General features: G+C 36.8%; 57 protein-coding genes, 4 tRNA genes and 2 riboswitches (1 of these 63 running past the window's edge). Of the genes, 37 read left to right on the top strand and 24 right to left on the bottom strand.

Annotation, left to right across the window (positions count from 1 at the left end):
- The 3 genes in view from FD688_RS04705 to FD688_RS04695 are tightly spaced (at most 15 nt apart) and all read right to left on the bottom strand, a layout consistent with a single transcriptional unit that may run on beyond the window.
- Positions 1-284: the start of an energy-coupling factor transporter transmembrane component T family protein gene (locus FD688_RS04705; RefSeq protein WP_138741995.1), read on the bottom strand. Its footprint begins 352 nt before the window's first position; the window shows 284 of its 636 coding nt (coding positions 1-284); the start codon lies at positions 282-284; its stop codon lies off the left edge, out of view.
- Positions 284-1,696: an ATP-binding cassette domain-containing protein gene (locus FD688_RS04700; protein ID WP_138741994.1), complete on the bottom strand. Its 1,413-nt coding sequence runs from the start codon at positions 1,694-1,696 to the stop codon at positions 284-286. The genes FD688_RS04705 and FD688_RS04700 overlap by 1 nt, the downstream gene beginning before the upstream one ends.
- A 15-nt stretch (positions 1,697-1,711) precedes the next feature.
- Positions 1,712-2,266: an ECF transporter S component gene (locus tag FD688_RS04695; protein WP_054608370.1), complete on the bottom strand. Its 555-nt coding sequence runs from the start codon at positions 2,264-2,266 to the stop codon at positions 1,712-1,714.
- 77 nt (positions 2,267-2,343) lie between these two features.
- A riboswitch (TPP riboswitch) is annotated at positions 2,344-2,438 on the bottom strand.
- 149 nt (positions 2,439-2,587) lie between these two features.
- Here FD688_RS04695 and FD688_RS04690 point away from each other — a divergent pair.
- Positions 2,588-3,598, top strand: a complete 1,011-nt coding sequence (locus FD688_RS04690; RefSeq protein ID WP_138741993.1) for a D-alanyl-D-alanine carboxypeptidase family protein — start codon at positions 2,588-2,590, stop codon at positions 3,596-3,598.
- An 88-nt stretch (positions 3,599-3,686) separates the two neighbouring features.
- On the top strand, positions 3,687-4,307 hold the full coding sequence (locus tag FD688_RS04685; protein WP_138741992.1) for an LVIS_2131 family protein: 621 nt from the start codon (positions 3,687-3,689) through the stop codon (positions 4,305-4,307).
- Positions 4,308-4,340: 33 nt separating this feature from the next.
- Here FD688_RS04685 and FD688_RS04680 read toward each other — a convergent pair whose 3' ends face one another.
- Positions 4,341-5,741: an APC family permease gene (locus FD688_RS04680; RefSeq protein WP_138741991.1), complete on the bottom strand. Its 1,401-nt coding sequence runs from the start codon at positions 5,739-5,741 to the stop codon at positions 4,341-4,343.
- Between the two features lie 107 nt (positions 5,742-5,848).
- On the opposite strand from FD688_RS04680, the gene FD688_RS04675 reads away from it, so the two are divergent.
- Positions 5,849-6,718, top strand: a complete 870-nt coding sequence (locus tag FD688_RS04675; protein WP_138741990.1) for a LysR family transcriptional regulator — start codon at positions 5,849-5,851, stop codon at positions 6,716-6,718.
- Positions 6,719-6,749: 31 nt separating this feature from the next.
- Here the strand turns inward: FD688_RS04675 and FD688_RS04670 are convergent, their stop codons facing one another.
- The gene (locus tag FD688_RS04670) at positions 6,750-8,606 is read right to left on the bottom strand and encodes an FAD/NAD(P)-binding protein (RefSeq protein WP_190242909.1); all 1,857 of its coding nucleotides are present in this window, start codon (positions 8,604-8,606) and stop codon (positions 6,750-6,752) included.
- A gap of 124 nt (positions 8,607-8,730) precedes the next feature.
- On the opposite strand from FD688_RS04670, the gene FD688_RS04665 reads away from it, so the two are divergent.
- Positions 8,731-9,060: a hypothetical protein gene (locus FD688_RS04665; RefSeq protein WP_041152962.1), complete on the top strand. Its 330-nt coding sequence runs from the start codon at positions 8,731-8,733 to the stop codon at positions 9,058-9,060.
- Between the two features lie 42 nt (positions 9,061-9,102).
- Here FD688_RS04665 and FD688_RS04660 read toward each other — a convergent pair whose 3' ends face one another.
- Positions 9,103-9,612: a YbhB/YbcL family Raf kinase inhibitor-like protein gene (locus FD688_RS04660; protein ID WP_054608360.1), complete on the bottom strand. Its 510-nt coding sequence runs from the start codon at positions 9,610-9,612 to the stop codon at positions 9,103-9,105.
- Positions 9,613-9,623: 11 nt separating this feature from the next.
- Positions 9,624-10,085 (bottom strand): hypothetical protein, encoded by a 462-nt coding sequence (locus FD688_RS04655; protein ID WP_138741988.1) that lies wholly within the window; start codon positions 10,083-10,085, stop codon positions 9,624-9,626.
- A 131-nt stretch (positions 10,086-10,216) separates the two neighbouring features.
- Between FD688_RS04655 and FD688_RS04650 the strand changes: the two genes are divergently transcribed.
- Positions 10,217-11,080, top strand: coding sequence for an NAD(P)-dependent oxidoreductase (locus FD688_RS04650; RefSeq protein ID WP_138741987.1), 864 nt, complete (start codon positions 10,217-10,219; stop codon positions 11,078-11,080).
- A 37-nt stretch (positions 11,081-11,117) separates the two neighbouring features.
- On the opposite strand, the gene FD688_RS04645 is transcribed toward FD688_RS04650, so the two are convergent.
- The 5 genes from FD688_RS04645 to FD688_RS04625 form a co-directional block, all read right to left on the bottom strand.
- On the bottom strand, positions 11,118-11,888 hold the full coding sequence (locus FD688_RS04645) for an ABC transporter ATP-binding protein (protein ID WP_138741986.1): 771 nt from the start codon (positions 11,886-11,888) through the stop codon (positions 11,118-11,120).
- Positions 11,881-12,777 (bottom strand): ABC transporter permease, encoded by an 897-nt coding sequence (locus FD688_RS04640; protein ID WP_138741985.1) that lies wholly within the window; start codon positions 12,775-12,777, stop codon positions 11,881-11,883. Before FD688_RS04640 ends, FD688_RS04645 begins: the two co-directional genes overlap by 8 nt.
- The gene (gene trpX, locus FD688_RS04635; RefSeq protein WP_138741984.1) at positions 12,774-13,769 is read right to left on the bottom strand and encodes a tryptophan ABC transporter substrate-binding protein; all 996 of its coding nucleotides are present in this window, start codon (positions 13,767-13,769) and stop codon (positions 12,774-12,776) included. The genes FD688_RS04640 and trpX overlap by 4 nt, the downstream gene beginning before the upstream one ends.
- Before the next feature lie 367 nt (positions 13,770-14,136).
- On the bottom strand, positions 14,137-15,777 hold the full coding sequence (locus FD688_RS04630) for an APC family permease (protein WP_138741983.1): 1,641 nt from the start codon (positions 15,775-15,777) through the stop codon (positions 14,137-14,139).
- Positions 15,778-15,943: 166 nt separating this feature from the next.
- Positions 15,944-16,318 (bottom strand): VOC family protein, encoded by a 375-nt coding sequence (locus tag FD688_RS04625; RefSeq protein ID WP_053791973.1) that lies wholly within the window; start codon positions 16,316-16,318, stop codon positions 15,944-15,946.
- Positions 16,319-16,484: 166 nt separating this feature from the next.
- Here FD688_RS04625 and FD688_RS04620 point away from each other — a divergent pair, with 166 nt between their 5' ends.
- Positions 16,485-18,068 carry an ABC-F family ATP-binding cassette domain-containing protein gene (locus tag FD688_RS04620; RefSeq protein WP_412174677.1) on the top strand — a complete coding sequence of 528 codons (1,584 nt, stop codon included), beginning with the start codon at positions 16,485-16,487 and terminating at the stop codon, positions 18,066-18,068.
- 281 nt (positions 18,069-18,349) lie between these two features.
- On the opposite strand, the gene FD688_RS04615 is transcribed toward FD688_RS04620, so the two are convergent.
- The 3 genes from FD688_RS04615 to FD688_RS04605 all read right to left on the bottom strand — a co-directional run bounded on the left by FD688_RS04615 (position 18,350) and on the right by FD688_RS04605 (position 22,635).
- Positions 18,350-19,159 (bottom strand): hypothetical protein, encoded by an 810-nt coding sequence (locus FD688_RS04615; protein ID WP_138741982.1) that lies wholly within the window; start codon positions 19,157-19,159, stop codon positions 18,350-18,352.
- A gap of 107 nt (positions 19,160-19,266) precedes the next feature.
- Positions 19,267-20,178, bottom strand: a complete 912-nt coding sequence (locus FD688_RS04610; protein ID WP_138741981.1) for a proline iminopeptidase-family hydrolase — start codon at positions 20,176-20,178, stop codon at positions 19,267-19,269.
- Between the two features lie 36 nt (positions 20,179-20,214).
- Entirely contained in the window at positions 20,215-22,635 is a 2,421-nt protein-coding gene (locus FD688_RS04605) for a Xaa-Pro dipeptidyl-peptidase (RefSeq protein ID WP_138741980.1), read from the bottom strand.
- A gap of 140 nt (positions 22,636-22,775) precedes the next feature.
- Here FD688_RS04605 and FD688_RS04600 point away from each other — a divergent pair, with 140 nt between their 5' ends.
- Together FD688_RS04600 and FD688_RS04595 are read left to right on the top strand one after the other, a co-directional pair.
- Complete coding sequence (locus tag FD688_RS04600) at positions 22,776-23,192, top strand: bis(5'-nucleosyl)-tetraphosphatase (protein WP_138741979.1); 417 nt, start codon at positions 22,776-22,778, stop codon at positions 23,190-23,192.
- Positions 23,193-23,195: 3 nt separating this feature from the next.
- Positions 23,196-23,750, top strand: a complete 555-nt coding sequence (locus tag FD688_RS04595) for a guanylate kinase (RefSeq protein WP_138741978.1) — start codon at positions 23,196-23,198, stop codon at positions 23,748-23,750.
- A gap of 35 nt (positions 23,751-23,785) precedes the next feature.
- Here the strand turns inward: FD688_RS04595 and FD688_RS04590 are convergent, their stop codons facing one another.
- Genes FD688_RS04590 through hflX form a run of 3 tightly spaced genes read right to left on the bottom strand, consistent with a single transcriptional unit; the run spans position 23,786 to position 26,106 of the window.
- On the bottom strand, positions 23,786-24,109 hold the full coding sequence (locus tag FD688_RS04590; protein ID WP_053795726.1) for an AzlD domain-containing protein: 324 nt from the start codon (positions 24,107-24,109) through the stop codon (positions 23,786-23,788).
- Positions 24,096-24,803, bottom strand: coding sequence for an AzlC family ABC transporter permease (locus tag FD688_RS04585; RefSeq protein ID WP_053795725.1), 708 nt, complete (start codon positions 24,801-24,803; stop codon positions 24,096-24,098). Before FD688_RS04585 ends, FD688_RS04590 begins: the two co-directional genes overlap by 14 nt.
- Before the next feature lie 25 nt (positions 24,804-24,828).
- Positions 24,829-26,106 carry a GTPase HflX gene (gene hflX / locus FD688_RS04580; protein WP_412174679.1) on the bottom strand — a complete coding sequence of 426 codons (1,278 nt, stop codon included), beginning with the start codon at positions 26,104-26,106 and terminating at the stop codon, positions 24,829-24,831.
- A 311-nt stretch (positions 26,107-26,417) separates the two neighbouring features.
- On the opposite strand from hflX, the gene FD688_RS04575 reads away from it, so the two are divergent.
- The 5 genes from FD688_RS04575 (at position 26,418) to FD688_RS04555 (ending at position 32,133) form a co-directional block, all read left to right on the top strand.
- The gene (locus FD688_RS04575) at positions 26,418-28,043 is read left to right on the top strand and encodes a peptide ABC transporter substrate-binding protein (RefSeq protein WP_138741976.1); all 1,626 of its coding nucleotides are present in this window, start codon (positions 26,418-26,420) and stop codon (positions 28,041-28,043) included.
- A gap of 130 nt (positions 28,044-28,173) precedes the next feature.
- On the top strand, positions 28,174-29,103 hold the full coding sequence (gene opp3b / locus FD688_RS04570; RefSeq protein ID WP_053795722.1) for an oligopeptide ABC transporter permease: 930 nt from the start codon (positions 28,174-28,176) through the stop codon (positions 29,101-29,103).
- Between the two features lies 1 nt (position 29,104).
- Positions 29,105-30,124, top strand: coding sequence for an ABC transporter permease (locus FD688_RS04565; protein ID WP_034535080.1), 1,020 nt, complete (start codon positions 29,105-29,107; stop codon positions 30,122-30,124).
- A gap of 9 nt (positions 30,125-30,133) precedes the next feature.
- Entirely contained in the window at positions 30,134-31,180 is a 1,047-nt protein-coding gene (locus FD688_RS04560) for an ABC transporter ATP-binding protein (protein WP_053792895.1), read from the top strand.
- Between the two features lie 11 nt (positions 31,181-31,191).
- Positions 31,192-32,133, top strand: coding sequence for an ABC transporter ATP-binding protein (locus FD688_RS04555; RefSeq protein ID WP_138741975.1), 942 nt, complete (start codon positions 31,192-31,194; stop codon positions 32,131-32,133).
- Positions 32,134-32,178: 45 nt separating this feature from the next.
- Here the strand turns inward: FD688_RS04555 and FD688_RS04550 are convergent, their stop codons facing one another.
- A complete protein-coding gene (locus tag FD688_RS04550) occupies positions 32,179-32,841 on the bottom strand; it encodes a histidine phosphatase family protein (RefSeq protein WP_318530878.1) in 663 nt (220 codons plus the stop codon).
- 152 nt (positions 32,842-32,993) lie between these two features.
- On the opposite strand from FD688_RS04550, the gene helD reads away from it, so the two are divergent.
- From helD to FD688_RS04515, 7 genes are all read left to right on the top strand, one after another.
- Positions 32,994-35,294, top strand: coding sequence for an RNA polymerase recycling motor HelD (gene helD / locus FD688_RS04545; protein ID WP_138741973.1), 2,301 nt, complete (start codon positions 32,994-32,996; stop codon positions 35,292-35,294).
- A 116-nt stretch (positions 35,295-35,410) separates the two neighbouring features.
- Positions 35,411-36,334 (top strand): type I pantothenate kinase, encoded by a 924-nt coding sequence (gene coaA / locus FD688_RS04540; RefSeq protein ID WP_138741972.1) that lies wholly within the window; start codon positions 35,411-35,413, stop codon positions 36,332-36,334.
- 77 nt (positions 36,335-36,411) lie between these two features.
- Positions 36,412-37,959, top strand: a complete 1,548-nt coding sequence (gene guaA / locus FD688_RS04535) for a glutamine-hydrolyzing GMP synthase (protein ID WP_138742092.1) — start codon at positions 36,412-36,414, stop codon at positions 37,957-37,959.
- Positions 37,960-38,127: 168 nt separating this feature from the next.
- On the top strand, positions 38,128-39,129 hold the full coding sequence (locus tag FD688_RS04530; protein ID WP_138741971.1) for a hypothetical protein: 1,002 nt from the start codon (positions 38,128-38,130) through the stop codon (positions 39,127-39,129).
- Between the two features lie 418 nt (positions 39,130-39,547).
- Complete coding sequence (adhP, locus tag FD688_RS04525; RefSeq protein WP_034535094.1) at positions 39,548-40,564, top strand: alcohol dehydrogenase AdhP; 1,017 nt, start codon at positions 39,548-39,550, stop codon at positions 40,562-40,564.
- Between the two features lie 75 nt (positions 40,565-40,639).
- Positions 40,640-42,028, top strand: a complete 1,389-nt coding sequence (locus FD688_RS04520) for a flavocytochrome c (RefSeq protein WP_138741970.1) — start codon at positions 40,640-40,642, stop codon at positions 42,026-42,028.
- A 22-nt stretch (positions 42,029-42,050) separates the two neighbouring features.
- On the top strand, positions 42,051-42,404 hold the full coding sequence (locus tag FD688_RS04515; RefSeq protein ID WP_054604920.1) for a hypothetical protein: 354 nt from the start codon (positions 42,051-42,053) through the stop codon (positions 42,402-42,404).
- A gap of 26 nt (positions 42,405-42,430) precedes the next feature.
- Here FD688_RS04515 and FD688_RS04510 read toward each other — a convergent pair whose 3' ends face one another.
- A complete protein-coding gene (locus FD688_RS04510) occupies positions 42,431-43,063 on the bottom strand; it encodes a carbonic anhydrase family protein (protein ID WP_138741969.1) in 633 nt (210 codons plus the stop codon).
- 97 nt (positions 43,064-43,160) lie between these two features.
- Between FD688_RS04510 and FD688_RS04505 the strand changes: the two genes are divergently transcribed.
- The 5 genes from FD688_RS04505 (at position 43,161) to FD688_RS04485 (ending at position 46,909) form a co-directional block, all read left to right on the top strand.
- Positions 43,161-44,051: an RluA family pseudouridine synthase gene (locus FD688_RS04505; RefSeq protein ID WP_190242908.1), complete on the top strand. Its 891-nt coding sequence runs from the start codon at positions 43,161-43,163 to the stop codon at positions 44,049-44,051.
- Entirely contained in the window at positions 44,044-44,805 is a 762-nt protein-coding gene (locus tag FD688_RS04500; RefSeq protein ID WP_138741968.1) for a DUF1003 domain-containing protein, read from the top strand. The genes FD688_RS04505 and FD688_RS04500 overlap by 8 nt, the downstream gene beginning before the upstream one ends.
- A complete protein-coding gene (locus FD688_RS04495; protein ID WP_138741967.1) occupies positions 44,805-45,203 on the top strand; it encodes a hypothetical protein in 399 nt (132 codons plus the stop codon). The genes FD688_RS04500 and FD688_RS04495 overlap by 1 nt, the downstream gene beginning before the upstream one ends.
- A gap of 174 nt (positions 45,204-45,377) precedes the next feature.
- Positions 45,378-45,920 carry a GNAT family N-acetyltransferase gene (locus tag FD688_RS04490; RefSeq protein ID WP_138741966.1) on the top strand — a complete coding sequence of 181 codons (543 nt, stop codon included), beginning with the start codon at positions 45,378-45,380 and terminating at the stop codon, positions 45,918-45,920.
- Between the two features lie 74 nt (positions 45,921-45,994).
- Positions 45,995-46,909, top strand: coding sequence for a cation diffusion facilitator family transporter (locus tag FD688_RS04485; RefSeq protein ID WP_138741965.1), 915 nt, complete (start codon positions 45,995-45,997; stop codon positions 46,907-46,909).
- A 70-nt stretch (positions 46,910-46,979) separates the two neighbouring features.
- Here FD688_RS04485 and FD688_RS04480 read toward each other — a convergent pair whose 3' ends face one another.
- Positions 46,980-47,324 (bottom strand): hypothetical protein, encoded by a 345-nt coding sequence (locus FD688_RS04480; RefSeq protein WP_138741964.1) that lies wholly within the window; start codon positions 47,322-47,324, stop codon positions 46,980-46,982.
- A 157-nt stretch (positions 47,325-47,481) separates the two neighbouring features.
- On the opposite strand from FD688_RS04480, the gene FD688_RS04475 reads away from it, so the two are divergent.
- From FD688_RS04475 to FD688_RS04465, 3 genes are all read left to right on the top strand, one after another.
- Positions 47,482-48,138 carry a metal-dependent transcriptional regulator gene (locus FD688_RS04475; protein ID WP_138741963.1) on the top strand — a complete coding sequence of 219 codons (657 nt, stop codon included), beginning with the start codon at positions 47,482-47,484 and terminating at the stop codon, positions 48,136-48,138.
- Between the two features lie 86 nt (positions 48,139-48,224).
- Complete coding sequence (locus tag FD688_RS04470; protein ID WP_187291663.1) at positions 48,225-48,989, top strand: threonine/serine exporter family protein; 765 nt, start codon at positions 48,225-48,227, stop codon at positions 48,987-48,989.
- A 6-nt stretch (positions 48,990-48,995) separates the two neighbouring features.
- On the top strand, positions 48,996-49,457 hold the full coding sequence (locus FD688_RS04465; RefSeq protein WP_225426105.1) for a threonine/serine exporter family protein: 462 nt from the start codon (positions 48,996-48,998) through the stop codon (positions 49,455-49,457).
- 24 nt (positions 49,458-49,481) lie between these two features.
- Here FD688_RS04465 and FD688_RS04460 read toward each other — a convergent pair whose 3' ends face one another.
- Both FD688_RS04460 and FD688_RS04455 read right to left on the bottom strand, forming a co-directional pair.
- A complete protein-coding gene (locus FD688_RS04460; RefSeq protein ID WP_138741961.1) occupies positions 49,482-49,850 on the bottom strand; it encodes a DUF1634 domain-containing protein in 369 nt (122 codons plus the stop codon).
- A gap of 11 nt (positions 49,851-49,861) precedes the next feature.
- Positions 49,862-50,695: a sulfite exporter TauE/SafE family protein gene (locus FD688_RS04455; RefSeq protein ID WP_053795701.1), complete on the bottom strand. Its 834-nt coding sequence runs from the start codon at positions 50,693-50,695 to the stop codon at positions 49,862-49,864.
- Between the two features lie 155 nt (positions 50,696-50,850).
- Here FD688_RS04455 and FD688_RS04450 point away from each other — a divergent pair, with 155 nt between their 5' ends.
- On the top strand, positions 50,851-51,519 hold the full coding sequence (locus FD688_RS04450) for a phosphatase PAP2 family protein (RefSeq protein WP_138741960.1): 669 nt from the start codon (positions 50,851-50,853) through the stop codon (positions 51,517-51,519).
- Positions 51,520-51,551: 32 nt separating this feature from the next.
- On the opposite strand, the gene FD688_RS04445 is transcribed toward FD688_RS04450, so the two are convergent.
- Positions 51,552-52,361, bottom strand: a complete 810-nt coding sequence (locus FD688_RS04445) for an alpha/beta hydrolase (protein ID WP_138741959.1) — start codon at positions 52,359-52,361, stop codon at positions 51,552-51,554.
- Between the two features lie 49 nt (positions 52,362-52,410).
- Here FD688_RS04445 and FD688_RS04440 point away from each other — a divergent pair, with 49 nt between their 5' ends.
- From FD688_RS04440 to FD688_RS04405, 8 genes are all read left to right on the top strand, one after another.
- Entirely contained in the window at positions 52,411-52,914 is a 504-nt protein-coding gene (locus FD688_RS04440; RefSeq protein WP_138741958.1) for a GNAT family N-acetyltransferase, read from the top strand.
- A 39-nt stretch (positions 52,915-52,953) separates the two neighbouring features.
- A riboswitch (Lysine riboswitch) is annotated at positions 52,954-53,133 on the top strand.
- A 104-nt stretch (positions 53,134-53,237) separates the two neighbouring features.
- Positions 53,238-54,695, top strand: coding sequence for an amino acid permease (locus tag FD688_RS04435; protein ID WP_138741957.1), 1,458 nt, complete (start codon positions 53,238-53,240; stop codon positions 54,693-54,695).
- 117 nt (positions 54,696-54,812) lie between these two features.
- Positions 54,813-55,454, top strand: coding sequence for a deoxynucleoside kinase (locus tag FD688_RS04430; RefSeq protein WP_138741956.1), 642 nt, complete (start codon positions 54,813-54,815; stop codon positions 55,452-55,454).
- A 274-nt stretch (positions 55,455-55,728) separates the two neighbouring features.
- On the top strand, positions 55,729-57,012 hold the full coding sequence (gene serS / locus FD688_RS04425) for a serine--tRNA ligase (protein WP_138741955.1): 1,284 nt from the start codon (positions 55,729-55,731) through the stop codon (positions 57,010-57,012).
- A gap of 230 nt (positions 57,013-57,242) precedes the next feature.
- Positions 57,243-57,315 (top strand) — tRNA-Val (locus FD688_RS04420).
- Positions 57,316-57,318: 3 nt separating this feature from the next.
- A tRNA-Lys gene (locus FD688_RS04415) sits at positions 57,319-57,391 on the top strand.
- A 35-nt stretch (positions 57,392-57,426) separates the two neighbouring features.
- Positions 57,427-57,510 (top strand) — tRNA-Leu (locus FD688_RS04410).
- Positions 57,511-57,531: 21 nt separating this feature from the next.
- Positions 57,532-57,605, top strand: a tRNA-Thr gene (locus FD688_RS04405).
- Positions 57,606-57,671: the final 66 nt, after the last annotated feature.

Raw genomic sequence — 57,671 nt, 5'->3', positions numbered from 1 at the left:
GATGTTTTACAAGTGTAGGTGCCACCGAGAGTGACAAACGCATATAGACGTGTCACCAATAAGATACCATATTGATAATTACCATTAATCTTTTGAGCGAAATAAATTCCGATCGCTGGAATTAATGTAACGAATAATAAGTATATAATTCGCTTGAAAGAAGCGAAAAAGATTAGATAAATTAGACTAACGATAAAAATAACTAGATTTAGTCTAACTGATGTTGTGAATGAGATTTCCAGTGCAATCACTAACATCATCAGTAGTTTTAATACGGGATTCATTAAAAGGCCTCCTGATAAGATAGTTTGTGATTATCAAAGGATAAATGGTAATCAATTAAGTTTTCTAGACCATGTGTTTGGTGAGATATAAGTAATTGAGATTGACCATTTTGTTTTGCTTGATTCAATAAATCAACAACCACAGCAACATATTCAATGTTGATACCATTAAAAGGTTCGTCTAAAAGAAGAAGTGAGTGTCCCATCATGACCATGCTTAGGATTTGTAGTCGTTTTTTTTGGCCATCACTTAAAGAGTAAATGACACGATCGGACAACTCGTCTAGACCAAGACGGTGAGTGAATTCTGTGATTTGTTTGTCGTCAAACCAGTTGTTGAATGCGTTCTTCTTGGATAGTTCTAATTCGTCTTCAACGGTGATTTTAATGAATTGCTTGGTTGATTCTTGGAAAATCATTCCAACGCTTTGTAAGTATTTGTTTAAACGGATTTTACGAATTGATTTGTGGTTAAAATTAATTTCACCATCAAAATCGTGTTGCTTGATAAATGTTTTGAACAAACTTGATTTACCACATCCGTTTGGACCGGTAATTAAGGTTGTTTTTGCTTTAATTAAGTCTAAATCTAAATGATTTATTAAATGCATGTCATAGTTGGCAATTGATAAATCTAAACAGTTAATTATGGGTTCTCCAACAACTTCGCTTGTTAGTGGACGATTTGTGGAGTCTTTAAATTGATTAAATAATTTAAACACTGCCGCATCATCTAATGGTTTAAACGTTGTGTCGTCTTCATCAAAGCCAATTAACTGATCGATTTGATTTTCGTATCCCATAAGATCGTGATCGATACCGATGACAATCTTGCCTGATTCTTTTAGCTGGCTCAATAGACTAATTAGTTCCAGACGAGATTTGATATCGACATTAGCGAATGGTTCGTCCAATAGAATTACAGGAGCGTTAATTGCTACGATAATACTTAGCGCAACTTTTTGCTTTTCTCCACCGGAAAGAGTCTTGAAATCACGTTTTCTTAAATCATTAGTATGAGTAAAAGAAAGAGCATCTTCAATAATTTGATCCATTTTATCAGGTTGAATCTGAAGATTTTCTAGTGTGAAGATGAATTCGTCTTCCACGGTAGTCATACAGAATTGTTGCATTGGATCTTGAAACATCATGGAAATAGTCTGACGTAATTGCCATTCTGAAAATTCTGAGATGTTTTGATTATTAAAATTGATAACGCCGTTAATTGTACCGTCGTTGTATTGTGGATAAAATCCTGCGATTGTTTTCAAAAGCGTTGATTTACCAGATCCAGAAGGACTGTATATCAACGACATTTGATTAGATTCGAAGTCCAGGCTAACCCTTTTAAAAGTCGGATTCGAAGTACCAGTGTATTGGTATGTCAAATTGTTAATCGATAAGTTATTCAAAAAATGACACTCCTATTATTTGATAACGTGACTCTTTTCCAACATGTTGGCGATAAGTTTAGATAACACACCACCAAAGATGAAAATAGAAATGAATCTGACAATAAACATAATGATAAGTAGGTGAATAGCATAAGCGTTGTAACCATTCTTGAACCAGTCATAGATAAATGTAATAACAGTAGTTGAGATGGTAGTTGCAATAACACCTAACCAATCAAAGTGTTTGTATTTAGTGGCAACAAAACCTAATTCAGTTGCAATACCTTGTTCGATACCAGTAACTACTGTTTCAACTCCCCATTGTCCACCTAAGAACATTTCAACGATGGCACCAATCACTTCAGCTAAGAATGGAGCACCGGGACGTTTGAAGATAAAACCAGCAAGTGGGGCTGCCATTATCCAAAGACCAAGTAGTAGATCGTTAGCAAGAGGTGCTAGACCATAAGGAGTAAGTGCAAGACTTACTGCGTTGTATAAGAATCCTGTGGCAAAAAAGATAATTCCACAGATAATTGAGATTAATGTAAGTAAAATGATGTTTCTAAGTGACCATGTGTTTTTCATAGTTTCCTCCAGAAAAAAAGGACCCCAAACAATATGTGTTCGGAGTCCAATTTATTTTTATAATTAGTAAAGCATTAAAAATAAAAGGGTTGTTTTCCTTCGCAGGGATTATCCTGAATCAGGTACTATGGGTATGAATCTCAGCCGAATGCCGGCACCCCAAACATTAATTATCAATTTAAATCAACTATACTATTTATTAAAATTAAATGCAATACTTATATTTTTATTAATAATTTTAAAGCACTAGATGCCTTGTCGTAACAGCGATTTCGTGGTAACTTTAGATAGTGAAATTATGATAAATGGAAGTAAATATGAATGAAGAAATCAGTGAAAAGACTAACAATAATATTTGTAGCGGCGATTGGATTAGGGGCATACGAACAATTCAGTAATCCATTCTCTTTTATTCGCCAAGAATACGCAAAAATAGCAAATTCAAAAAAAGGTTATCAACCTGACTATCAACAAGATTCACAAACATATACGACAAGTTTAGTGAAAGTGTCACAAGATAAAGTAAAGAACGCGAGTGCAGCTGTGGCATTGGATGCTAGCAACAATAAGATTATCTATTCTCAAAATGGGGATAAAAAGATTAAGGTAGCGTCATTAGCAAAACTAATGACCTTATATTTAACGATTCAAAAAGCCGAAAAGACTAACGGATGGAATCAAGTCGTCGACACTAGTAACAAGGGATTAAAGAAACTAGGGGATGACGTTGAATTAGGTGGTTTTAAGTTTAAAAATGGCCACAAATACACTGTTAGAGATCTCTATAAAGCTGCTTTAGTGCAATCATCAAACAATGCGGCAATTGCTTTGGGTCAATGGGTGGCAGGTTCTAACGTTAAGTTTATCAAGATGATGAATGAACAAGCTCAGGCTTGGCACCTAGACGCCACATTTGTTTCCTCATCTGGTCTAGAAAATAATGATTTAGATAAATTTGGATATAATCAAGTAGGTGGCAAGAACGACGCCAACATGATATCAGCAAAGAGTATTGCAATCATTGCTGATCATGTACTGTCAATTTATCCCAAAGTAATTGATGATGCCAAACAAGTGTATGAAACTGTAGATGGACAGACATTATTTAATGAAAATAGTCTACTACCTGGTAGACCTTTCTACGATGAAAGTTTGCACGTTGATGGATTAAAAACGGGATATACTGTTGCCGCTGGATTATGTTTAGTTGCGACAGCTCAACAACCAGGAAAAGATCGAGTGATTACAGTTGTTGTTAATGATTATGCTGAATTTTCTGACACTGCGAAGTTAATAAAACTGGTGAATAATCACGATTCATCATTGAAATAATAATAGTTAGCATAAGAATTTTGTATTTTTATTAAAATAGTGTAAAATGGTAAGGTATCTTTGATTACTAGTATAAAGGAGAAGATTTATGGAATCGGCCTGGAATATAGTTGGCCTACTTCTTTGGATAATTTTGTTTATTTATGCAATTTTTATTATTCATAACATCGGGGTAAGAAGAAGTAGGCTAATCATAAATGGGCACTACGACTTTTCATTAACTCACCATTTAAAGACGATTGCACAAATCGTCGTGTTATTTGCTGGGATTGGATTTATGTCTTTTGAGACATTCTATCCAAACATTAATGGATCAAATGTTGTCACTTCTCGTGATTTCAAACCATTAATTTTGGATACCAATGGGAACAGCTCTTACTATGTGAAGGTCAAAAGTGGGAATAATTCATCTTTGAATCAGTCTTACTCATATTTGGTTAATGGACAGCGTTTATCAGTATCAAGCTCAGCGTCAAGTGTGCTAGTTGGTACTAATAGCGAAATTAATGTTCAAAAGTCAGCGGTTAGATGGAATGATAATGAAGCTAAGATGCTAGACAGAAAATACCAAAGAGCGTGGGTTGCTGACGTAACCGTTACGTATAAAGACAGTTTTTGGAATGGAATCGGATTACATGCAAGACGTCAGTTCAAGAGTTATACGTTAATTCGTATTCCGGATAATTCATTTATTTATAACGACAAATAAAAAGCCACTGGATTAAATCCAGGGCTTTTTTATTTAGTCTTGTTTTTGTAGTTTCGAGTGGTGAACTCCGTACACAAAGTAAAAGATAAATCCAATTACAATCCAGATACCAACTGAAATCTTAGTAATGTCTGGGAGCATAATAATGAAGAAAATACTGAACACACCTGCAACTATTGGTAGGAATGGATACCATGGCATCTTAAATCCAGTGTTTTTAATATCTTTTCTACGACGAAGTTTGATTATACCAAATGAAATAAATGCAAATGCAATCAATGTTCCAGCATTAATTAGTGATGCAAGTTGAGTCAATGGAACAAGTCCGGCAAAGACAGCTTGAACAATTGTTGCAATGATAATTGCATTTTTTGGTACAGAATGCTTGGAATGAACTCGACCGATGAACTTTGGTAGTAGACCGTCTCGACCAAGTGCGTATACAAGACGTGAACCACCGATAAACATAGTTACCATAGCGGTAAATATTCCAAACAAAGCACCGATAGTAATTAATTTATTGAATGCTGATAGATGAATGATTTGAAGTGCATAAGCAGCAGGATCATCCACGTTTAGTTCTTTGTAATTAACAATTCCAGTAAGTACCATTGAAAAGGCAACATATAAAACTACTGCAAATACAACTGTTCCAATGATTCCTTTAATAACGTTTTTACCAGGATCAATTGTTTCGGCAGAGTTAGATGCTAGTGCGTCAAATCCAATAAAGGCAAAGAATACAGTTGCAGCTGCTGTGAAGATACCACCCATACCAAATGGAGTTGAGTGAAATTGTGCAGGGTAGAAAGGAACATAGTTACTTGTCTTAATGTAGAAAGCACCAATAATAATGAAAATAATGATGATTGCGACTTTCACAATTACAGCAAAGTTTTCAACTCGTTTAGACATTTCAGAACCCATTAGAAGAATACCTGCAATGATTACAACAATCAATACAGCTGAAATATTAATTACACCACCTTCCATGGGACTAGCTTGCAGTGCAGTAGGTAAATGAATTCCGATAGCATCTAAAATATTGTTATTGAAGTAAGCAGCAAAACCTGTTGCTTCTGCAGATACTGCTAGGAAGTATTCAAGAATTAAGGCCCAACCTAAAATCCAGCCAACAATCTCACCATAGACAACGGAACCAAATGAATAAGCTGATCCAGCAATTGGCATCGCAGACGAGAATTCAGCATAAGCCATACCAACTAACCCGGAAACGATGGCTGCCATTAAAAAGGCAATTGCGACGGCAGGTCCAGCATGACTAGCAGCTTCATGACCGGGAAGGATAAAAATCCCGGTACCAATGACGGCACCAATACCTAGACCGATTAAGTCCTTAGTGGTTAAGGACTTGGATAATCGTGAATCGGCCTCTAAATAATTGCTAACCGATTCTTTTTTAAATATTTGCATAGATATCAACACCTTTTCTTGTTTATTTGTATTAATAACTATATAATGAGAAACAACATAAGTAAAATTAATAAATTAAATGTTTACATAAGAAAAGATGATATAAGATGAATCGATTTATTGTACTAGAAGCAGTATTACAGAATAAGAGTTTCACTAAAGCAGCAGAACAGTTGGGATATACCCAATCATCTGTTAGTCAAATGATGTCTAATTTGGAAAAAGAATTTAATATGCACATCCTAAAACGGTCTAGATCAGGAGTGGAATTAACTCCTGATGGGGAAAAACTTTATCCACATATTAGACAGGCACTTCGTCAATATCAGGGATTAATTGATACCGCTAACGCTATTAATGGTCTTCAATCAGGAACGGTCAGAATTGGGGCGATTACCAGTGTTAGTTGTTACTGGTTGCCAGATTTATTCAAAGAATTTAAGGAACTTTATCCACAGATTAATTTCGTTTTAAACCAAGGTGACTACGGTACTATAATTGATTGGTTGAAAACAGACCAAATTGACTTTGCCATCATGACTGCTGAATATGGAGAGGGCTTTAATAAGACGATTATCCACAATACCAACATGAATGCATTTATTCCAGTTAACCATCCATATGCCGATGCAGAGGCTGTGCCAATTGAATCATTAGCAGATGATCCTTTTATTTTAGTTGAAGGTGGCGGATATAGTGAACCACTTGAGGCATTTAAACGTTCAGGAGTAACACCAAATGTTAGATACAAGATACAAGATGATTACACGATTATGGCGATGGTTGAAGCTGGTTTAGGCGTTAGCATTTTATCTGAATTAGTATATCGTCGTACTGATTTTAATGTCATAAGTAAGCCGGTTAAGCCAAATATTAATAGACCGGTTGCGATTGTGTACAAAAGCAGAGAAGAATTACCAATTGCTAGTCAACACTTTGCCAAGTTTATTATCGATAGAAAAGAAAAACTAAAATAAAAAAGCCATTCAATAGAATGGCTTTTTTTATTTACATATAAATAGTTGGGTTTTCAACAGGGATGTCTAATAGTCCTTTTGCAATATCGTCTGCAGCAGTTAAAATCGAATCATTTACCCCAGGACGAGGAATAGCAGAGGTGACAAAGTATAAACCTTCGGTATTTAATCCCCATGTGTATAAGTTTGGTTGGTCAACTACTTGATCAGTCTTAATATCAATATCCACAGATGAGTTTTCCACAGTTTCACCATCTGATAGGGTGATTGGAAGTGGTTTGATTAATCCATTAGACATCATACTAGTAATTACTGGATTAGCGGAAACCTTTGTAACAGGAGCATTGGTACGTGCTTCAATTAAAGCATCACCGTGAATAATTTCTTCACCGTAGAACGCGGAACGAGTTATGAACTTATGATTGGCCCCAATTACTTGCATTTGAGGACCGATAATCTTCACGATACCGGCATCCATCAATGCAAGTATTTCTTGGCTGCGAACCGCTGGAGCACCTTGTGATAGGAACTTCATGTCAGAAGAAAAACGACCTAGGTACTTATTCACTAAATCGTCGTTTGTGAATAAGTGATTAGATAAAACATAACGAATGTTGTCACGAAGATCACGAAGCATTTCTAGTGAACCTATGACAGGACCAGTTTTAGATCCTAGTAATGCGTCATCAATCATTTCTTTTAACCAGATTTTGATGTGTTCTTGATAGTTATCCAATGTGGATATCTTTACACCTGCCACCGGGTTCAAAATCTTATCCCAATCAAGAACTTCTTCGGTTGGTAGGTGGTAACTACCGATTAAAGCGTTATGATTATCAGTTTGTTTAAACTTCATTTGGAAGTCTTCAACATCAATTTCTGGGTGCTTTAGGTTAAATAAGAAGCTATAGTAACGATACTCAATATCCAATCTTAATAACATGTGGAAATCTTCAAATGAGATGTGACCATTTTTTAGGTGTTTATCCACATTTTCATTAGTTAAAAAGACAGCAGGATAGTTTTCATTGAATGCTTTCTGACTAATTGCCTTAGGATAGTAAGGAACACCACGTCTAGAACCTGCATAGATGGCAGGCTCATCACCTGAAGCATGGTAAGTTAGGGTATTGTCGCCATTGTCAGTGAAGTATCCACCGCGGCCTTCGGTTAGACGGGATACGAAGTCATTAAAACTTAGCCCCATTCCACGAATAATCACATTTTGATCACTGGTAATTGTTGATAAATCTGCTTCATCAGCTTCACCAGGTAGGATGTATGTTAATCCATAATCCTTAGCGTACTTTTGAAGTGATTCTTGGTCTTTGGTTAACTTGTTTTCTTGTTGACCTAGACTAAATAATAGTTTATCAACAGGGTAATCCACATCACCCACAGATACAACGAAAGAATCATCCTTAACCTTTTCGACGTTATCCACATTTTGGTTGAAGTGGACAGCCAAATTGATGTTGTCATTGTTCTTGATTTGATTAACTAATTGTTGGAAGAACCACTGGCAGTAAGCCCCGCAAATTGCACGAGGAACGTAACTTCTGTCGTTAATTTTATCAACAGCTGTTAGTAACTCGTCTTTGTTATCAACATCTAGGCTGTTGATAAAATCATTTGAGATATTTGATTGACACCATTCTGAAATACTTAAAGCATCTTTTTGTCCATCATTGAATAATGATAGCTCATTAGCAGGGGTATTCATAATTAGACTAATTGGTTGTTTAACTTTCCAGACACGTCCACCTGCAACGGCACGGTCGAAGAGATGAATTGTTAAATTGTCATTATTAGATGATTCAAAGTTTTGAATCAAATTGTTTAGCATTAACAGGCCACGAGGGCCAGCACCGATAATTCCGATTTTCATTTTCGAACACTCCTTTATAATAAGATAATAACATGATTGAAAAAGTGATTTCATTTTTTTACGCTTTATTTTCTAAAAATGATTATGGATTATGATAAAATATCATTTAAGGATGGTGTTAATAATGAGTGAGTTAATTCCAGAAAACATGGACGAAGTAAAATTAAAGATGGCTCGTATGTTAATCGATGGACACAAAGTAACCGAAGAAGAGGTAATCTTCCAAGCAGTTGCTGATTTATTTCAAGATTACCTAGAAGAAGCGGAAGAAGGTCATTACGACACTTCTAAGTTAGCTGATGATGGAGTGACATTTACAGTTACTGGTATTTCCGGTCGTCAAATTGCTGAATTTAAATCAAATGGTGAAAGCTTTGTTGAAGACTTCAAGAAAGACGCATTAGACTTGTGTTTTAGACTAGAAGATGAAGCTCAACGAATTGCTCGACTATAATATAAAAATAAAAAGGCGTTGCCAAATTGGCAGCGCCTTTTTTTAGTTTTCAACAGGTAAATCGACTTTTACTTGTTCGATAATGTGACCATCGATGTTATGAATTAGTTCGTTGTACCAGAAACCATCCTTGAAGTTTAGCTTTTGGTCTAACGCATAAACTGTCAATGTGTAATCATGAACACCACTTGGTGGTTTAGGTCCCATGTATTTGTGACTGATAGGTTGATCACCTAGGTTATAGATGTGACCAGCCGAACTATTATTACCTTGAATCCAGTGTAATGGATTTTTTTGACTCGCGTTTTCAGGAACAATTACGTCCTTACCATCTAGACCAGCGACTAACCAATGAATCCACTCAAAACCACATACGGGAATTGAATCTAAATCAGTTAGTGCAAAGGCAATTTCTTTTGTATCAGCAGGAACATCTTCAATAGAGAAAGGAAATGAAACAATTGGAAAATCGTTTTGCTTAAATTCCTCAGCTGCATGACGGGTGTACTTGTCTGGTAGACGGTTGTTATCTAGTTTAACGTTTACTTTCAAGAATAATCCTCCTATCTAACAAATTTTAAGATGTAATAACCTTGCGAATCGGCTGAAACGGTGTATGTTTGGTAACCTTCTTGGATCCACTGACTTTGTGTTGCCTTCGCGTAGTTTTGCGCATCAGCAACAGAACTAAAGATGTGAGTACCATCAAACATTGTTTTTTTCTTTGATTGGTTTGATGAATTACTCTTATTTTGGTTATTCTTACTTTGTTCGGATGTATTTGATTCATCTGAACTTGAACTACTTTGATTACTTGATTGAGTCATCTTAGTGGTTTGATTGTCATGGTTGCTAGTGAAGTAGGTAACGGCTTTTACCCCGCCTAAGATTAATGCAGCCACAACGACGATAAAGATAATAATTGGCCAAATGTGATTTGAATTTGACTGATTATTTTCGGAGTTCATAAATGTATCATCGAAAGTATATTTACGAATACGGTTGTCATTGTCACCATTATTCATAATAATAATCCTCCATTCGGAAAAAAGATTTGCATATACATTATAACAAATATTGAACATGATAGGAATTAAGCTAAATGTTTGAAGACATGGATAAATAGCTATAGAGTTTCCATAAGGAGGGATGAAACATGACAATTGGATTTATCGGAACCGGTGTGATGGGGTCTTCAATGATTAACAATTTATTGAAAGCAGGATATGTGGTAAATGTATTCAACCGGACAAAGGCACATGCACAAAGCGTAATCGACAATGGTGCTAAATGGTTGGATACGCCAGAACAGATTGCCCAATCTTCAGATGTTGTGATCACAATTGCTGGTTTCCCTGATGATGTAAAAGAAATTTACTTTGGTGATAAGGGATTATTCAAGGGTGCTAATTCAGATACTATCTTGATTGATTCAACCACTTCAACACCAAAATTAGATGAAGAAATTTTTGCTGAAGGTCAAAAGAAGGGAATCGAAACATTGGATGCACCTGTTTCCGGTGGTGATGTTGGTGCTAAAAATGGTAGCTTAACCATCATGGTTGGTGGTAATCAAACCACTTTTGATAAGGTCAAACCAATTTTAGATACGATGGGAAGCCAAGTAAAACTTTTTGGTGGTCCTGGTAAGGGCCAACATACTAAGATGGCAAATCAAATCATGATTGCTGGAACAATGACAGGAATGGTCGAAATGTATGAATATGGTAAATCCGCTGGATTGAATCTAGCTTCAATGATGGATACAGTATCAAGTGGTAGTGCTGATAACTGGAGCTTAGATAACTATGGCCCACGTATACTGAAGGGTGACTTTGCGCCAGGTTTTTCTGCTAAGCATTTTTTGAAGGATTTACGAATTGCACTTCAAGGTGCTGAAGAAATGCACATCGATTTACCAGCTACAAAATTAGCCAAGCAACTATATGAAAAGATGGTTAATGATTATCAATTAGGCAACGACGGAACTCAAGGTCTTGTCAAAATTTATGAAAAATAAGACAAATAAAAAGAAGGCATCTATTGATGCCTTCTTTTTATTGGATATCGTTGAAGAATGTAAGTAGTTCTTCTTTGGTTAGTTTTTTCTTGTCCTCGCCTGAGATGTCGTATGAAATCTTTCCTTGGTGTAGTACCAATAGACGATTTCCGTACTTCAAAGCATCTTCTAGGTGGTGGGTAATCATAAGACAAGTTAGGTTTTGTTCCTTAATGGTTTCTTCGGTTATATCCATTAGGTTTTGAGATGTCTTAGGGTCTAGAGCAGCTGTGTGTTCATCTAACAGTAAAATCCCAGGCTTTTTGATGGTTGCCATTAGAAAGCTCAACGCTTGACGTTGACCCCCAGATAGACTGCCTGTTGCTGTATTTAAGCGATGATCTAGGTTGTTGTTCATTTTCGCAGTGATATCTTTGAAACGTTTCATTTCTCCCTTTAACTTACGAGGAACTAGGTGATGGTGATCACCACGTTTTTCAGCAAGCAATAAGTTTTCCGCAACTGTCATACGAGGAGCAGTTCCTAGTTTAGGGTCTTGGAAGACACGGCTTAAAAATGATGTACGTTTAACAACTGACATGTTAGTGATGTCTTTTTCCTTGTAAATAACTTGACCAGAAGTGGGGCGAAGATTACCACCAATGGTATTAAATAAAGTGGACTTACCAGCACCGTTTGATCCTAAGATGGTGATGAAGTCTCCTTCGTGAATATCTAGGTCAATGTGATCTAAAATGTTTAATTCTTCTGGAGTATCTTCGTTAACGGTCTTTACGACGTTTTTTAATTGAAAGATTGTCTTAGTCATTTTTTAGCCCCCTCTTCAAGACATGTTTTAGATGGAATCGACTTTCGAATGCAGGAAGACCCATGAAAATTGCAAGTAGTATTGATGAGATTAAGTTTAAGTCGTTGGCGTTGAAACCAAGTTGTAGAACTAACAGTAATACTAGACGGTATAAGATACTACCGACAATGACAGCAACTAGACGTTGGTTCATCGTTAAATCACCGAAAATAACTTCACCAATGATGATTGAAGCTAGGGCAACAACAATGATACCAATACCCATATTAACGTCAGAGTAACCGTTGTTTTGAGCAACTAAAGCACCACCTAGAGCGATTAGTCCGTTAGATACACTCACACCCATGATTTTCATATTATCCGTATTAATACCTAGTGATTCAGCCATGTTTTCGTTATCACCGGTTGCGATGAATGCTTGACCTAAATCAGTTTGTAAGAAGTAAATAAGAATTAACGTTACTACGGTGATGACAATGAAACCAACAAAGACACTATCGAAGTAAGGTGGTAGGGATTGTAAGAATTTGCCGCTTAGTAAAGTAGGTAGACCTAATAATGATTGGTTAGGTTTTCCCATGATGCGTAGATCGATAGAGTATGAAGCTGTCATCACTAAGATTCCGGCAAGTAATACAGGAATCTTTGCCTTAGTGTATAGTAGACCGGTAACAAGACCAGCAACACATCCAACCAAGAAGGCTAGAATGGTGGCTAAAATTGGATTTATTCCATGAGCAATTGCTGTAACGGCAGTGGCAGCACCCATTGGAAAAGTTCCTTCAACGGTCATATCAGGAAAGTCTAGAATTCTAAATGTTAGGTAAAGACCGATTCCGATTACGGACCATAATAGTCCCTGTCCGATTGCTGAAATAATTAAACTCATTTGTAAATCACTCCGTTTCTTTTGGCTTCCTTAAGTAGGTAGTCAGGAATCTTGATACCAAGTTTCTTTGCTTGGCCTAAGTTTATTGCTAAGTCACCATGGCTTAGTTTTTCGATTGGCATATCAGCTGGGTTAGCACCCTTTAGGACACGAGCAGCCATCTTACCAGTTTGTACACCTAGTTTGTATTGGTTTAAACCAATAGTAGCTAAAGCACCTTGCTTAACAACAGTTGAAGCAGTAGGAAAGACTGGAACGTTTTTAGTGTTAGCAACGTTTACTAGCGTTTGAATGGCTGAAGCAACTGTGTTGTCATTTGGTACATAGACAGCGTCAACATTTTGCACCATTTGAGTAGCAACTTGGTTTAGGTCGTTAGTGTTTGAGATTGAGTAGCCTTTAACGTTAACGTGTTCTTTCTTGCATAGTTCGACGAATTGGTGATATTGAGATGTGGCTGAATCATCACTTGATGTGTAAATTACCCCTAGAGTATGTAAATTAGGCATAATTTCTTTAATTAGCTTTAATTCTTCTTTCATTGGAGGGAAATCTGAAACACCGGTAACTTGTCGACCAGGGTGTTCGTTTGAATCAACAAGTCCAGCTGACTTAGGATCAGTAATCGCACCTAGAATAAGTGGAGCGTTTTTCACGGTGTTAGCTAAAACTTGTGCTGATGGGGTGGTGATACCAATTGACATATCGACGTTCTCGGTTGCGAACTTAGAACTCATTGTCTTTAAATTACCTTGATCACCTTCGGCATTTTGAAAGTCGATATTAATATTCTTACCAGGTGTATAACCAGATTGCTTTAATCCATCAATAATTCCTTTGTGAATGGCGTCTAAGGCAGGATGCTCAGTAAGTTGTAAAATCCCAACAGTAGGGGTGTGATCACGACTTATCTTGTGAGGTTGCTTTTCTTGATAAAAACCAAATCCTAGTAATATAACTAAGACAAAAATGACTGTGTAAAGTCTTTTCATAATTAGATCTCCTTTTTGGTTAAAGATGGTAAATAAATGCAATAAAAAAACGGATAACCCAAACACACAGGTTACCCGTCTAATGGCCTGTGGTGTCTGAATCTTATCCGCACAGGCTTATTTATTCGTGAGAAAGAAGCCGGTACAGATGCGCTTAAGATTGCATCATAAGTCGCATCTATACTAGTAATGCGACCTATAGGCACCAGCTTTGCCAACGAGAACTTTGATTTGTAGATAAATTATTCTTCATTGGTTCTTTCTCCTTTCAATTTAAGTTAAGTTCATTTTAAGTTTAAGAATTATAATTGTCAAGAAATAAAATACCGGACAAATAAAAAAGAACACCAAATGGTGTTCTTATGCTTTATTTGTCTTCTTTATTTTCGTCAGTTGGTTCATCTTCATATGCGTCTAGATTGATTTGGTCATTGACCACTTTAGCATTATGAAGATCAGTACTTACCATTGAACTGGAGATTCCCCATCTGTAGAAAGCTAGGGAAACAATAATAATCACAACGAAGTCCAATGGATATGGAATCCAGTTTTGACCACCGAATGGTGCTGAACCTACGTATGACATTACTGAGATAAAGATTAGGTAACCAATCATCCAGAAACTTCCGGCGAATTGGTTCTTTGTCTTCTTCCAGTCGGTTTTCCATTCGAAGTAGAAGTAGAATGGAAGACCTAATAGAATAACTACGATAACCTTGACGGTTGTTGGCCACATTGCCCAGTATGCAGCTAAACTAGCTAATACGAAAGCTAATGGTGCCATGAATTGTAGCATTCTCATACGAATTGGACGTTTGAAATTAGGTGCCATTTTTCTCAATGATGTTACTGTAACTGGACCAGTTAAGTAAGCAATCAATGTTGAAGTAGAAATAACACTTGCTAGAGTGCCCCAACTTCTAAATAGAGCAACTAGTAGAACAGAAATGATCATGTTAACAATCATCGCAATTCTTGGAACACCCCAACGTTCATTGATTTTACCTAAGAACTTAGGCATGTGTTCATTTTGAACCATAGCGGCTAATGTACGACTTGTTTGAGCAACAAATGAAACACCAGTACCGAATGGTGAAATGAAGGCGTCAAAGTATAGCAATACGGCAAGCCAATGTAGACCTAACATAATTGCTAAGTCGGCGAATGGTGATTCAAAGTTGATACCATGCCAACCTACCTTGGCAAGTACTGATGGTTCTACGGCACTAATAAATGTAAATTGTAGGGCAACATAGATAACAATACTAATAGCCAATGAAATGGTAATACCTAAAGCGATATTACGTTTAGGGTTCTTAATTTCTTTTCCCATGTTAATAACAACTTGGAATGCATTGTATGAGAAAATAATTCCTGAAGCTGTTGTAGCTGAGAAAATCGCAGCGCTACCATAAGGCATGAAGCCTTGTGATGCGAAGTTTCCACCATGGAATCCAGATAGGAGTAACATGATGATAGTAAGTAGCGGAATTCCTAGTTTAAAGATTGAAATAAAACTAGTGAATTTAGCTAGTAAATTAACAGACCAATAATTTAATAGCGTGAAGACTAATATGAAAAGAAAAACGACAAATAAACCTAGATTAGAAATTTCTCCATTAACGATAAAACCGTGAGTCCAATGAGCCCATTTCCATGGCCATGAACCCATATATTGGGTAGCGGCAACGGCTTCAATTGGAATCAAGGTTACTAATGATACCCAGTTAGACCAGGCAGCAATAAAACCTAATAGAGACCCGTGAGTGTATTGAGCATACTTACTCATACCACCACTTTCGGGGAACATTGAACCTAGTTCGATGTAGTTAAAGGCGATAGCACCAATAACAATAGCACCGATTATCCATGAGATGATAGCGGCTGGACCAGCAACACGGGAAGCTTCCCATGAACCGAATAACCAACCTGAACCAATAATGGAACTAAGTCCCAACATTACAATTTGAAATAAACCTACTTTTCTTGATTTCTTATTTTTTTTCATAAAACTCCTTTCATGGTCTTTGAGTATACTAACAAAAATCCATGTCTATGTAAAATGTTTAAAGACCTATCATGACACAGTTTTTGCTGCTTATTGGGCATAATAATAACGTTTGTTAGCACTTAAAATTAATTAAAAAAAGTGTGATATTGATTATAATTCTTAATTAATATTCACAAATCTCAATTACATTTTTTTCTGGATCATTTATGAAAAGCGAATTCATTGGTCCATTGGAACCATGAACTTTCTTTGGGCCATCGATGATGGTAACACCATAGTTGGCTAAATGTGCACTTAAGTCCGTTAATGAGTCCTTCACAATGATGCAGAACTTAGATGAACCTGGCGTAGGATTTTCCGGGACATTATCGTCACTGTCATTTTGAAGGAAGATTAGTTTTTGCTTGCCAAGCTGAAATTCAAGTCTGTCATCAGTGAATTCAATTATTGGTAAATCTAAAACTTCATGATAAAAACGCATGCATAGTTTTAGATCATTGGCAAAGATTGTAATATGGTCAATATCTTTGACCTTCATTATGATCATTCCTTTTTAAATTTTTTACAGAGTCAATTATACCATTATAAAGGAAAATATAACGATTTAATGTTGCTTGAACCGCCGAAAAATTGACGTTTAGCCCTAAAATATGTTAATTTTGTAATTATATATAAGTACGGAATAGAAAAAGGAGAAAAAGACTGTGGCTTTATTAGATGTTAAAGATATCAGTATGGGTTTTGCCGACAAAAAGCTATACGATGAAGCAAGTTTTACCCTTAATAAGGGTGAACATATGGGGATTGTTGGACAAAACGGGGTAGGAAAATCTACTTTGATTAAGATTATTACTGGAGTGGAATTGCCAATCTCAGGTTCAGTGAAGTGGCAAAACAATGTTAGCGTTGGATACTTGGATCAATACGCTGATATTCCAGAAGGAATGACATTGATTGATTTTCTACACACTGCTTATCAAGACCTATATGATAAGTCAAAGCACATGCAAGAATTGTATGAACAATATGCTGAAAACTTTGATGACAAGTTATTGGAACAAGCTGGAAGAATTCAAGAAGAACTAGAAGCAAAACGATTCTACGATATTGAAACTGAAATTGAACGAGTAATCACCGGTTTAGGATTAGATGATGTTAAACGTGATCAACAAATCACTAACATGTCAGGTGGACAACGTTCAAAGATTATCCTAGCTAAACTAATTTTAGAAAATCCAGACGTTATACTACTGGATGAACCTACTAACTACCTAGATGTTGCTCATATTGCGTGGTTGGAAGATTACATCAATAGTTTTGATGGTGCGGTAATGGTTATTTCCCATGATTACGATTTTTTGGAAAACGTTACTAACTGTATTGTAAATATTGCTTTTGGTAAGATTACTAAGTATCGTGGTGACTTTAAGTCAGCCATGCGCCAAAAAGCTGAACGTGAAATGGTTCAACAAAGAGAATATGATAAGCAACAAGTTGAAATTGAAAAGGCAAAAGCATTCATTAGAAAGAACAAGGCTGGTTCAAAATCAACAATGGCTAAATCAAGAGAAAAGATGCTATCACATATGGAATTGGTTGATCCACCTTCGACTAACATCCACGCATCGTTTAACTTTCCATACGAAGATACTGGTTCACAAAATGCACTGGTTGTTGACGAACTATCGGTTGGTTATGACAAGCCATTACTAAAACCAGTTAGTTTCTCAGTCAACACTGATGAAAAGGTTGGTTTCCAAGGATTTAACGGGGTTGGTAAGTCAACTCTAATCAAGTCCATTTTAGGAATCTTAAAACCAAAGGGTGGCAAAGCAACATTTTCACCCTCAGCTAAAGTTAGCTACTTTAGCCAAGATTTGGTATGGAGCAATAACAACGAAACTCCAATGCAAATTATTCAAAACAAGTTCCCTAAGTTGGAACAAAAAGAAATCAGAACAAAACTTGCTAAGTGTGGTTTGGATTCAGCAAATGCTTCTAAGCCAATTGGTGAATTGTCTGGTGGAGAACAAACCAAGGTTAAGCTAGCAATGTTGGAATTCACCCCATCTAACTTCTTAATCATGGACGAACCTACGAACCACTTGGATGATGAAACCAAGGAATCACTAAAACACGCAATTAATAACTTCCCAGGAAATGCAATTATCGTATCTCATGAAACTAGTTTCTACAATGGACTAGTGGATAAGGTATTGGATGTTGAAAAGCTAAGTCTAAGGGATGCAGATGAAATTGCTAAAGCACAAGGACAAGTAAATAACTAATTTACAATAAGGAGGCGGACAACATCTATAATAGTCGAAAAGTATGGCTAATCATTGCAGATATTATGATGTTGATTTGGTCGCTTATATGTATCGAATGGTTAATCGTCAAAATTATTTTCATCGCCTTAGTATTATTTTTCGGCGGGCGTAACTTATACATTGACGATGGACAACTGATTGATACAAAATACAGTGTTATCACATCTGCCTTTTTTTCTTTATTTATTTTAATTAGTTTGTTCTAAATAAAAAACCTACCGATTTATGGTAGGTTTTTTTTACATAAAGTTGCTTGGTTCGTCAGCATAGTCATTCATGAAGTTCTTAGCGTCACTATATGAAGCGAACTGACTGATGATAGTGATGTCTTCTTTGTGTTGGCGATCGTTTCGATAGTTGACCTGTTTGACCAAGAAGTATTCTTTAATATCATCTAAAGCTTGCGATTCATTGTTTCTTACATATATTTGTAGGTAAACATGTTGGTTTGAGAATTCTAATTCACGTTTCGATAACTTAATGTATCCTTTGGAATTCAATTGGTTTTGACGAGGATGCTTTTCTGCAAGAGCGTTATCACTGTTACAGAAGTAAATTAAAAACCAGTAAATATTTAAGAAGAACATGAATAGGGCAAAACAGTTTCTAAACAGTGTTTGCCAGAAGTCTGACCCAGCAGCATATGATCTGGCTTCAACGATAAATTTAAAGTCAATCAGACTTTCTAGATTAGTAGCAAGCAAACAAACGGTAAAGACGATAATCCAAACATATTTATATAGCTTGATTAGTTGACGCCAGAAGTTGTGATGCAGGTTATCAAGATAGCGATGGTGCATCGAAGCTTCTGATACTAAGAATAATCCGCACAATAGAATGAAACAGATTAATGGAATTTTGTAACTCGTAATTAAGTAGAAAATACTTAATAGGAAGTTATTCATTGAATTGGTTAGAAAAGACGGTACTCGGTATCCAAAGATTTCAAGGACAACAAGGATAATTGCGCCTTCTCTGAATAGGTTAATGAATCGTTCAACGCTGTTACTGTTGGTTCGATTCAACACGATATTATATACATTTTGCATTTTGATGAACTCCTTTAATTCAGTAAAGATAGTTATACCACGAAAACATTAAAAATAATATAAAAAAAGCCCCTGTGGGGGCTTTTTTTATAACTACAATAGCGTTCTTACTTATTAAACGTATCGTTTTCCACTTCACGAATGAAAGTAGCTAGGTGGTCGTAGTAAACGGGAGCATTATCAATCATGTGATGATGACCGGCGTTAGGAGTTGATACAAACTGAGCGTTTGGAATCATCTTAGCCATACGTTTACCAGTTTCAACAGGCATCGATTCATGTTCACCGAATGTAACCAATGTTGGCACGTGGTTTTCTGATAGGTGATCAGTGTTGTGCCATTCACCCAATTTACCTGTGATAACAAATTCGTTGTCACCTTGGAACTTATTGTAAATATCTGTGTTGGATACACCAATTAAATGTTCTAACTTAGATGGTTGTTTACGGTCGATGTAACCTTTGTTTAGTTGATCGACATCATTTTGGTAACGTTCATTGTCGTAGTCATTTTCGGCTTCACACTTTTTCATGAATGTTAATTCGTCAGGTGAAAATTCTTTTTCACGAATTTCATCTAGATGCTTAGTGTAATCGTCAATGTCATCGACCATTGATGAAATGATAGCCCCCTTGAGGTGGTTACCATATTTTTGTGCGTATAGTTGAACTAACACACCACCCCAAGATTGACCGATTAAATAGAAGTCATCTAGTCCTAACTTTTGTCTAACTTCTTCAACTTCATCAACATAGTAGTCATAAGTTAAAATCTTGTCAGCAATCTTAGGATCGGAAAAATCAGGGGTATCGGAATACCATGAACCTAATTGATCGTAGTAGGTAACGGCAACATCTAGACCTTGCTTTTTCAACTGGTCAGCAGAGTCTTCCCAGTATTCATGGGTCCCACCAGGGCCACCATGTAAGGCAAGTAAGTTAATCTTACCTTCACCAGAAGTATGGGTCCATAAATGATAGCCATTATCTAAAGTGATAATTTTTGTTTGTTGTTTCATGACAATCCCTCGTTTCAATCTAAATTATTATTTATATTAGTCCTTGTTGAAGGGTAGTTCAACCGCTGAATCTGATAAATCAATTGTATATTTTACATCTTGATTACCCCGAATAGATTTGTCAAAGTCTGTTGCATATATAACAACAGCTAGTTGATGACCAGCCTTAACTTTGTAAACGTTAGGTTGTAAGTCAAAGTTAATTTCGTAGAATTCATCAGCTTTTAGTTCACTTACTTGATAAGCATTGTTTCTATTTTGCATGTTGATATGACCTTCAGAAATTTTCTTGAATGGAGTCTTTTTACGACTCATTTTAAATTCGCGAAGGCTGTCTTCACGCCATAGGTATCCTAATTGAATTTTAGCGTGGTCAACTGTTTCCGGTTGAGCGTTTAATCTGAAGTCTTCGCCTAGATCAATTAGTTGAGCGCTTAACATACCAAAGTCTTGTGAGGATGAAGCTGTCAAGTGAATATGAGCCTTACCATTGATAGTGACATCTTTTAGAAGTTTATCGAATGTAAAAATAACACGATTATCGTTGATAGGAGCATCGCTTCCACCAATCACTAAATCGTTTTCCCACTTGTTAGTATCACTGCAATATGTTTCAAAATCTTTTTCATTTAATGAATCCGAGAAAGTAACCTGATTGTCAGCTACTTCTGAATTATCTGATGGCTTAGCTAATTCGAAACGTTTTAAGTTTTCATCTTCATCGAATTCATCGATTGAATACCAGTTTTGGTCGGTAGCATTGTCTTGAACTAAGATGTTAGGAATTAAGTTGTCAGCATTATTTTCAACTCCCATTAACTTATTGGTAAACCATAGGTTGACCATGGCAGTAAAATCAAGGGATTGGAAAGCATTGATGTAGATATGTTGACCTTGGTGTAAAATTATCTTCTTTGAGATGTTTAATGGGTCAATGGCATGCCAAATGTTGGCAACGTTAATTGGTTTGACGTTTTCATCGTTCAAACCATGAATTAAAAACATGTCTGCCTTGATTTTCTTAGCGTTGTTTAGGTAGTTACGGTCGTCCCAGAAGGAGTTATAATTACCAGATTCACGATCTTGTTCGTTGGTAATATTTGTTAATTGGACTTCCCATTTCTTTTCGTTCTTGATTTCTTCTGCAGCTGCTTTTTTACGACTGTAAGTTTCTGCGGCTAAAACATCGGCATCTTCACCTTGGAAACCACCAGGAGCCATTACTAGTCCGTTTTCACGGTAGTAGTCGTACCAGTTAGAAATTGCAGCTTCAACTAAACAGGTCTTTAATCCAGCGACACCGGTTGTAGCAGCAGCAATTTGTAAAGTACCCAGGTATGATCGACCAGACATTGCGACATTTCCATTAGACCAGTAGGCTTCGATTTGGTTGTTGTCAGTACGATTGGTAAAGGCAACACGGTTTCCGGCAAGCCATTCAATGATGGCAGTTGCTGAAATAGTTTCATACTTGTCACCAGTGGTTCTAAAACCATCTGATTCATAAGTACCAATTCCAGCAGAGTACACAACAGCGTATCCACGAGCCAAGAAGTAATCGTTTAGAGTGTATGATTGTTCACGGCTAAATGTTTGTTCCGCCTTTCTGGTCTTACCTTCAACGTTACGTGCAGCAGGTAGTTCTGGGTCTTTTTCCTTCTTGCTGATGTCTGATAGGGACACAGTGTTAGGTTGTTTATGCTTAAGACCTAGGTTAACGTTATGGGTTAACTTTTCACCGTCGGCATCGTTGGTGCCTTGGTTGTAAGGACTAGCGGTAAAGATAACGGGAACAGAGTTTTTATTACTTTCCTTTGGACGAATAATTTCGGTTTTTAGCAAATCTAATTTGCCGTCATTATCGGTGTCCATTGGTGCTTCAACGTAAACAACTTCACGAATTAGGTTGTTAGTGTCGTATACCGGCATGCTCTTACCATTGAAGATAAGTGGTTTGTCGAATTGATTGTAGTTTTGTGCAAAGTAACCTTCACCGGCTAAGTAGTCGATTAAGGTAACGCCGTATTTAGTGTGAGTGTTTAATAAGAGGTACCATGCACAAATAACGTCATATAGGTTCATTGGATCATGAACATCGGCGATTGGTAGGTTTAGTGTTTGCATCTTGGTAATGGAATTATCAATTAGGAAGTCTTCGCCAACTGTGAATTGTAGAAGTTGCAACGCAATGTTGTAAAACGCAATCTTTGATAGTGGAGCGTTTTTGTCCAGGTAGGTTAGTGCGTCATCTTCGAAACTAGCCATGATTTGTGATATTTTTTGTCCTCGAATGGCTAAACTTTGTGAATCTAAAAAGTAAGTCATCAAGAAGTGCTTTAGTAAGGCTGATGGGTTGTCAATTTTATCGGTTTCTTCGTCTAAGAAATTAATAGCTCGTAATTCATTCTTAGCAACTTTTAAATTGTAATCAGAAATTGCATATTGATGATTTTTCATAATTATTCTCCTAACTTATGTATAGGTTTGGTTTCATTATATCAGATTAAGCAAAACATCTATTCAGTTTTACTGATAAATACTTAATGATAATCTAGCAAAATGATATAATGATAGCAAATAAATGTGGAGGGATGATTATGGTAACAGAGATTGACGGAGGTGCCATCGTGTACCGTGTAGTTGATAATAAGCCAGTCTACCTATTAGAAAAAAGTGCTACTAGTGACTTCTGGGGATTCCCTAAGGGCCACGTTGAAGGCGATGAAACGTTAGAACAAGCAGCAATTAGAGAAATTAAGGAAGAAACCGGCATTAACGCCACTATTGATACCGAATTTAGTATTGATGCAAACTATGACATGAAAAATGGTCATCATAAAGTGGTTACTTTCTATACTTCTCAAGTCGATAGTGATAAAGTAACGCTACAAGCTGAAGAAATCAGCGACTATGTTTGGGCTCCTTTTGAGGAAGCAATGGAGATTGTTACCTTCGATAACCTAAAAGACATTTTGAAACAGACTAACGAATACATCGTAGAAAAGCTGGGATAGCCAATGGATGCAAAGAAATTAATAGTGATTACCGGTCCGGCAGGAAGTGGTAAGACTTCTCTTCGCGACTACGTGATTGACAAATACCACGCAGCTAAAGTAATTACACATACCACAAGAGCACCACGATATGGTGAACAAAATGGTATTGATTATTATTTTGAAAATAACGAATCATTTAATCAATTGCATTTATTGGAACACGTTGAATATTCAAATGCCAAGTACGGATCCTCAATGGAGGGCATTAACGAAGCATGGTCCAAAAATGATTTAGCAATTATTGTCTTAGATACATTGGGTGCATCTACATATAAGGAAAAACTAGGGGATCAAGCAATCGTTTGGTTTGTCCAAGTCAATGACCCGGTTATCTTACGTGAACGAATGATTAAACGCGGTGATGACATTGAACGTGTTAATCAAAGAATTAGCAGCAATGAATACAAACGCGATATCGAAATCCCAGATGATTTGAAAGATGTCGCAACAGTAATTGAAAATAATGATTGGCAAAAAGCGCAAAACCAAGTTGATGAATTAATTAAAACAATCTAAAAAAAGACCTAACGTAAAGTTAGGTCTTTTTTTATTTATATTAATCGAATGATTGCTAATGAGATAATCCCAACAATCACGACTACTAATAAACTCTTGGTGATGATGGCAGCAATAACTGATGGAATTGATGCGATTAGGTTTTCCCAATTAATTGAAGGTAAGTGTCCCAGGTGTTGGACGAATAGTTGTGAGAACCACAACGTTGCCATGATCACGATGGGGACGAAACTTAGAAACTCTTCAACAGTTTTTGATAGTTTAAATTTCTTTAACAGGATGAATGGCAATACACGTGAAAGCCATGTTACTAAGGTACATCCAATGATGGTTAATAGCGTGAAATTAAAAGAAGACATGTTTGATAATCACTCCAATCAGACAAGTAATTAGTGTTACTAGTAGGATTAATAGGTTGCTTGGAATAAAGATTAATCCAATAAATACCATGATGAAGGTGATTAAAATCATCAGTAGCTTTAGTTTCAATGGCATACCGTTTTTGGCAATCACTTGTAGATATAATAATCCGATAAACATTGCAACAAGGGCAAAGTCTAATCCAATCGCGTAGGGATTATGGATGAAACTACCGGCAACTGCGCCGACAAATGAGGCACCAGCCCAGGTTAGATAAGAGACGATGTTAGCGGTATTGAACCAGGTAAACGTTAACTGATTATCTGTGTAGTTAACTTTGTTCATACCCAACGCAAAACTCTCATCGGTTAAAAAAGAACCAATTAAAATATTTTTTAACATCGAATCATTTTTGAAATATGGTGCGGTGGTGATACTCATTAGAATCATTCTGGAGTTTACCAGAAAAATTGCTAGCACAATCGAAAAGATTGGATTATGCAAAGCCATCATTGATACCAAAATGAATTGTGCTGATCCAGCATAAACAGTCAATGATAAGATGGCGACAAGCCAGGGGCTAAAACCAAGCGATTTTCCGATAATTCCAAAGGCTAGTCCAATTCCAATGTATCCAAACATTGTGGGAATACTTTCTTTAATTGCTGACCTTGCAGTTAGTTGATTGTCGATATCTCATCACATCCTTAGAAAAAAATTAGTTATTAATAAGATATTGTTTAAATCGTTGGCTGTCAACTGCGGTTAGTTCAGCTTTAACCTTGGTTCCTTCGGCAACATATTCGGTTGAAAGCACGTTGGCCTTAGTATTTAGGTAGTTGACGATGTCACCTTTATCAAACGGAATTAAGAATTCTTCTGTGACGTAATTTTTATAGCTATTTTCCCTAATGATATGAACTAATTCATCAATGGAGTCTTCTTCAAGTGCTGCCATGATTAGGTTGTCACCGGCACGTTGGGGACGAGGTTCGTCTAAGATATCGGCCTTATTGAAGACGGTAATCATTGGGATGTTTTCGACCCCGATTTCCTTCAATGTTTGTTCGGTGGTCTTCATCATTAGTTCCTTATTTTCATCGGCTTCGTCGACTACTTGGACCAATAGATCTGCATTAGCAGCTTCGGCCAGAGTAGAACGGAAGGCCTTCACCAATTGGTGAGGTAACTTACTTACGAAACCAACGGTATCAGATAACAACATTGTCTTATTGTCATCAAATACTAGCTTTCTAACACTGGTATCCAAGGTAGCGAATAACATGTTTTTAACCATGACTTGTTTTTCTTGGTTTTCACCGTAGCGGTTAACCAGTTGGTTCATGATGGTTGACTTACCGGCATTGGTGTATCCAACTAAGGCCACAGTAGGGATGTTTTTACCATCGCGTTGCTTTCTTTGGGTTAAGTCTGATTTTTGGATATCCTTTAGTTCTTGTTTGATGTGAGAAATATCCTTTTCAATGACACGACGGTTTAATTCGAGTTGAGATTCACCGGAACCACGGTTGGTAAATCCACCACCACCGCTACCGGTTTGTTGATCTAGTCGTTGACTAGCGCTGGTGTGCAAACGGGGTAGTTGGTATTGCAACTTGGCTAATTGAACTTGAAGTTTGGCTTCGTGAGTTCTGGCACGGTTGGCAAAGATTTCTAAAATTAGACCTGTACGATCGATGATTTTTGTTTCAGTTTGTTTTTCTAAGTTTCTGATTTGGCTAGGTGATAGTTCATCGTTAACAATGACCATGTCAGCGTCTTTATCCAAGACGGTCATCTTTAGTTCTTCAACTTTACCTTTACCGAAGTATGTGGCTTTATCGGGATGATCTAGCTTTTGAACCAGACGAGCCACAACTTCTAGGTTATTAGCTTCAGATAGGGCAGCTAATTCAGTCATTGAGTACTCGAATTGCTCATTGTCTAGGTTTAAACCGATGATAACAGCAGTTTGTTGTTCTGTATCCAAATGAATACCTCCTTGTTATTTTTATCCATTATACCATTTACGTATCATTAATAAGAATGGTTATAAAAAAGAGAAAACCTAATAAAAATTAGAGAGTTTTAATAGAATTATGAGCATATCTTGTATAATAATTAGATTATTTAATGTATCTAAATAGCCTGATAAATTAATATTTTATTTACTTTTTAAGATACAAACATTCAACTAAATTAGAAATAAATTAGAAAAAGTATTGCACTTTATAATAGAATGGTGGTATTATTTTCACAATCCTTTTAAACAAAAACTCTTTAATAAGGAAATCGGGGGTAATGGAAATGAAAATGAGATCCGTAGTAAAGCTAGGGGTTGTTGGTGCAGCATCAGCATTCCTACTAGCAGCTTGTGGTAATTCTTCAAAAGAATCCACAAGTAAGTATATTAATTGGCAAGAATCAGCTGGATTAAATACATTAGATGCTTCAAAATTAACAGATAGTGAAAGCATGGTAATGGTTGGTAATAGTAACGAAGGTTTATTATTAAATGGACCTAATAATACTATTAAGCCAGGTGTTGCTGAAAGTTACAAGGTATCAAAAGACGGTAAAACATATACATTCAACTTACGTCATTCAAAGTGGAGTAATGGTAAGCCTGTAACCGCCAATGATTTTGTGTATGGTTGGCAACGTACTGTAAATCCTAAGACTGCTTCACAATATTCATACTTATTAGATCATGTTAAGAATGCGACAGAAATTTCAGCAGGAAAGGCACCAGTCTCATCATTAGGTGTTAAAGCTGAAGGTGATTACAAACTTGTAGTTACACTTAACAGACCTCAATCATACTTCAAGTACATCGTTGCGATGGCTGCTTGCTACCCTCAAGATAAAGCGACCGTAGAAAAATATGGTTCTGCTTATGCTACAAACAGTAAAGCAATGTTGTACAATGGACCATTCAAGGTTGAAGGTTGGAATGGTACAAACGATACTTGGACTTTGGTTAAGAACAAAGAATACTACAATGCAAGCAAGGTTAAGGTTGCTGGTATTAAATTCAGTGTTCAAAAAGATGCTAACACTGCATTAAACCAATATGAAACTGGTCAACTTGACGAAACTACATTAGTTGGTCAACAACAAGTTGGTAAGTACAAATCAAGTTCTGAATTACATAACGTAAAACAGGCAAGTACATTCTATCTAGAAATGAATGAAAAGGCGGATTCATACTTTAAGAACGCTAACATTAGAAAAGCTCTATCACTTGTAATAGATAGAGATCAATTCACTAAAGATACTTTGGGTGATGGTTCCACTTCTGCTCAAGGACTTGTTTCTCCTGGTATGTCACAATACAAGGGTGTTGATTTTACAAAAGCAGCTGGGACCAAAACTGGTGTTTCTTATAATGTGTCCGAAGCTAAAAAACTATGGGCTAAGGGTTTAAAGGAAGTTGGTAAGAAGTCAATTAACTTTACATTATTAGCTGATGACACACCACAAGGTAAGAGCACAACAGAATACCTACAAACTGCATTTGCTAACCTTCATGGTCTAAAAGTTTCTTCTCTAAATGTTCCTTATAAAACTAGATTAAGTCGTTCGCAAAATGGTCAATTCGATATGGTAGTTAGTGGTTGGTACGCTGACTTCCCTGACCCAATTTCATTTATGTCATTATTCACTTCTGATGGTTCATACAACAACGGGAAATGGAGTAATGCTAAATACGATGAATTGGTTAAAAATGCCGAAGGTTCAGATTCAAACAATGTTGCAAAACGTTGGGATGACCTTGTAAACGCTGAAAAAATCCTAATGAATGATCAAGGTGTAATTCCTCTATACCACAAGGTTCAACCAAATGTAATCAAACCCCGTGTAAGTGGAGTACAATTCTTCCCTACAGGATTATCAACTGACTTTAGAGATGCTACAATTTCAAAAAAGTAAAAAGTTAAATTAAATTAAGTTTTTTCATTGAGAAGAGTTTTAGATAACTACTATAATGAATATAGTCGAATCTAAAACTCTTCCGTACATAAAGGGGCATTTTCCCGAAAGATTGTGAGGATAAAAAAATATGGTTAAGTTTTTAGCAAAACGAGTTTTTTACTTGTTATTAACGTTATTCATAGTTGTGACTGTGACGTTCTTCTTAATGAAGTTAATGCCAGGAACACCATTGACTAACGAAGCCAAACTTTCCCCAGCCGAACGTTACATGGTGTTAAAACAATACGGCTTGGATAAACCGGTTTGGCAACAATATATTAGTTACCTAGTGAACGCTGTTCATGGTAACTTTGGAACATCATTCCAATTCAGTGATCAACCAGTTTCATACCTAATCTCAAGTCGTATGGGACCATCACTTCTATTGGGTGCTCAAGCAATGGTTGTCGGTGTTATCGCTGGTATCATTGTTGGTGCTATCGGGGCAATCAAGAAGAGTACTTGGGTTGATACTTCAACTACTATCATCTCAATTCTAGGAATTTCAATTCCTTCATTTGTCTTCTCAGTATTACTACAATATGTAATTGCTTTGAAGTGGGGATTACTACCAATCGCCGGTTGGAGTGGATTTGCATACACAATTCTTCCAACATTAGCATTGGCTGCAATGCCATTAGCCGAATCAGCACGTTTTGTACGTACTGAAATGGTTGACGTTTTAAGTTCAGATTATATTGAATTAGCAAGAGCAAAGGGGTTAAGCAAGTTCGGTATTATTTACCACCATGCTTTAAGAAATAGTTTAATCCCATTGGTAACAATCATCGGTCCATTGGCCGTAAACATCATGACTGGATCACTAGTTGTTGAAAACATTTTCGCAATTCCAGGTATTGGTGAACAATTCGTTAACTCAGTGTTAACAAACGATTACCCAACCATTATGGGACTTACAGTTATGTATTGTTTCCTATTATGTGTCGTATTATTAATTACCGACATCGTGTACGGAATAATCGATCCAAGAATCAGAGTAGCAGGGGGAAGAGAATAAAATGGCAGATAAAGCAAAACAACTACCAAAAGACGCCTTTGAACCATTATCAGATGGTGCACATTTAGATAATGAAAAAATCGCGGCTCCTTCTCTTACTTTTGTGAAGGATTCATGGCGTCGTCTAAAGAAAAACAAAGCGGCAATGATTTCACTATACATTTTGATTTTCTTATTTGTCGTATCATTTGGATCAGCATTGATTCCTGCATTCAGCAGCATTTCAACTCATCCAAACTTAAACAACTTACCACCACGTATTCCTGGAATTGATATTCCTGGATTTAACGGAACATTGGTGCAAGGTGGTGCACGTGTTAACGCCTATACAGGTGCTGCTGCTAACCATTACTTCTGGTTAGGTAGTGACTACTTAGGTCGTGACTTGTTTGCAAGAACATTGTTTGGTACTAGAATTTCACTATTAATTGCGGTTGTTGCTACTTTCTTCGATTTAACTATCGGAGTTGCTTACGGAATTATTTCGGGTTGGATTGGTGGAAAAGTTGATACTTTCATGCAACGTGTCATCGAAATTCTTCTATCAATTCCTAACCTAGTTGTGATGATTCTTTTACTATTGGTATTAAAACCAGGTATTCCTGCAATCATCATTGCAATTGCATTTACTAGTTGGATCAACATGGCTCGTTTAGTGCGTGCACAAACGCTTGAACTAAAGAGTCAAGAATTCGTGTTAGCTGCACGTTCACTAGGTGAAAGTTCATTTAAGATTGCTTTCAAGCACTTATTACCAAACTTAACTTCAGTGATTATTATTAATACTATGTTCACTATTCCAAGTGCTATCTTCTTTGAAGCATTCCTATCATTTATTGGGATTGGGGTTCCAGCTCCAGCAGCTTCATTAGGTACTTTGATTAGTAATGGTCAAAAGTCATTCCAATTCTTACCATATCAAATGTGGGTTCCAGCAATTGTTCTTTCATTATTAATGATTGCATTCAACATTTTAGGTGATGGTTTAAGAGATGCATTTGACCCTAAATCAAGAGAGTAGGTGACAAGAATGGAAAACAAAGAAAACATCCTAGAAGTTAGAAATTTATCAATTAATTTCAAAACTTACGCGGGTACTGTTCAAGCCATTCGTGACATTAGTTTTGATTTAAAGAAGGGTGAAACCCTAGCGATTGTTGGGGAATCAGGTTCTGGTAAATCAGTAACTACTCGAAGCATTATGGGTTTGAACGCTACCAACGCTGATGTTGTCGACGGAAGCATCGAATTCGATGGCCAAGACATTTTAAAATTAGACGAAAAAGAATTAAGTAAACTACGTGGTAGCAAAATTGCCGAAATCTTCCAAGATCCAATGACTTCATTGGACCCAACTATGAAGATTGGTCGTCAAGTTGCTGAACCATTAATGATTCACCAAGGTTTATCTAAAGAAAAAGCAATGGCTAAAGCCTTGGAAATGTTAAAACTTGTTGGTATTACTAATGCCGAAGAACGAATCAATGATTATCCATACCAATTCTCAGGTGGGATGAGACAAAGAATTGTGATTGCAATTGCTTTAGTAAACTATCCAGAAATATTAATTGCTGATGAACCAACTACTGCGTTGGATGTTACCATTCAAGCTAAGATTCTGGAATTAATGAAGGAATTGCAAACAAAGATTAATACTTCAATCATCTTCATTACCCATGATTTAGGGGTAGTGGCTGGTATGGCTGATCGAGTTGCAGTTATGTATGCCGGTAAAATCGTTGAATACGGAACAGTTGATGAAATTTTCTACAATCCAAAACACCCATATACTTGGGGACTATTAGGTTCAATGCCTACTTTGGATACTAACGAAGATGTACTACCATCAATCCCGGGTACACCTCCAGACCTATTGGAACCACCAGTAGGGGATGCATTTGCTGCTAGAAATAAGTACGCATTAAAGATTGACACAATTGAACAACCACCATTCTTTAAGGTTTCTGACACTCACTACGCAGCAACATGGTTATTAGATGATAGAGCTCCTAAGGTGACTCCACCAGCTGATATCGTAAAGCGTCAAGAACACTTTAAAAAGACTAGACAAGGATAGGTGGTGACAATATGTTAGATAAAGATGCACCCAAAATTTTAGAAGTAAAAAACTTAAAACAATACTTTAACGTTGGTCGTAAAGACGAAGTTAGAGCTGTTGATGATATCACCTTCAACGTTCATGAAGGAGAAACCTTCGGACTAGTTGGTGAATCTGGCTCCGGAAAGACAACCACAGGTCGTGCAATTAGTCATTTGTATGAACCAACAGGTGGCGAAATCATCTTTGAAGGCAAAGATGTTTCAAAATTAAAGACTAAAAAAGATGAAAAGGAATTCAGAAGTGATATCCAAACAATTTTCCAAGATCCTTACGCATCATTAAATCCCCGTATGAAGGTTAAAGACATTATTGCCGAAGGTATCGACATTAACCACTTAGCCAAAGACAATGACGATCGTGATGCCCAAGTTGAAGAATTATTGGAAACTGTTGGCTTGAACAAGGAACATGCCAACAGATATCCTCATGAATTCTCTGGTGGACAACGTCAAAGAATTGGAATTGCTCGTGCTTTAGCTGTTAAACCAAAATTCATCATTGCTGATGAACCTATCTCCGCATTGGACGTGTCAATCCAAGCCCAAGTAGTAAACCTACTTAAGGACTTACAAAAGAAACGTAAGCTAACATACTTATTCATTGCCCATGATTTATCAATGGTTAAATACATTAGTGACCGTATTGGTGTTATGCACTATGGTCGTATGTTAGAAATCGCTGATGCAGATGAACTATATGCTCATCCATTACACGATTACACTAGAAGTTTACTTTCAGCTGTTCCGGTACCGGACCCTGAATTTGAAAGACAACGTGAGATCGTAGATTACGATGCAAGCGTTGAAAGTGACGGAAAGCAACGTAAGTTAGTTGAAATTGCTCCTAACCATTATGTTCGTGCTGCCGATGACGAAATTCAAATGTATAAGGATCGCTTAAACAGCTAAAAAAATAACCGTTACTTTAATTAGTAACGGTTATTTTTACGTTGATTAGACGTTTTCACTTAAGTTGTTGTAGTATTCAACACTAATTTCACTTGCATCAGCATTTGAAACTAGTTTTGAAACGCTTCCGTTTTCAATAGGTTCAGAAACGTCGATGGAATCATCCTTAAATTGATCAACAGCCCATCTGATAATGGTGCCGTGAGCAGCAATCATGATGTTGTCACCATCGTTAGCGTTTTGAATGACTTTCTTTAATCCGGGGATGAAACGATTCAATAGGTCTTGATTATTTTCAGCATCACCATATGGGTCGTGAGCAGCAATTAAATCGGCTGTTCCTCCCATTCCAAGTTTGCTAATCATCTTACCATAATTGTCTAAGCCATCTGGTCCACCAATTTGGTGCCAAGCAGCTTCGCTATCGTTTCCTTCAAAGTAACCGAAGTTTTCTTCACGGAAAGCTTTATCTGCAATAGGTTCTTCAATATCTGAGGGATTTTGTTGCAATACATATTTTCCAGTATCAAATGCACGAGGCATATCACTAGAATATGCGTGATTGAATGTAATAGAACTTAATCTTTTTCCAGCGTCAATGGCATCGGCAATCCCTTTTTCAGTAAGAGGGGCATTTGCGATACCTTGAATACGGTTGTATTTATTTAAATAAGTTTGTCCATGACGAACAAGATAAATGTTAATCATCAGAAAAAACCTCCTGACATATTTGTATGCTTATATTTTATCATATATGCCGGGGCTATAGAAAAGATTAGGTTAATGATAGATTGGCTTTTCTTTCTATCATATATGTGCTAGAATTAATAACCAAATTTTAAGATAGGAGCGTAGCTCAAATGTCTGAATCAATTAAAGAACAAGAACAAAAACATTTAAATGATGTTTTGGCCAAAGTTGAAGTAGCTAAGGCTGAAGCAGTTAAAAAAATTAATCGTGCTGAAAAAGATGAGCATGATATCAATAAGAATTTCTATAATGATGTCCGTTTGAAGACCAGTACTTATTCTGGAATGATGGAAACTTCCGTATCAATTCGCCAACAACAACAAATGCTGGAAGAACGTGAAAATAGTTGGAAACATGCAACTAAGGAATACGACAAGCTTGCCAAGATGCAAGAACGTCCTTACTTTGCTCGTCTAGACTTCGAAGAAGAAGGCGAACACAAGGCAGAAACTATTTATATCGGTTTAGGTTCTTTTGCCGATAGCCCAGATCACTACTTGATTTATGACTGGCGTGCTCCAATTTCGAGTATCTACTACGATAGCAAAATTGGTAAATTGACCTACCACACACCAATGGGTGAACAAACCGTAAACGTGACTTTAAAACGTCAATTCCAAATCAAGGATGGCAAGATTGAAACTATCTTTGATACCGACCAAGTGGTTGGAGATCAAATGCTATTGGATAACCTAAATGGTAAGTCCAATACTAAGATGAAGAGTATCGTTACTACCATCCAAAGAGAACAAAACAAAATTATCAGAGATACCAAGTCCGACTTGTTATTCGTGCAAGGGGCCGCTGGTTCTGGTAAGACAGCTGCAGTATTGCAACGTGTCGCTTTCCTATTGTACCAATACAGAGGAAAACTAAGTTCAGCGCAAGTCGTATTGTTCTCACCTAACCAATTGTTCAACGATTACATCAACCAAGTGTTGCCTGAATTGGGTGAACAAAACATGGTGCAAATGACTTACTACCAATACAGTAGTTTGCGTGTTCCTAAGTTTAAGGTTGAAACTCTTTCAGAACGTTTTGAAGAAGATAATTCAGAAGACAAGAAACTAAGAAACATTAATAACCTAAAGAACAGTCTAGAATTCTTCAAGGCAGAAACTGCCTACACTAACCACTTGAACAGTGAAGACATGAAGTTCAAGAACTTGAAGTTCCAAGGAGATATCTTTATCTCAAAGGAACAAATCGCAGAAATTTACTACAGTTTTAATGAAAACTACAACCTAAGAAATCGTCTAGACGCTACCAAGGAACGCTTGATTAAGATTTTGAACCGTCGTGTCAAAGTCGAAATGAAGAAACCATGGGTAGAACAAGCTGTGCAAGACTTGAGTAGAGAACAAATTCAAGCCGTACAAAACGCCCATCCAGACGAATTCGAAAACGCTGATAAAGAATTCGACTTCCTAGCAAGACACATCGTTATCGGTGCCTTCAAGCGTATTAGAAAACAAATCGTTCACGGTCGTTTTCTAGGGGTTAATAACCAACTAGTACACTTCTTAAGAAACGTGCCAAATCTAATCGACTTATCCAAGTACGACCTAACCAAAGAAGACTGGACTAAGTCAGTTGATGCTTCAATCAACCAAATGAAGAACGGCCACATCTCAATGTCTGATGTTTCAGTATACCTATACCTATTCGACCGTATCTCAGGTAAACGTCCAAAGACCGACATCAAGTACCTATTCATTGATGAAGTCCAAGACTACACCGCATTCCAAATGGCATTTATGAAGTTCACTTTCCCACGTGCCCGTTTCACACTACTAGGGGACTTGAACCAAGCTATCTTCACTCATGAAAATAGTCATACATTGCTATCAGAACTATCAACCATGTTTGATCCTGAAAAGACTAACGTCGTGCAACTTACTAAGTCATACCGTTCAACTGAGCAAATCACTGACTTCACTAAGCACATTCTAGAAGGCGGTAGCCAAATTGAATCATTCGCGCGTGTCGGTGACAAACCAGTCATGCAAGTTGTTGCAAATAGGGATGCTGCCTTGGATAAATTAGTTGATAGAATTAACAATGATAAGGAAAAACATGATACAACAGCCATTATCGTCAAAACATTGGCCGATGCAAAGTTATTATCCGAACAATTAGATGATAAAAACGTAAAAAATACGCTTATACAGACTGAAAACCAACGTTTGACTACTGGAACCCTAGTAATACCTGCTTACCTTGCTAAAGGGCTAGAATTTGACTCTGTGGTTATGTTTGACGCAGATGACAAACATTTTGGTGAAGAAGCAGATCGTCAATTGGTTTATACAATCTGTACTCGTGCAATGCATGAACTAACGATTATTGCTGAAGGAAAACCAACTCACTTGTTTGATGTAGTTCCTAGCAATTTATATGATTTACAATAATTGCAATTAGTAACAAATAAAAGCGCCTATCCAAAGGGATTAGGCGCTTTTTTATCGTTTCTAATGTGTTCAGTGGTATTATGGACGTACTACTTTTATTGAACGGAGGCGTAAAATTGTCAGATCCAATCAATTACTACGCATTTAAGAAAGACGAGTGGAAGGACCTATACAAATTACGTTCTTTACCCGTTACTACCGACGGGTTAAAACAAATTAAAGCATTTAATGATGAGATTTCACTACAAGACGTGCGCGACGTCTACATTCCCATTGTTCATTTGTTGGACTTATCCACCCAAAACTTTAACCAGTGGCAAAAAACAAAGACTGCATTTTTGGATAAACAAGATCGAAAAGTGCCATTTATTATTGGAATTTCCGGAAGTGTGGCGGTTGGAAAATCAACTACCGCCAGACTATTGGAAGTATTGCTATCTAGATACTTCGAAGACAAGAAAATCCAGCTAATTACTACCGATGGTTTTTTATATAATTCTGCTGAATTAAAGCGTCGTGGCATCATGGATAGAAAAGGATTCCCAGAAAGTTATGACATGAAGTCATTGATTAACTTCTTAAATGAAGTAAAGTCAGGTAAACACAATGTTAAAGCACCAGTATACTCACATGATGTATATGACATTATTCCTGATGAGTTTGATATCATCGACCAACCGGATGTCTTGATTATCGAAGGAATCAACACTTTACAACTACCAAGTAATCAACAAATTTACGTTTCTGATTTTACTGATTTTTCAATTTACATCGATGCTGATGATGAATTGATTGAACAATGGTATATCGAACGTTTTGAAAAACTAATGGATACAGCATTTCAAAATCCATCTAACTACTACTATGAAATGGCGCATACAGATCGTAAGAAGGCTATTGATACCGCCAAGGATGTTTGGCAACAAATTAATTTACCTAATTTGCTAGAAAATATTAAACCTACTAAGACCAGAGCAGACTTAATTATTCACAAAACAGATGATCATCGTATCGATAAAATTTTGCTTAGAAAGTATTAGATTTAATTTGACGCCATTCATTTTTCTATGTATGATAAATACAATTTAATGATTGGAGAGTGAATGGTTTGGCTGAAATGGATTTATCATCGTTTGATAAAATCTTGGTGCTTGACTTTGGAAGTCAATACAATCAATTAATCACCCGTCGTATCCGTGATTTTGGTGTGTATTCCGAATTAAAGCCCCATGATATGACCATCGACGAAATCAAGGCTTTTAACCCTAAAGGGATTATCTTCTCTGGAGGTCCTAACAGTGTTTATGCTGAAGATGCATTGACTGTTGATCCTAAAATTTTCGAAATGAATATTCCAATTCTAGGTATTTGTTATGGTATGCAACTAATGGCATATAACCTAGGTGGAGGACAAGTTGATGGAGAAGACCATGGACAATATGGTCACGCTGACATCGACATTACCTCTGATAATGCGGAACTATTCAAAGATTTGCCTAAGGAAGAACCAGTTTGGATGAGTCATGGAGACCTTGTACGTAAGGTTCCGGATGGCTTTGAAAATGTGGCAACTGCTGAAGGTTGCCCAATTACTGCAATGCAAGATACCGCTAGAAAGTTCTATGGAATTCAATTCCATGCGGAAGTTAGAAATACCAAATACGGTACTGACATCCTAAAGAACTTCGTGTTTAACGTTTGTGGCGCAGAAGCTAACTGGTCAATGAATGACTTTATTGACTTACAAATCAAGCAAATCAGAGAAGAAGTTGGCGACAAGAAGGTTATCTTAGGTCTATCCGGTGGGGTAGATTCAAGTGTAACCGGTGTGTTATTGAACAAGGCGATTGGTGATCAACTAACTTGTATCTTTGTTGACCACGGTCTACTTCGTAAGAACGAAGTGAAGGAAGTAATGGATAGTCTAGAAGGTAAGTTTGGTTTAAACATCATCCAAGTTGATGCAAGCAAACGTTTCTTAGACAAGTTATCCGGTGTTACTGATCCCGAACAAAAGAGAAAGATTATTGGTAATGAATTTATCGAAGTCTTTAATGAAGAAGCTTTGAAGCTTAAGGATGTTGATTTCTTAGCTCAAGGTACTCTATACACTGACGTTATTGAAAGTGGTACTAACACCGCTGAAACTATCAAGTCTCACCATAACGTTGGTGGTCTACCAGAAGACCTACAATTCAAACTAATCGAACCAGTTCGTTCATTATTCAAGGACGAAACTAGACGCTTGGGTGAAGAAATGGGGATGCCAGACTACTTAGTATGGCGTCAACCATTCCCAGGTCCTGGTTTAGGTATTCGTGTTATCGGTGAAGTTACTGAAGACAAGCTAGAAATTGTTAGAGATAGTGACTACATTTTACGTCGCGAAATTGCCGCTGCTGGATTAGATAAGGATATTTGGCAATACTTTACCATTTTACCTGGCTTTAGAAGTGTTGGTGTAATGGGTGATGGTCGTACTTATGACTACACCATCGCAATCCGTGCAGTTAATTCCATTGATGGAATGACTGCTGATTTTGCTAAGATTCCTTGGGATGTCTTGTCAGAAATTTCAACTAAGATTACAAATGAAGTAGAAGGGGTAAACCGTGTAGTATACGATATTACTAGTAAGCCACCTTCGACAATTGAATGGGAATAATCTAAATTAATAGTATGGAAAAAAGATAATCAATTATTGATTATCTTTTTTATTTATATAGTATGATCGTCCAAAAAATATAATTGTTTGTTTTTATTTTTTAATGATATATATTATATATAGTTAATTTAATATTTACATATATTTTATATTTGGAGAAGAATTCTTATGAACAAAGCATTAATGACTACAATGGCAGCAGGTGCCGTATTCGGTGCCGGTGTTGTCGCAACACAAGGAACTCAAGCACATGCCGACGCAAAGAGCGATGTACAAGCTGCTCAAAACAGAGTTGACTCAGCTAAGGCTAAGGTTGATGAATTAAGCAAAGGTAAAGGTGTAACTGAAGTACAAGGTGGTATTCCTGATGACTTAAAGAAACAAATTACTGATGCACAAAACAATGTTGTTAACTCACAAAATTCATTAGCATCATCACAAAAGAATTTACAATATTACTTAGACCAAAAAGACACATTGCAAAAACAATTGGATGCTGCAAATGCCAAAGTGAATGCAACAAGTGACACTGACCCATCATATCAACAAGTATTGACAGACTTTTATAAAGTACAATATGAAGTACAAGATAACGATGCTCAAATTAAAAATGCCCAAGGTTGGACTAAGTCATATGGAAAATACATCCAATATTACAACGACCAACTAAAAGCCCTTCAAGACAAAGCAAACAGCTATGGCGGTAAGACAGTTACTGTAAAGAAAGTAGACCAATCAGCATTAAATGCTGCTAAGAAGGAATACAAAGCTGCTGTTAAGGCATTAGACAAAGCAAAGGCAAAGGCTGTAACCTACGATGTTCCAGCGGTCGGTAAGCACAACGAATTCACTAAGACTGCTAAAACTAAGAAAGCTGCTAAGCATGAAGCTAAGAAACATGTAGCAAAGAAAGCAACTAAGAAAGCTAAAAAGCATGTGATTAAGAAGATTGTTAAGAAGTCAAAGCACCTATTTAGTGTACGTATTAAATCTAAGAAGGTATATGCATACAAGACAATTGCCCTTCACAAAGATGGCCGTAAGGTAGAAAAGAAAGGCACTAAATTATATGTATACAAAATTGTAAAGAAAGGTAACAAGCAATTCTACAAGATTGCTGGTAACCGAGTAATTACAGCTAATAATCACTACGTGGTTAGAGTAAAATAGATACTTTAATACGAAAGTTGAATGGGAATAATCATTCTCTAAAAAATCTCAACGTGATTGTTGAGATTTTTTTATTTACAAATGATCTTTTCAATTATAAAAAAGTTAGATATTGATGGCCTTTAATCGATATTATTACACTATTTAAATACTATTTTTACCTCAAAAGATAAGCTTATTAGAATTGAATTAAGTGTTTAATTCTATTTTGGTAGGATATAAATCGTTCAATAATACCTAATTAAAGTGATGTTGCATATTGGAATGATTGTATAGTGATTATATTCACAATCAAAAGCTAAAATGATAAAAAACTCATTAAAAATTTATTGTTTTTTGCTTTATTATCGGATAATAAGGTGGTACATTATATGTGAAAACAATATCAATGTTGTATTATATGAAGGAGATTTTATCAATGAAAGCTGCAGTAGTAAGAGACAACTCAGATGGATATGTAGATGTTAAAGATGTTGAACTTCGCCCAATTGAAAATGGTGAAGCTTTAGTTCAAGTTGAATACTGTGGTTTATGCCACACCGACTTACATGTTGCCAATGGAGACTTTGGTGACCAAGCTGGCCGTATTATTGGTCATGAAGGTGTAGGTAAAGTTATTCAAGTTGCCGATGATGTAGATAATCTAAAAATCGGTGATCGTGTATCAATCGCCTGGTTCTTCAAAGGATGCGGTCACTGTGAATACTGCTTAAGTGGTAGAGAAACATTATGTCGTGAAGTTAAGAATGCTGGTTTCACTGTTGATGGTGCTATGGCTGAACAAGTAATTGTTGACGCTAAGTATGCTGTTAAGGTTCCAGAAGGATTGGACCCAATCGAAGCTACTTCACTAACTTGTGCCGGCGTTACTATGTATAAGGCATTAAAAGTTGGTCACACTAAGCCAGGTCAATGGGTTGAAATGGTTGGTGCCGGTGGTTTAGGTAACCTAGGTGTTCAATTCGCCAACAACGTCTTTGGTGCAAACGTTATCGCCGTTGCTCGTGGTAACAACCTAGAAAAGGCCGAAGAACTAGGTGCTAAGAAGGGTATCGACTACCGTTCAGAAAACCTATCAGAAAAGGTCAAGGAAGAAACTAATGGTGGAGCCCACGTTTCAGTTATCACTGCTGTTAACCCAATCGCCTTTGATCAAGCTATCAATGCTTTACGTCCAGACGGTCATCTAGTTGCCGTTGCGCTACCAAAGGGTAACATGGACCTAAACATTGCCCAAACTGTATTGAACGGAATCCACGTTGAAGGTTCACTAGTTGGTACTAGAGAAGACCTACGTGAAACTTTCCAATTCGGTGCTGAAGGTAAGGTTAAACCAATTGTTCATACTAGAAAACTATCAGAAATCAATGATGTTATCGACGAAATGAAGAATGGTAAGATTGTTGGTAGAATGGTTATCGATTTTACTAAATAAATTTAACTAATTAAAGCATTGTCTTTTGGACAATGCTTTTTTTGTACTAAAATAATGACATTAGGAGGTTTGGTTATGGCTAAATATATTTTTCATCCAAATGACATCAAAGGACTAAAGAAACATTATGATGTAGCAATCGTTGGTTCTGGTGCCACAGGATTAATTAGTGCAATTCAAGCTGCAGAACTGGGTCTAAAACCAGTCGTATTAGAAAAGATGGATAAGTTAGGTGGTAACTCGACCAGAGCTTCTTCTGGAATGAATGCTGCTGAAACTTCCGTTCAATTACAACACCACGTGGTAGACAGTTTTCAAGACTTCTACAATGATACATATATTGGTGGTGGCAAACAAAATAATGTTGATTTATTGAAATACTTTACTGAACATGCTGCGTTAACTGTTGATTGGTTAGCTCAACACGACATCAAACTAGATGACTTAACAATTACTGGTGCGATGAATACTAAGCGTACTCATCGACCAAGTTCACAAGCTCCAATTGGTGCTTATTTAGTAACTAGTTTCCTACAAATTATCGAAAAGATGGGCATCGAAGTATACAACAATGTTGATGTTACTAAAATTGATAAATCTGGTGCTAATATCTCAGGTGTTGAAGTTAAGGATGCCGATGGCAACGTCCATTCAATCAAGTCCGGTGCGGTCATTCTAGCTACCGGTGGTTTTGGTGCGAACAAGCAACTAATAGGTCAATACCGTGATGACTTAACTCATTACCGTACCACTAACCAAGAAGGAGCAACCGGCGATGGTTTAAAACTAGCCAGTGATGTTGGGGCAGCTTTGGTAGATATGGATAAGATTCAAGTTCATCCAACTGTTCAACAAGATAATGATCATGCCTTTTTAATTGGTGAAGCTATTCGTGGTGAAGGTGCCATTTTGGTAAATACAAAGGGAGAACGCTTCGTTAATGAATTGGACACTAGACAGAAGGTAACTGATGCAATTAACCAACAAGACACTAAGCATGCTTATTTAATTTTAGATGAAGAAGTGGTCAATCATGCTCAAGCAGTGAAGTTTTATGATTCTATGGGTATGGTCATTCATGGAGATACTATTATCGACTTAGCAAGAAAAATTGGTGCTGATGAAAAGACATTGTCAGATACAATTGCAAAATGGAACCAGGCTGTTGAAGATGGTAAGGATGATTTTGGCCGTACCACCGGAATGAGTCGCCAATTAATTCATCCAGATTATATGGCCATTCATATTGCACCAGCCGTTCACTACACAATGGGTGGCATTAAAATTAACCACTTTACTCAAGTTCTAGACAACAACAATGACGTAATTAATGGTTTATTTGCTGCTGGAGAAACGTCTGGAGGCTTGCATGGTAATAACCGAATTGGTGGTAATTCAATAGCGGAAACAGTGGTATTTGGTCGTCAATCCGGACAACAGGTTTATAAGTATTTAACAAAATAATAAAAATTAAGGAGGATTATATATGCATAGTGATATGGCCGAGTGGGTCGCTGCGATTGCTGAAGCGTCTTCAGTATTCGTTGCACTTTTTCTACCGTATTATAATCAACACGTGGAAAATAAACGCAAACTAAGAAATGTAAAAATGTTAATTCATAGAATGGGGAAACGCTCTATGAATGGAGATGAAGATGCAATGGAACATCTTCAAACTATTTTAACAACAGCATATCTAAAAAATATGAATTCTAAGACTGAAGATGTAATCAATGATGGTCAACAAATACTAGATATCATGAATATGTCTGAGGGAAAACCAAATGCAGAACAAAAGAAGCAAATTAGAGAATTGCTAAAAGAAATTGATGAAATATAAAAAAGAAGCCACTTTAGTGGCTTCTTTTATTTGTTGTAATACTGAACATTTCTTTCATTTAATGGTTGGCAATCACGATTGTTTTTGCCGAATTGAGCAATGAACCAGTCGACTTGTTTTGGGCTTACCGTCAGTTTTGAATTATCAATGACTAACCATTCAATACCCTCGGTTAAAGGAGGAGTGGTTAGTGATCCTTGATAGTGGAAGCCGGTTGAAAGGCTTGAAATCCAGTTGGTTAATTTTAATGACACACTGTGGCGATTACCTTCTTCAAAGTTATTAATGATTTCTTGTAACTCTGCGTTAGCATTTCCCAAGGTAGGAAATATTGCCACTACTACCGTTTGACCAATTTCATTTTCATGAACGAGATGAATTTCAATTGGATTTATCTTACCGTCGACGATATGTTCAGCAGGAGCATGAAAATGCACTTGCTTGAATTTGAAGTCGCGATTAAAGATGGTAGCATGGCCCATTCCAGTCAAACGAATGGTAGTATTATCATCAATTTCTGTATTTAATTGGTAGAACTCATTGGCATGAATTGGCAGATAATCAGCAAGATGTTGACTGTCATGAGTTGATAACATAATTGGCGATTGACATTTACCAAATTCATTCTTCCAATTATTTTGTTCACTATAATCTAACATATGATATGTATCTTCTTTCCATTAATAATATGAGTTTGCTTTTCTAGTATGTTAATATAACATACATGATAATTAATACAACTCGGAGGAAATTATTGTGCAATTCACATGGCAAAATCAAGATGAACAAAATGCTGGTATCAAGAAGTTTTTAGGTGCCCATGGCGTCTCGCATCGGATGTATAATGATGTTAAATCAACTGGTACAATTTTAGTCAATGGTAACGCAGTTGATTTGAGTTATAAGCTTGCTGTGGGCGATGAAGTGACTGTAATCTTTCCACCGGAAACAAGTGATGATGAGGTTGCATTTAGTGATGAACCCATTGATGTTATTTATGAAGATGATAATTGGCTGGTGGTAAACAAACCAGCGGGGTTAACCAGTGTTCCGGGTCCATCTAACCGTGTAGATACGCTAGTCAACCGCATTAAGGGATATTTGAAAAAAAGGGGTAGTATTGATTTAAGGCCGCACTTAATTACCCGTTTGGATCGTTTTACATCTGGAATCGTCTTGGTAGCCAAAAACCGTTTAGCCAATAGTCTAGCTAATCAACAGATCGCGCAACACAAGATTGATAAGATGTACTACGCTGTTGTCGACGGTATCGGTCTAAATGATCATGGGATGATTGATAAACCAATCGGCCGTGTCGGTGATAACTTCAGAAGGGAAGTTATTGAAACCGGCCAAAATGCCAGGACTGAATACTGGAAGATTGGCGAGTTTGATGATTCCACACTGGTGCGATTGAAACTCCACACTGGACGAACCCATCAAATCAGAGTTCATATGACGTCACTAGGTCATCCGCTATTGGGGGATGAATTATATCAAGGGCCACTTGATAGGGGAATTGACCGTCAAGCACTTCACGCTTATTATTTACGTTTTAACGATGAATTAACAAATCAAGTTCGAACTTTTGAAATTGAACTACCAGAAGATATGAAGTCTTTGGTGAAGGAGGATCAAAATGACTGAAAAAGCCAAATTAGTACATTGTATTGTAGATGATGCACAACTATATTCTGATGAAGGTTTTTACTTGGGTGATTTAACTCAAACAATGTCCAATGCCATTAAGGCCGATTATCCAGGCGCAAAGGTCACCAGTTTTATTTGTGCTCACCATCTATTAAAATATCGAATGTCTCGCGTTGATTCATTAATCAATTCCGACTTGAAACAAAGTCAAAAGATTAATCGTAAGTTGACCAGGGCATTACAAAGCGATAACTATGAAATTAGAGACGTCAACGAAGCACTGCAACAAAGCCTAACCTTTGGACAAAAGGTATCAGACGCAGTTGCAAGATTTGGTGGTAGTTGGACCTTTATCTTCATTTTTATTGTTATATTAATTATCTGGATGGTTATCAATGGTTTGGCACTGTTTGGTGTCCACTTTGATCCATATCCATATATTTTATTAAACCTATTTTTGAGTTGTTTCTCAGCAATTCAAGCCCCCATCATCATGATGAGTCAAAATCGTGCCGCTGAACGTGACCGTTTAGACTCAGAAAATGATTTTCATGTGAACTTAAAATCTGAACATGAATTAAGAATTCTCCACGCTAAGTTAGACCACTTAACTCAAAACCAATTACCTCATGATTTGGAAGTTGAAAAGCTTCAATTACAAATCTTGGGTGAAGTCAGAAGTGAGTTGGCCAAACTACGTGAAGAAAATACTAAGCTAAAAGAAAAACTAAAACAACAGGAGAATCAATAATGGAAGATAACATTCAATTGGGTTCAGATGTTTTTAACAAGATGATGTTTGTCCTAGAAACACCAGTTACACAAGATAACCACAAGTACTACAAGTTCATGAACCAAGAAATGCAAGAAATTGCTGATAATATTTGGGCAATGCCTGCATATATGAAGGAAGACGATGACTTCTCAATGTTTTTTATCATCACTGAAATTGAAAGTGGTGAAACGGTTGTTGCTTTCTCTGAAGGTAGCTTACAAGATGGTAACTTTTCATTAGGAGAACCAATGGTCTCCGGAAAAGGACTTAATATTTTAAATGAACATGATGAAAAAAGAGCTGCTTCAGTTCTCCATTTTCTAAATCAAATTTCTAAAGCAGCTGAAGGAAATTGGCGCATGATTGAAGACTAAAATCGCTGATTTTAACATGTTCTAAAAGCGCTTCATGATGGGCTTTATGAGAGTTTTCATAAAAGTCCATTTTTTTGTAAAAAAGTCTTTGCTTTTTGGAAAAATGGTGGTAATATTTTCTAGTCGCTAAAATGATAAATATTTAAATCAAACACAAAAAGGGGGGCTTAGATCATGTTAATGAGAAGAGCACAAATCGAAGATTTTAACGCAATTGAACAAATTATTTTCGAAGGAAAGGAATTGCTTGCCAAACAGGGTGTGAACCAATGGCAAACAGGTTACCCAAATGCAGAATCATTAATGAATGACATCTTAAACGGATGGACTGTTGTACTTGAAGAAGATGGTGAAATCTTAGGTACAGCTGCCGTGATTGACGGACTAGACACTAGTTACGAAAATCTTGATGGTCAATGGTTGACTGACGGCCCTTACCTATCAATTCACCGCGTTGCAGTTTCCAACAGACACCATGGCAGAGGATTGGCTCAAAAATTATTTGAAGGTATCTTCAATGCAGTGGAGAAAATGGACAATGTACAAAGTGTTCGTATTGACACAAACCCACTTAACTTGGGCATGCAACATGTCATCAAGAAGGCTGGATTTGTAGAAACCGGCAGAGTAGTTCCAATCTCTGCAACAGACCCATCGAACGTCGTAATGAACTACGCATACGAAAGAGTAATTAAACAACCAATGTTAATTGCCTAAGCTGATTTTTTTAAATCAGCTTTTTTTGTTTTCTGACAAAAGGTATAATGAAACTGAACAGAGGAGGTGGTATTATGCACGAACATGAACATAACGATGTTAACGCTATGTCTCAACGTCGTTTCTTTACGGTGACAATTTTGAACTCATTAATTACTTTAATTGAGTTTTTAGGAGGCATTTTTTCAGGAAGTTTGTCACTATTATCAGATGCTTTTCATAATTTCGCGGATTCAGCATCGGTAGTCGGTAGTTATTATGCGCACCGAATTAGTCAAAGACCCCAAAATCAATTGAATACCTTTGGTTACAAACGCGCTCAAATTATTTCAGCGTTTTTAAATTCACTATTTCTAGTGATTATCTCTGTTGTTTTAATTGTTGAAGGGGTACAAAAACTATTTAAACCAGAACAGATTAACGGAAACTTAATGCTAATTGTTGCTGTGGTTTCGACAGTTGCTAATTTGGTATCAACACTTTTGCTAAGTCGTGGGTCAAAGCATAATCTAAACATTCGAGCTACATATCTACATTTATTGAGTGATACCTTAGCTTCACTTGGTGTTATCCTAGGTGGTATTTTAATTAAGTTGTTTGATTGGGTGTTAGTTGATCCAATCATTACCATCATTGTGGCACTTTACATTTCAGCTGAAGCATACCCAATCATCAAAAAAACTGTTAAGATTTTGATGCAAGGATCACCAATGGTTGATTGCTACGCGATTCAAAAGGACATGATGAATATCGAAGGAATTACTGGAATTCATCATGTTCATATCTGGTCGGTTGATGAAAACAGTATCGTATTCTCAGCACACATTAATATGCAAGATATGCTAATTTCTGAAGCTGAAAAGATTTATGATCCGGTGGCTAAACTATTACATGATAAGTACAATATTGAACACGTGACGTTGCAAGCTGAAGTTGAACGTGGGAAGAAAGAGGACTTATATCTCGATTCCAGAAACGATATTGATTAATAGTCAAAATAAAAAAGACGCTTTTCAAAACGAAAAGAGTCTTTTTTGTTTTGAAAAACGGCTTTTTAAATTATATCCCGTGCGGAGCAGCTACAAATTGTCTGTCATACCACTCATTCCAAGTGATTTCACTATTACCATTGGCGAAATATTTCATATCTAATTCGCCCAATAACTTGGCATAACTATGACTACAATAAATGATGGTGTCCTTAGCAGCATGTTCTACATTTTCAAACTTGTTGCGGCAGACCTCCTGATTGATTTGCCATAACATTGATTGGTCAGGAACCTGACTTAAAATCTCCATGTTTTGGCTTCTATAACAGCGAACGTAAAATTCACTGAATGACTTGATACTAGTAACTTTGGCTTGTTCGTTAAGCTCATCGAAATGGAATAACTTTTCTCCCATAAAAACGCCTCACTTTCGTATCGTAGATATTAATATTTAATATCTCGGTTTAATTATATAATTTTCCCCAAAAAATAGAAATAAAAATGGTAAAATAGTATATAAAGTTGTAAGATACTCTTTAGTAGATTTGAATTTAGGAGACATGGATATAAAAATGACCCCAAAAAAAGAGGACTATTTAAAAATTATTTTTGAGCTAGGTGGAACCAAAGAAAAGGTATCCAATAAAAGGATTGCCATTAGTTTGGACATTGCACCAGGATCAGTTACTGAAATGGTTAATAAGCTATTAGATGAAGGATTAGTTGAACACGAACCATATGCGGGAGTGTCATTAACTGACGATGGAATCAAGTTAGCTGAAGTCCTAGTTAGAAAACACCGTATTTGGGAAAGTTTTTTAGTAAACGAACTAGGATATCCACTTCCAGATGTTGATAAAGAAGCTGAAGTTTTGGAACATTCTACCAGTGGTAGATTGCTAGAAGCAATGTACAAAAAATTGGGGAACCCATCTCATTGTCCACATGGAGGAGTTATTCCTAACATGTCAGGACATTATAAAGAAGATAGCCATCGCCTATTAAATGATGCCGATGATGGGGAAACAGTCGTTGTTGACCGTTTCATCGACAATCACGACCTACTAACCTATTTAGGCGACATTCAATTAGATATTGGAGATAAACTTAAGGTAATTAAGCATTCTCCATTTGAAGGACCTGTAACAGTCCAAAATTTAACTGATAATCAAGAAAGTGACATTAGCTACAAGGCTTCTCACTACGTATTTATAAGAAATGCTGATTAATAAAAAAGACTGAATTGAAAAATTCAGTCTTTTTTATTATCATCATAATCAATGTTATAATTAGAAAAACATTAGATGACACGGAGGTGAGATGGTTGAACGAAAGACAAAGAAGTAAGTTAGTCGTTGAGACCTGTCTACTTGCTGGAAAGATTATGATTGAAAATGGCTCAGAAATGGTCAGAGTCACTGATACCATTGATCGTATTTCAAGAAATGCCGGGGCAACAGAAGCCAGGGCATATGTTACTTTGACGGGGATTATCATGTCAGCAACCCCTGACATGGGTTCTCAGGTCACAGCAATTGATAAAAGAACGTTTGACTTGGAGAAAGTATCAACGGTTAATGATTACTCCCGTCAGTTTGCCGATAAGAAAATCTCGCTTGGGGAATTCTATCGTCGTCTAAAACGGATGGATAAGGATGTCAAACCATTCCCATTCTGGCTTCAAATGATTGGTGCTTTCATGGTTAGTTCCACTTTGGAAGTTGTATTTAGAAGTAACTATACTGATTTTTGGGCAGCCGGATTTGTTGGTATGATGGGTTGGTGCATTTATTGTTTGACAGATCACTACACAGACATTCGTTTCTTAAATGAATTCATAGCGGCGATTTGCATTGGCTTCATGTCGATTTTAATCATTAGAGCGGGGCTTGCTAAGAGTGCCGATGATTTAATTATCGGTGGATTGATGCCACTTGTTCCTGGAGTACCGATTACCAATGCTGTAAGAGATACATTGTCCGGGAACTTAGTATCTGGTCCATCTAGGGGAATCGAAGCGATTATGAGCGCCTGTGCACTTGGTTTTGGTGTAGCAATGGCAATAAAAATTTTGGGGTGATTTATATTGGTAACCGTAATTGTATATAGTGTGTGCGTTTATTTCGCCACCATTGGATTTGGTTTATTAATTAATCTACCTAGAAAAGCATTGAACATGTCCGGATTGGTTAGTTTAATTGGCTGGTTAGTTTTTCATATCGTTAATATTCATATGGGTGGATATTTAGCTGCCGATATTTTAGGAACTTTTACAGTTGGAATATTGAGTATCTTTGCATCTAGATATAAAAAAATGCCGGTAATTATCTTTAATATTCCAGCATTGGTACCGTTAGTTCCTGGAGGACAGGCTTACCAAGTTATGAAGTGTTTAGCGATTGGAAACTATGCTTTAGCTAAGTCAAACTTGATTCAAGTCATCTTCATTGCTGGTGGAATCGCGTCAGGTTTTCTATTTGCAGAATTTCTAAACCAACTATACTTAAGATTTAAAACATATTTGAGAACAAAAAAAGCAACGAGATAAACTCGTTGCTTTTTATTTTGCATTTTATCCGAAGAAGAAACTAATGATTAAAACGACTAGAACGAATGTAGTAATCCAAACGTATAGCATATCCTTTTCTTTGTAAAAGGAATAAATTGATACGATTACTCGTAACACAGGGGTAAGGATTAGGCAGAAGATTCCAAACATCATAATCGCGTATGGTTTCAATGTAGCAATTCCACTAAAGATTGCCTTAAAAGTAGTTGGAAAGGCGTCGTGAGCATATCCAGATTTACCAGTGATTAAAAGTAATAAAAGACCAATAATCATGATGGTAGCTGAGATGACAACACCGACACGTAAAATTTTTCCGATAACTAATTCGATACGATTCATTTCTTCTTTAGTTGCTGGTTGTTGTGTATTCATGATCTAACCTCCTAGAATCCTTTGTATAACATGCTACAGGCAATGTAAAACATGATAGGGACAAAGATAATACGAATCCATCTAGCAGGAAGAACTTGCATGATGCGAGAACCGATTGTAGCACCAACTAGAATTCCCAATGCTAATGGCACGGCAACTTGTGGCAAGATTGAACCGTTGAAGAAGTAGACAGTTGCTGAAGCAGCAGCGGTAACTCCCATCATTAGGTTACTAGTTGCACTGGATGGCTTTAAAGGCATCTTCATGAAGGTATCCATTGCGATAACCTTAAAAGCACCTGAACCAATTCCTAGTAAACCAGAGGCAAGACCGGCACCAAACATTACAGATAGTCCACCTGGGATATTTTCCACTTTGTAGTCGATTTGCTTCTTTTCAGCTTTGTCATAGTAACTTGAGTTAAGACGTAGTTTTTCAGCTAATTTATCATCTTTGGTGCTTAGATTGGACTTGTTTTTGTTCAATAATTTCTTGACCATGTTAAATGCGGAGAATAGTAGTAATAGTCCAAATAGTATGTAAAGGTATTTAGGCTCTAGAATTCCTGTAAGTAAGGCCCCAGATAGTGCACCAATGGTAGTGGCAATTTCTAAAAACATTGCAACACGTAAGTTTAAGACTTCATCTTTTAGATAAGCGATAGTTGATCCAGAACTAGTTGCGATAACCACAACGATACTGGCTCCTATAGCGTATTTAATATCTAAATGGAAGAAAAGTGTTAGGACGGGGGTGACGATAATTCCACCACCCAATCCTAGGACAGCGCCACCGATACCAGCTAAGACACCGATGACAATCATTAGAATGACTGTTTCAATCATTTGTTGCTCCTCCTAAAATTATAAATTACTTAATATTATAACAATTATTAGTTTCATTGCACTACTTCCAAGTTTTAAAATTAGAAAATACCCTTAAGAATAGCATTAGCTGTGGTATAATGGCATTAAAAAGTGATTAGGAGGATCGATGCATTATGATCATCGATAAGGATTACACCCGCGGCATTAGATTTTTCGTTGGGTTAGTTTTATCATTATTTGTTACTGCATCGGTAATGATTGACTCTGGATATTTAAGATTTCTTGACTCAATTTTTATCGGTCAAATCCAAAAAAATACTGGCGGATTCAAAGACACAATCATGCACTTAGCCACCACTTTAGCTAGTCCAAAGATGGATATCATTTGGATTTTCATTTTGGCATTCTTCATGTGGGGATTCAAATTTAAGCTTCAAGCTTTATGGGGAATCTTTACATTAGCTGGTGCTGACGTAATTGGATTCATCGTCAAGAATATTGTTAGACGTGATCGACCAGTATTTCACAGCGCTTCTGATACTGGATTTAGTTTCCCAAGTGGTCACGTATTAGGTATCTTCATTGTCGTTGCGGTTGTATGGATTGTCATTCTTCCACATATCCAAAGTAGCTTAATCAGAAGATTACTATATGTATTAACATTTCTTTTTGTGCTATTGGTAATGGTATCTAGAATCTATCTAAATGCTCACTTCCCAACAGACACTGTTGGTGCTGTAATCATTGGTTACACATGGTTACAAGTATCAGAAATGTTATATGTAAGATATGCGCCAAGATTAAAACAACACTGGCGCCCGGTTTTACACTCATACCTATAATAAAAAAGAACTGATGAATTTCATCAGTTCTTTTATTTTTGCCAGATTTCATCTAACCAGGTAATGGCTAAATCAAACCATTTAGCAACGCGGACGTTGCTTGAATCTTCGTTCCAGGATGTGATGTTATTGGCGAGTCCCATTCCGTGAGGACCGTGGTGAAAAATGTGTAGTTCGTTATCCACGTTATATTCGTTTAGTTTGATGGAATACTTAAGTGCATTCTCCACAGGAACGAATGGATCGTCAGCAGTATGCCATATAAATGTTGGCATGTTTTTATTGGAAACGTGTTCGTCGGCAGCAATTTGTTGGTCGTTTGATATCCAGTTTAGGATACTTTCCTTATCCTTGGGAAAACCATAGGTTAAGTTAGTCACAGGATAGCTTAAGATAACTGCGTTTGGTTTTAAAATATCTGCGTTATCAACGCCAGCTAGTTCTTGCATCCAATCGGTGTGATAAAAGTCGTTATATAGACTGCAGATATGGCCACCAATGGAGAATCCGGCAATTGTAATCCGGTTTTCATCAATATTAAATTCGTTGGCATGTTCACGAATGTACTTGATACTGTTGGCCAATTCTTCTAGTGGATTTGGCATTAGTGGCATTGCTTCTTGTTCAAATGTGTATCTTAGGTAAAAACTTTGATAACCGTTGGAACTGAAATTCAATGCGAAACTTTCTGCTTGGTGGAGTGAAATATGGGTATAAGATCCACCGGGGACTACGATTACGGCGGGGTATTTGTATTGATTAGTTTGCACATCTGCAGATTTAAGATATCCTTGAAGAAAAGCGTTTGAGTTTTGACGAATCGATTCTCTGATGATTCTCATATAAGCACCTCTCAAATATGTTTTACATACATTTTAACGCAAGGAGATAATGATTGTGGATAAAAAGAACAATTTACCTGAAAAAGAAGTGGAAGTAACCGAGTTACGTACAGATGACTTTGAAGACTATTATGAAATGATGCGCGATGAACAACTAGCTAAGAAGACTGGTTTTGAGCCAGTTAACGATGAAAAGAAGGCTCATATGTTGTTTGAATCCGAAAATGATACTAATAAAACCTATGCAATTAGACTTATCAACAGTGGAAAACTAATTGGGATTATTAATTTATTTCCCGAAATTGGGGATAACTTTGAACCTGATTATGAAAATATCGAATTAGGCTATTTTATTAACACAAGTTATCAACAGCGTGGATATATGACCTATGCATTAGGATATGTGGTCGATAATCTAAAAGCACCTATAAAAATAGTTGAGGCAACGGTTGAAGCACACAATGTACCTTCACAAAAAGTTTTACACAGTTTAGGTTTTGCACAGGTGGATGAATACGACGAGAATTTAGTTTTCGAAAGGAAAGTAAAATAGTATTGTAATCTTCAAGACATTAATATATAATATTGTAGAAATCTAAGAAGAGGCGCAGCTGACAAAAGTAGCTATCATGAGTCGATAGGGCGACTATGATTGATAGTGAAAGGGGATGTCTGCCGAAACGACCGTTTCCTTTATTAAACGAGTCTGTTGGGTTCTAGCTTAATAGGCTAGAGACTGTCGTGGTTAATTCCACGGAGTGCTTTGTGATCAATAATTAAAAGAAATTATTATGGTCTCTTCTTGTGTTTACAGGAAGAGACTTTTTTAGTTATTATCGGCACCTCTTAGAAATATTTATAGAGGGTGAATAAATCATGAGTGACAACTCAAATAATCATGTAAAGAGAGGCCTAAAGACCAGACACGTTTCTATGATTGCCCTAGGTGGTTCAATCGGTACCGGTCTATTCGTCGCCTCTGGTTCAGTTATTAGTCAAGCTGGACCTGGTGGAGCATTAGTTGCTTACTTATTAATGGGACTAATGGTTTACTTTTTAATGACCAGTCTAGGTGAAATGGCAACCAACACACCTATTTCGGGTTCTTTTGCGGCATACGCAGGCAAGTATGTCGATCCAGCTCTTGGTTTTGCCATGGGTTGGAACTACTGGTTCAACTGGGCCATTACCGTTGCCGTTGATATCTCAACAGCAGCTTTAGTAATGAAGTTCTGGTTACCACACATGCCGGGTTGGATTTTTAGTGCAATTACTTTGGCTTTAATACTATGTGTAAACGCATTATCAGTTAAGTCATTTGGTGAAACAGAATTCTGGATGTCATTGATTAAGGTTATTACAATCTTTATCTTCCTAGCTGTAGGTGTTTTAACCATTTTTGGTATCATGGGTGGCCACTACATTGGTTTATCTAATTTCACATACAAGCAAGCACCATTCGTTGGTGGTATTCCGATGATTTTAGCGGTATTCGTAGTTGCTGGTTTCTCATTCCAAGGAACTGAATTGGTCGGAATTACTGCTGGTGAATCAGATAACCCAAGAGAAGCTGTTCCACGTGCTATCAAGGATGTTTTCTGGAGAATCATTTTATTTTACATTTTAGCAATCTTCATAATTGGTGCAATTATTCCATATACTAGTCCTGATTTATTAGGTTCAAGTGCTACCGATGTTGCAATTAGTCCATTTACAATCGTATTCAAGCGTGCTGGTTTAGCAGCAGCTGCATCTGTTATGAATGCGGTTATCTTAACCTCAGTTATCTCATCTGCTAACTCAGGGATGTACGCATCAACTAGAATGCTTTATTCAATGGCTCATCAAGGATTTGCTCCTAAGGCTATGGGTAAGACTAACCGTCGTGGTATTCCTGTGGGTGCTTTAGCTGTTACCACTGTTGTTGCCTTACTTACTTTCATTACAAGTATCGAAGGCCCAAAAATTTACCTATGGTTAGTTGCTGCGTCTGGTCTTACTGGATTTATCGCTTGGGTTGGAATTGCTTTATCTCATTACCGTTTCAGAAGAGCTTTTATCAAGCAAGGTCACTCAGTTGATGAATTAAAGTATCACGCTACGTGGTTCCCAATTGGACCAATCATTACTTTAATTTTATGTATCCTAGTTATTTGTGGTCAAAACGTAACTTCATTTGCTAACTGGGATTGGGAACAAATTGGAATTACTTATATCTCAGTACCGCTTGTATTGATTTTATACATTGGTTACAAGATTAAGAACAAGACACATCTAATCCCTCTAGATGAAGTCGATGTCTCTCCTTCTGATTTGAATGACGAAGAAAAATAATTTAGAAAAGATGCTGTTTTAGCGGCATCTTTTTTGTTTACAATTAATTTATTCATATTCAAAACGAACGGAATGTATTAGAATAGTATACTAGAAAACGATATTAAGGAGATTATTATGATAGTACTTGCTGGAACGATTGGAGCCGGAAAAACCTCTTTAACTAAAATTCTATCTGCTCATCTTGATTCAACTGGATATTACGAATCAGTGGACGATAACGAAATTCTTCCATTGTTTTACAAGGATCCCAAGAAGTATGCATTCTTGTTGCAAATTTACTTCTTAAATACCCGTTTAAACAATATTGAAAAGGCTCATAACGAAAAATTAAGTGTTATGGACCGCTCTATCTACGAAGATTCATTACTATTTAGATTAAATGCTGATATGAAACGTGCTACTTCAACTGAAGCTGATATCTATGATTCATTGCTGGAAAATATGATGGAAGAAATTCCTGGTTCTTTGAACCAAAAGAACCCTGATTTATTAATCCACATCAATATTTCATTTGATACTATGTTAAAACGAATCAAGAAACGTGGAAGAAGTTATGAACAAGTGGATAAAGATCCGGAACTTTATAACTATTACCAAGATTTAAATAGTCGATATAATGATTGGTATGATAACTATAATTTATCTCCAAAGATGCAAATTGACGGTGATAAGTTCGATTTTATCGAAAATGATGAAGATTTATCAGCTGTTTTAAAACAAATTGATGAAAAAATTGCTGAATTGAGCTTAAAATAGTTGCTAATCACATTTTTTTATAATATTATTGAGTCAACAAATAAACGCAAGGTATGTTTTAAGTAGACAACAAAGAGATGCAATGGTTGGTGTGAATTGCAAGTCGAAATTCCGGCATACGAAAAGCGGGTAGGTAATGCTACACGGTAGGTGACCGTTATCTCCAAACGAGTGTTTAGCATGTGCTAAGAACTTGGGTGGTACCGCGAAAAGAAGACCTTCGTCCCAATGGATGGAGGTCTTCTTTTTATTTGTAAAATTGGAGGTATTTACTATGTTAGATATGAAAATGATTCGTCAAAACGCTGACTGGGTAAAGGAAAAGTTAGCCACTAGAAATATCAAATCTGAAACAATCGATGAACTTTTAGGTTACGATGAAAAGCGTCGTGAACTAATCGTAAAAAGTGAAGGATTAAAAGCAAAAAAGAACGATGTATCAAAGAAAATTGCCGAAGCAAAGCGTAATAAGGAAGACGCTTCTGATGCAATTGCTGAAATGCAACAAGTAGGTAAGGAAGTTAAGGAATTAGATGAACAACTTGAAAAAGTTGAACAAGATCAAAAAGACTTGGCTGCCCACTTGCCAAACATTCCAGCTGATGATGTTCCAGTTAGTTTAACCGAAGAAGGTGCTGTTGAACTAAGAAAATACGGGGAACCTCGTAAATTTGATTTTGAACCAAAACATCACTGGGACCTAGGTGAAAAACTAGGAATTTTAGATTTCGAAGCAAGTGCTAAGGTTGCCGGTAGTCGTTTTGTCTACTACATGGGTGCAGGTGCACAATTAGAACGTGCCATCTACAACTTTTACTTAGATCAAAACGCTAAGGCTGGTTACAAAGAAGTATTGCCACCATACATGGTGAACTCAGCATCAATGTTTGGTACTGGTCAATTCCCTAAGTTTAAGGAAACAAAGGCCGGTTTCGAAATTGCTGATAGTGATTTAACAATGATTCCTACTGCCGAAGTTCCATTGGTAAACTACTATAGAGATGAAGTAATGGACGCAGACAAATTACCTGTTAAGTTCACTGCATTATCACCAGCATTTAGATCAGAAGCCGGTAGTGCCGGAAGAGATACCAGAGGTCTAATTCGTTTACATCAATTCAATAAGGTAGAAATGGTTCAATTCACTAAGCCTGAACAATCATGGGATGCCCTAGAGAGCATTACTGCTCACGCTGAAGACTTATTGAAAATGTTAGGTATTCCTTACCACGTAATTACACTAACTACTAGCGACATGAGTTTTACGGCAGCTATGACTCATGACATCGAAGTATGGATGCCAGCACAAGGTCGTTACCGTGAAATCTCAAGTTGTTCAAACACAACTGATTTCCAAGCACGTCGTGCACACATTCAATACAGGGATGAAAATGGTAAACTACAATATGTTCATACCTTAAATGGATCTGGTTTAGCTGTTGGTAGAACCGTAGCTGCTATTTTAGAGAACTTCCAAAATAAAGATGGATCAATCAATATTCCAGAAGTATTACAACCATACATGGGTGGTAGAACCAAAATTACAAAAGAAGATTAATTAAATAGTTTTCAATAAAGCGATAATCATTGATTATCGCTTTTTTATTTTTTTCAAAAAAAGGGTAGACAGACACCATAAATTTAGATATAATATTTTTTGTTGAGTTAAAGGAAACGGCTCAGAAGTAAGTCATATCAACAATTAATTAAAATTTATCGTTGACAGTGATTGAAAGAAATGATATTATTAAATAGTTGTCTTGCTAAGAGATAACTTGAAGACCTCATGGAGGATTAGCTCAGTTGGGAGAGCATCTGCCTTACAAGCAGGAGGTCACAGGTTCGAGCCCTGTATCCTCCATATGAGCCGTTAGCTCAGCCGGTAGAGCATCTGACTTTTAATCAGAGGGTCGGCAGTTCGAACCTGCCACGGCTCATTGGCTCTATGCCATATACATTTTAATATAACCATGCGGGCGTGGCGGAACTGGCAGACGCGCTAGATTTAGGTTCTAGTTTCCTTATGGAAGTGGGGGTTCGAATCCCTTCGCCCGCATTTGCAATTTGCATAATTGCTGCCGACTTAGCTCAGTTGGCTAGAGCGCTTCACTAGTAATGAAGAGGTCGGGTGTTCGAATCATCTAGTCGGCATTATGCGGAAGTAGTTCAGTGGTAGAACATCACCTTGCCATGGTGGGGGTCGCGGGTTCGAATCCC

The organism is Apilactobacillus kunkeei, assembly GCF_005930975.1.
Classification (GTDB): Bacteria; Bacillota; Bacilli; order Lactobacillales; family Lactobacillaceae; genus Apilactobacillus; species Apilactobacillus kunkeei_E.
This window is presented reverse-complemented; position numbering and strand designations above follow the sequence as displayed.

Bases quoted from the DNA above. Each gene is read 5' to 3' on its own strand.
- FD688_RS04695 (WP_054608370.1), bottom strand. From the start codon at position 2,266: ATGAAAAACACATGGTCACTTAGAAACATCATTTTACTTACATTAATC.
- FD688_RS04690 (WP_138741993.1), top strand. From the start codon at position 2,588: ATGAAGAAATCAGTGAAAAGACTAACAATAATATTTGTAGCGGCGATT.
- FD688_RS04685 (WP_138741992.1), top strand. From the start codon at position 3,687: ATGGAATCGGCCTGGAATATAGTTGGCCTACTTCTTTGGATAATTTTG.
- FD688_RS04680 (WP_138741991.1), bottom strand. From the start codon at position 5,741: ATGCAAATATTTAAAAAAGAATCGGTTAGCAATTATTTAGAGGCCGAT.
- FD688_RS04675 (WP_138741990.1), top strand. From the start codon at position 5,849: ATGAATCGATTTATTGTACTAGAAGCAGTATTACAGAATAAGAGTTTC.
- FD688_RS04670 (WP_190242909.1), bottom strand. From the start codon at position 8,606: ATGAAAATCGGAATTATCGGTGCTGGCCCTCGTGGCCTGTTAATGCTA.
- FD688_RS04665 (WP_041152962.1), top strand. From the start codon at position 8,731: ATGAGTGAGTTAATTCCAGAAAACATGGACGAAGTAAAATTAAAGATG.
- FD688_RS04655 (WP_138741988.1), bottom strand. From the start codon at position 10,085: ATGAATAATGGTGACAATGACAACCGTATTCGTAAATATACTTTCGAT.
- FD688_RS04650 (WP_138741987.1), top strand. From the start codon at position 10,217: ATGACAATTGGATTTATCGGAACCGGTGTGATGGGGTCTTCAATGATT.
- FD688_RS04645 (WP_138741986.1), bottom strand. From the start codon at position 11,888: ATGACTAAGACAATCTTTCAATTAAAAAACGTCGTAAAGACCGTTAAC.
- FD688_RS04640 (WP_138741985.1), bottom strand. From the start codon at position 12,777: ATGAGTTTAATTATTTCAGCAATCGGACAGGGACTATTATGGTCCGTA.
- trpX (WP_138741984.1), bottom strand. From the start codon at position 13,769: ATGAAAAGACTTTACACAGTCATTTTTGTCTTAGTTATATTACTAGGA.
- FD688_RS04630 (WP_138741983.1), bottom strand. From the start codon at position 15,777: ATGAAAAAAAATAAGAAATCAAGAAAAGTAGGTTTATTTCAAATTGTA.
- FD688_RS04625 (WP_053791973.1), bottom strand. From the start codon at position 16,318: ATGAAGGTCAAAGATATTGACCATATTACAATCTTTGCCAATGATCTA.
- FD688_RS04615 (WP_138741982.1), bottom strand. From the start codon at position 19,159: ATGCAAAATGTATATAATATCGTGTTGAATCGAACCAACAGTAACAGC.
- FD688_RS04610 (WP_138741981.1), bottom strand. From the start codon at position 20,178: ATGAAACAACAAACAAAAATTATCACTTTAGATAATGGCTATCATTTA.
- FD688_RS04605 (WP_138741980.1), bottom strand. From the start codon at position 22,635: ATGAAAAATCATCAATATGCAATTTCTGATTACAATTTAAAAGTTGCT.
- FD688_RS04600 (WP_138741979.1), top strand. From the start codon at position 22,776: ATGGTAACAGAGATTGACGGAGGTGCCATCGTGTACCGTGTAGTTGAT.
- FD688_RS04595 (WP_138741978.1), top strand. From the start codon at position 23,196: ATGGATGCAAAGAAATTAATAGTGATTACCGGTCCGGCAGGAAGTGGT.
- FD688_RS04590 (WP_053795726.1), bottom strand. From the start codon at position 24,109: ATGTCTTCTTTTAATTTCACGCTATTAACCATCATTGGATGTACCTTA.
- FD688_RS04575 (WP_138741976.1), top strand. From the start codon at position 26,418: ATGAAAATGAGATCCGTAGTAAAGCTAGGGGTTGTTGGTGCAGCATCA.
- opp3b (WP_053795722.1), top strand. From the start codon at position 28,174: ATGGTTAAGTTTTTAGCAAAACGAGTTTTTTACTTGTTATTAACGTTA.
- FD688_RS04565 (WP_034535080.1), top strand. From the start codon at position 29,105: ATGGCAGATAAAGCAAAACAACTACCAAAAGACGCCTTTGAACCATTA.
- FD688_RS04560 (WP_053792895.1), top strand. From the start codon at position 30,134: ATGGAAAACAAAGAAAACATCCTAGAAGTTAGAAATTTATCAATTAAT.
- FD688_RS04555 (WP_138741975.1), top strand. From the start codon at position 31,192: ATGTTAGATAAAGATGCACCCAAAATTTTAGAAGTAAAAAACTTAAAA.
- FD688_RS04550 (WP_318530878.1), bottom strand. From the start codon at position 32,841: ATGATTAACATTTATCTTGTTCGTCATGGACAAACTTATTTAAATAAA.
- helD (WP_138741973.1), top strand. From the start codon at position 32,994: ATGTCTGAATCAATTAAAGAACAAGAACAAAAACATTTAAATGATGTT.
- guaA (WP_138742092.1), top strand. From the start codon at position 36,412: ATGGATTTATCATCGTTTGATAAAATCTTGGTGCTTGACTTTGGAAGT.
- FD688_RS04530 (WP_138741971.1), top strand. From the start codon at position 38,128: ATGAACAAAGCATTAATGACTACAATGGCAGCAGGTGCCGTATTCGGT.
- adhP (WP_034535094.1), top strand. From the start codon at position 39,548: ATGAAAGCTGCAGTAGTAAGAGACAACTCAGATGGATATGTAGATGTT.
- FD688_RS04520 (WP_138741970.1), top strand. From the start codon at position 40,640: ATGGCTAAATATATTTTTCATCCAAATGACATCAAAGGACTAAAGAAA.
- FD688_RS04515 (WP_054604920.1), top strand. From the start codon at position 42,051: ATGCATAGTGATATGGCCGAGTGGGTCGCTGCGATTGCTGAAGCGTCT.
- FD688_RS04510 (WP_138741969.1), bottom strand. From the start codon at position 43,063: ATGTTAGATTATAGTGAACAAAATAATTGGAAGAATGAATTTGGTAAA.
- FD688_RS04500 (WP_138741968.1), top strand. From the start codon at position 44,044: ATGACTGAAAAAGCCAAATTAGTACATTGTATTGTAGATGATGCACAA.
- FD688_RS04495 (WP_138741967.1), top strand. From the start codon at position 44,805: ATGGAAGATAACATTCAATTGGGTTCAGATGTTTTTAACAAGATGATG.
- FD688_RS04490 (WP_138741966.1), top strand. From the start codon at position 45,378: ATGTTAATGAGAAGAGCACAAATCGAAGATTTTAACGCAATTGAACAA.
- FD688_RS04485 (WP_138741965.1), top strand. From the start codon at position 45,995: ATGCACGAACATGAACATAACGATGTTAACGCTATGTCTCAACGTCGT.
- FD688_RS04480 (WP_138741964.1), bottom strand. From the start codon at position 47,324: ATGGGAGAAAAGTTATTCCATTTCGATGAGCTTAACGAACAAGCCAAA.
- FD688_RS04475 (WP_138741963.1), top strand. From the start codon at position 47,482: ATGACCCCAAAAAAAGAGGACTATTTAAAAATTATTTTTGAGCTAGGT.
- FD688_RS04460 (WP_138741961.1), bottom strand. From the start codon at position 49,850: ATGAATACACAACAACCAGCAACTAAAGAAGAAATGAATCGTATCGAA.
- FD688_RS04455 (WP_053795701.1), bottom strand. From the start codon at position 50,695: ATGATTGAAACAGTCATTCTAATGATTGTCATCGGTGTCTTAGCTGGT.
- FD688_RS04450 (WP_138741960.1), top strand. From the start codon at position 50,851: ATGATCATCGATAAGGATTACACCCGCGGCATTAGATTTTTCGTTGGG.
- FD688_RS04445 (WP_138741959.1), bottom strand. From the start codon at position 52,361: ATGAGAATCATCAGAGAATCGATTCGTCAAAACTCAAACGCTTTTCTT.
- FD688_RS04440 (WP_138741958.1), top strand. From the start codon at position 52,411: ATGATTGTGGATAAAAAGAACAATTTACCTGAAAAAGAAGTGGAAGTA.
- FD688_RS04435 (WP_138741957.1), top strand. From the start codon at position 53,238: ATGAGTGACAACTCAAATAATCATGTAAAGAGAGGCCTAAAGACCAGA.
- FD688_RS04430 (WP_138741956.1), top strand. From the start codon at position 54,813: ATGATAGTACTTGCTGGAACGATTGGAGCCGGAAAAACCTCTTTAACT.
- serS (WP_138741955.1), top strand. From the start codon at position 55,729: ATGTTAGATATGAAAATGATTCGTCAAAACGCTGACTGGGTAAAGGAA.